Origin of the sequence: Lysobacter sp. 5GHs7-4 (assembly GCF_021284765.1) — a bacterium.
Lineage (GTDB): Bacteria > Pseudomonadota > Gammaproteobacteria > Xanthomonadales > Xanthomonadaceae > Lysobacter.
The window spans coordinates 227877-283642 of record NZ_CP089924.1 but is presented as its reverse complement, the minus strand read 5'-3'; the positions used below and the strand labels follow the sequence as shown (position 1 = coordinate 283642).

At 68.4% G+C, this 55766-nt stretch carries 51 protein-coding genes and 1 tRNA gene (1 of these 52 only partly in view); 31 read left to right on the top strand and 21 right to left on the bottom strand.

Annotation, left to right across the window (positions count from 1 at the left end; all coding sequences use genetic code 11):
• The first annotated feature begins 3 nt into the window (after positions 1-3).
• From LVB77_RS01155 to LVB77_RS01120, 8 genes are all read left to right on the top strand, one after another.
• Positions 4-1797: a DUF885 family protein gene (locus tag LVB77_RS01155; protein ID WP_232908397.1), complete on the top strand. Its 1794-nt coding sequence runs from the start codon at positions 4-6 to the stop codon at positions 1795-1797.
• Between the two features lie 93 nt (positions 1798-1890).
• Positions 1891-2403 (top strand): hypothetical protein, encoded by a 513-nt coding sequence (locus tag LVB77_RS01150; RefSeq protein ID WP_232908396.1) that lies wholly within the window; start codon positions 1891-1893, stop codon positions 2401-2403.
• A 111-nt stretch (positions 2404-2514) separates the two neighbouring features.
• Positions 2515-3906, top strand: a complete 1392-nt coding sequence (locus LVB77_RS01145; protein ID WP_232908395.1) for an alpha/beta hydrolase — start codon at positions 2515-2517, stop codon at positions 3904-3906.
• 180 nt (positions 3907-4086) lie between these two features.
• The gene (locus LVB77_RS01140) at positions 4087-4620 is read left to right on the top strand and encodes a hypothetical protein (RefSeq protein ID WP_232908394.1); all 534 of its coding nucleotides are present in this window, start codon (positions 4087-4089) and stop codon (positions 4618-4620) included.
• 159 nt (positions 4621-4779) lie between these two features.
• Entirely contained in the window at positions 4780-5352 is a 573-nt protein-coding gene (locus LVB77_RS01135) for a hypothetical protein (protein WP_232908393.1), read from the top strand.
• Positions 5353-5475: 123 nt separating this feature from the next.
• Positions 5476-6030: a hypothetical protein gene (locus LVB77_RS01130; RefSeq protein WP_232908392.1), complete on the top strand. Its 555-nt coding sequence runs from the start codon at positions 5476-5478 to the stop codon at positions 6028-6030.
• 108 nt (positions 6031-6138) lie between these two features.
• The gene (locus LVB77_RS01125; RefSeq protein ID WP_232908391.1) at positions 6139-6582 is read left to right on the top strand and encodes a carboxypeptidase-like regulatory domain-containing protein; all 444 of its coding nucleotides are present in this window, start codon (positions 6139-6141) and stop codon (positions 6580-6582) included.
• A gap of 82 nt (positions 6583-6664) precedes the next feature.
• Positions 6665-7345 carry a hypothetical protein gene (locus LVB77_RS01120; protein ID WP_232908390.1) on the top strand — a complete coding sequence of 227 codons (681 nt, stop codon included), beginning with the start codon at positions 6665-6667 and terminating at the stop codon, positions 7343-7345.
• Between the two features lie 85 nt (positions 7346-7430).
• Here LVB77_RS01120 and LVB77_RS01115 read toward each other — a convergent pair whose 3' ends face one another.
• The 3 genes from LVB77_RS01115 to icd form a co-directional block, all read right to left on the bottom strand.
• The gene (locus tag LVB77_RS01115) at positions 7431-7742 is read right to left on the bottom strand and encodes a hypothetical protein (protein ID WP_232908389.1); all 312 of its coding nucleotides are present in this window, start codon (positions 7740-7742) and stop codon (positions 7431-7433) included.
• A gap of 46 nt (positions 7743-7788) precedes the next feature.
• Positions 7789-8760, bottom strand: a complete 972-nt coding sequence (locus tag LVB77_RS01110; protein WP_232908388.1) for a peptidoglycan recognition family protein — start codon at positions 8758-8760, stop codon at positions 7789-7791.
• 195 nt (positions 8761-8955) lie between these two features.
• The gene (icd, locus tag LVB77_RS01105) at positions 8956-10284 is read right to left on the bottom strand and encodes an NADP-dependent isocitrate dehydrogenase (RefSeq protein ID WP_232908387.1); all 1329 of its coding nucleotides are present in this window, start codon (positions 10282-10284) and stop codon (positions 8956-8958) included.
• Positions 10285-10511: 227 nt separating this feature from the next.
• Here icd and LVB77_RS01100 point away from each other — a divergent pair, with 227 nt between their 5' ends.
• Both LVB77_RS01100 and LVB77_RS01095 read left to right on the top strand, forming a co-directional pair.
• Positions 10512-10916 carry a DUF4288 domain-containing protein gene (locus LVB77_RS01100; protein ID WP_232908386.1) on the top strand — a complete coding sequence of 135 codons (405 nt, stop codon included), beginning with the start codon at positions 10512-10514 and terminating at the stop codon, positions 10914-10916.
• Positions 10917-10950: 34 nt separating this feature from the next.
• Positions 10951-11439 (top strand): hypothetical protein, encoded by a 489-nt coding sequence (locus LVB77_RS01095; protein WP_232908385.1) that lies wholly within the window; start codon positions 10951-10953, stop codon positions 11437-11439.
• A 42-nt stretch (positions 11440-11481) separates the two neighbouring features.
• Here LVB77_RS01095 and LVB77_RS01090 read toward each other — a convergent pair whose 3' ends face one another.
• Positions 11482-11853 carry a YkgJ family cysteine cluster protein gene (locus LVB77_RS01090; RefSeq protein WP_232908384.1) on the bottom strand — a complete coding sequence of 124 codons (372 nt, stop codon included), beginning with the start codon at positions 11851-11853 and terminating at the stop codon, positions 11482-11484.
• A gap of 415 nt (positions 11854-12268) precedes the next feature.
• A complete protein-coding gene (locus LVB77_RS01085) occupies positions 12269-12976 on the bottom strand; it encodes a UPF0149 family protein (protein ID WP_232908383.1) in 708 nt (235 codons plus the stop codon).
• A gap of 124 nt (positions 12977-13100) precedes the next feature.
• On the opposite strand from LVB77_RS01085, the gene LVB77_RS01080 reads away from it, so the two are divergent.
• Positions 13101-13481, top strand: a complete 381-nt coding sequence (locus LVB77_RS01080) for a YchJ family metal-binding protein (protein WP_232908382.1) — start codon at positions 13101-13103, stop codon at positions 13479-13481.
• Positions 13482-13563: 82 nt separating this feature from the next.
• Here LVB77_RS01080 and LVB77_RS01075 read toward each other — a convergent pair whose 3' ends face one another.
• The 3 genes from LVB77_RS01075 to queF form a co-directional block, all read right to left on the bottom strand.
• Entirely contained in the window at positions 13564-14061 is a 498-nt protein-coding gene (locus LVB77_RS01075; protein WP_232908381.1) for a hypothetical protein, read from the bottom strand.
• A gap of 76 nt (positions 14062-14137) precedes the next feature.
• Positions 14138-14455: a LysM peptidoglycan-binding domain-containing protein gene (locus tag LVB77_RS01070; RefSeq protein WP_091637445.1), complete on the bottom strand. Its 318-nt coding sequence runs from the start codon at positions 14453-14455 to the stop codon at positions 14138-14140.
• Between the two features lie 95 nt (positions 14456-14550).
• The gene (gene queF, locus LVB77_RS01065; RefSeq protein WP_232908380.1) at positions 14551-15357 is read right to left on the bottom strand and encodes an NADPH-dependent 7-cyano-7-deazaguanine reductase QueF; all 807 of its coding nucleotides are present in this window, start codon (positions 15355-15357) and stop codon (positions 14551-14553) included.
• Positions 15358-15467: 110 nt separating this feature from the next.
• Here queF and LVB77_RS01060 point away from each other — a divergent pair, with 110 nt between their 5' ends.
• Positions 15468-16106, top strand: a complete 639-nt coding sequence (locus LVB77_RS01060) for a glutathione S-transferase family protein (protein ID WP_232908379.1) — start codon at positions 15468-15470, stop codon at positions 16104-16106.
• Between the two features lie 289 nt (positions 16107-16395).
• Here LVB77_RS01060 and LVB77_RS01055 read toward each other — a convergent pair whose 3' ends face one another.
• Together LVB77_RS01055 and LVB77_RS01050 are read right to left on the bottom strand one after the other, a co-directional pair.
• Positions 16396-17712 (bottom strand): M20 family metallopeptidase, encoded by a 1317-nt coding sequence (locus tag LVB77_RS01055; RefSeq protein WP_232908378.1) that lies wholly within the window; start codon positions 17710-17712, stop codon positions 16396-16398.
• 568 nt (positions 17713-18280) lie between these two features.
• Positions 18281-19591 (bottom strand): amidohydrolase, encoded by a 1311-nt coding sequence (locus tag LVB77_RS01050; RefSeq protein ID WP_232908377.1) that lies wholly within the window; start codon positions 19589-19591, stop codon positions 18281-18283.
• A gap of 209 nt (positions 19592-19800) precedes the next feature.
• Between LVB77_RS01050 and LVB77_RS01045 the strand changes: the two genes are divergently transcribed.
• Positions 19801-21921, top strand: coding sequence for a TonB-dependent siderophore receptor (locus LVB77_RS01045; protein WP_232908376.1), 2121 nt, complete (start codon positions 19801-19803; stop codon positions 21919-21921).
• 687 nt (positions 21922-22608) lie between these two features.
• Here the strand turns inward: LVB77_RS01045 and LVB77_RS01040 are convergent.
• The 3 genes from LVB77_RS01040 to LVB77_RS01030 are packed head-to-tail and all read right to left on the bottom strand — an operon-like array spanning position 22609 to position 24735.
• Positions 22609-23601, bottom strand: coding sequence for an aldo/keto reductase (locus LVB77_RS01040; protein ID WP_232908375.1), 993 nt, complete (start codon positions 23599-23601; stop codon positions 22609-22611).
• 38 nt (positions 23602-23639) lie between these two features.
• Positions 23640-23975, bottom strand: coding sequence for a putative quinol monooxygenase (locus LVB77_RS01035; RefSeq protein ID WP_232908374.1), 336 nt, complete (start codon positions 23973-23975; stop codon positions 23640-23642).
• Positions 23962-24735, bottom strand: a complete 774-nt coding sequence (locus LVB77_RS01030; protein WP_232908373.1) for a glucose 1-dehydrogenase — start codon at positions 24733-24735, stop codon at positions 23962-23964. Before LVB77_RS01030 ends, LVB77_RS01035 begins: the two co-directional genes overlap by 14 nt.
• A gap of 107 nt (positions 24736-24842) precedes the next feature.
• On the opposite strand from LVB77_RS01030, the gene LVB77_RS01025 reads away from it, so the two are divergent.
• From LVB77_RS01025 to LVB77_RS00990, 8 genes are all read left to right on the top strand, one after another.
• Positions 24843-25736, top strand: coding sequence for a LysR family transcriptional regulator (locus tag LVB77_RS01025; protein WP_232908372.1), 894 nt, complete (start codon positions 24843-24845; stop codon positions 25734-25736).
• Between the two features lie 255 nt (positions 25737-25991).
• Positions 25992-27323 (top strand): APC family permease, encoded by a 1332-nt coding sequence (locus LVB77_RS01020; RefSeq protein WP_232908371.1) that lies wholly within the window; start codon positions 25992-25994, stop codon positions 27321-27323.
• Positions 27324-27425: 102 nt separating this feature from the next.
• Complete coding sequence (locus tag LVB77_RS01015; protein ID WP_232908370.1) at positions 27426-27971, top strand: hypothetical protein; 546 nt, start codon at positions 27426-27428, stop codon at positions 27969-27971.
• A gap of 691 nt (positions 27972-28662) precedes the next feature.
• Positions 28663-30213 carry a VCBS repeat-containing protein gene (locus LVB77_RS01010; RefSeq protein ID WP_232908369.1) on the top strand — a complete coding sequence of 517 codons (1551 nt, stop codon included), beginning with the start codon at positions 28663-28665 and terminating at the stop codon, positions 30211-30213.
• 453 nt (positions 30214-30666) lie between these two features.
• Positions 30667-31173, top strand: a complete 507-nt coding sequence (locus LVB77_RS01005) for a spore coat U domain-containing protein (RefSeq protein WP_232908368.1) — start codon at positions 30667-30669, stop codon at positions 31171-31173.
• A gap of 11 nt (positions 31174-31184) precedes the next feature.
• The gene (locus LVB77_RS01000) at positions 31185-31967 is read left to right on the top strand and encodes a molecular chaperone (RefSeq protein ID WP_232908367.1); all 783 of its coding nucleotides are present in this window, start codon (positions 31185-31187) and stop codon (positions 31965-31967) included.
• 25 nt (positions 31968-31992) lie between these two features.
• Positions 31993-34434 carry a fimbria/pilus outer membrane usher protein gene (locus LVB77_RS00995; RefSeq protein WP_232908366.1) on the top strand — a complete coding sequence of 814 codons (2442 nt, stop codon included), beginning with the start codon at positions 31993-31995 and terminating at the stop codon, positions 34432-34434.
• Positions 34431-35462: a spore coat U domain-containing protein gene (locus LVB77_RS00990; protein WP_232908365.1), complete on the top strand. Its 1032-nt coding sequence runs from the start codon at positions 34431-34433 to the stop codon at positions 35460-35462. Before LVB77_RS00995 ends, LVB77_RS00990 begins: the two co-directional genes overlap by 4 nt.
• Positions 35463-35527: 65 nt before the next feature.
• Here LVB77_RS00990 and LVB77_RS00985 read toward each other — a convergent pair whose 3' ends face one another.
• Positions 35528-36661, bottom strand: a complete 1134-nt coding sequence (locus LVB77_RS00985; protein WP_232908364.1) for a phytase — start codon at positions 36659-36661, stop codon at positions 35528-35530.
• A gap of 172 nt (positions 36662-36833) precedes the next feature.
• On the opposite strand from LVB77_RS00985, the gene LVB77_RS00980 reads away from it, so the two are divergent.
• Positions 36834-39176, top strand: coding sequence for a TonB-dependent receptor (locus LVB77_RS00980; RefSeq protein ID WP_232908363.1), 2343 nt, complete (start codon positions 36834-36836; stop codon positions 39174-39176).
• 546 nt (positions 39177-39722) lie between these two features.
• Here LVB77_RS00980 and zapE read toward each other — a convergent pair.
• The 5 genes from zapE to LVB77_RS00955 form a co-directional block, all read right to left on the bottom strand.
• Positions 39723-40823, bottom strand: coding sequence for a cell division protein ZapE (zapE, locus tag LVB77_RS00975; protein ID WP_232908362.1), 1101 nt, complete (start codon positions 40821-40823; stop codon positions 39723-39725).
• Positions 40816-41484 carry an alpha/beta hydrolase gene (locus LVB77_RS00970; protein ID WP_232908361.1) on the bottom strand — a complete coding sequence of 223 codons (669 nt, stop codon included), beginning with the start codon at positions 41482-41484 and terminating at the stop codon, positions 40816-40818. The genes zapE and LVB77_RS00970 overlap by 8 nt, the downstream gene beginning before the upstream one ends.
• Before the next feature lie 23 nt (positions 41485-41507).
• Positions 41508-43310: an ExeM/NucH family extracellular endonuclease gene (locus tag LVB77_RS00965; protein ID WP_232908360.1), complete on the bottom strand. Its 1803-nt coding sequence runs from the start codon at positions 43308-43310 to the stop codon at positions 41508-41510.
• A 179-nt stretch (positions 43311-43489) separates the two neighbouring features.
• Entirely contained in the window at positions 43490-44005 is a 516-nt protein-coding gene (locus tag LVB77_RS00960) for a c-type cytochrome (RefSeq protein ID WP_232910411.1), read from the bottom strand.
• Between the two features lie 114 nt (positions 44006-44119).
• Positions 44120-44196, bottom strand: a tRNA-Arg gene (locus tag LVB77_RS00955).
• A 135-nt stretch (positions 44197-44331) separates the two neighbouring features.
• Between LVB77_RS00955 and ubiA the strand changes: the two genes are divergently transcribed.
• The 3 genes from ubiA (at position 44332) to LVB77_RS00940 (ending at position 48195) form a co-directional block, all read left to right on the top strand.
• Entirely contained in the window at positions 44332-45249 is a 918-nt protein-coding gene (gene ubiA, locus LVB77_RS00950) for a 4-hydroxybenzoate octaprenyltransferase (protein WP_232908359.1), read from the top strand.
• Positions 45250-45327: 78 nt separating this feature from the next.
• Complete coding sequence (locus LVB77_RS00945; RefSeq protein ID WP_232908358.1) at positions 45328-45864, top strand: Rid family hydrolase; 537 nt, start codon at positions 45328-45330, stop codon at positions 45862-45864.
• A 105-nt stretch (positions 45865-45969) separates the two neighbouring features.
• Complete coding sequence (locus LVB77_RS00940) at positions 45970-48195, top strand: DUF11 domain-containing protein (RefSeq protein ID WP_232908357.1); 2226 nt, start codon at positions 45970-45972, stop codon at positions 48193-48195.
• 190 nt (positions 48196-48385) lie between these two features.
• On the opposite strand, the gene LVB77_RS00935 is transcribed toward LVB77_RS00940, so the two are convergent.
• Entirely contained in the window at positions 48386-48946 is a 561-nt protein-coding gene (locus LVB77_RS00935; protein WP_232908356.1) for a dihydrofolate reductase family protein, read from the bottom strand.
• 377 nt (positions 48947-49323) lie between these two features.
• On the opposite strand from LVB77_RS00935, the gene LVB77_RS00930 reads away from it, so the two are divergent.
• A complete protein-coding gene (locus tag LVB77_RS00930; RefSeq protein WP_232908355.1) occupies positions 49324-50760 on the top strand; it encodes a TIGR00366 family protein in 1437 nt (478 codons plus the stop codon).
• Positions 50761-50963: 203 nt separating this feature from the next.
• Here LVB77_RS00930 and LVB77_RS00925 read toward each other — a convergent pair whose 3' ends face one another.
• Positions 50964-51824, bottom strand: a complete 861-nt coding sequence (locus tag LVB77_RS00925) for a double zinc ribbon domain-containing protein (protein WP_232908354.1) — start codon at positions 51822-51824, stop codon at positions 50964-50966.
• A 49-nt stretch (positions 51825-51873) separates the two neighbouring features.
• Between LVB77_RS00925 and bioB the strand changes: the two genes are divergently transcribed.
• The 5 genes in view from bioB to bioC are tightly spaced (at most 59 nt apart) and all read left to right on the top strand, a layout consistent with a single transcriptional unit that may run on beyond the window.
• A complete protein-coding gene (gene bioB / locus LVB77_RS00920) occupies positions 51874-52944 on the top strand; it encodes a biotin synthase BioB (protein WP_232908353.1) in 1071 nt (356 codons plus the stop codon).
• Between the two features lie 5 nt (positions 52945-52949).
• The gene (gene bioF, locus LVB77_RS00915; protein WP_232908352.1) at positions 52950-54182 is read left to right on the top strand and encodes an 8-amino-7-oxononanoate synthase; all 1233 of its coding nucleotides are present in this window, start codon (positions 52950-52952) and stop codon (positions 54180-54182) included.
• The gene (locus LVB77_RS00910) at positions 54179-54610 is read left to right on the top strand and encodes an ACT domain-containing protein (protein WP_232908351.1); all 432 of its coding nucleotides are present in this window, start codon (positions 54179-54181) and stop codon (positions 54608-54610) included. Before bioF ends, LVB77_RS00910 begins: the two co-directional genes overlap by 4 nt.
• Positions 54611-54620: 10 nt before the next feature.
• Positions 54621-55412: a pimeloyl-ACP methyl ester esterase BioH gene (bioH, locus tag LVB77_RS00905; RefSeq protein ID WP_232908350.1), complete on the top strand. Its 792-nt coding sequence runs from the start codon at positions 54621-54623 to the stop codon at positions 55410-55412.
• Between the two features lie 59 nt (positions 55413-55471).
• On the top strand, positions 55472-55766 hold the 5' end (the start) of the coding sequence (bioC, locus tag LVB77_RS00900) for a malonyl-ACP O-methyltransferase BioC (protein ID WP_232908349.1). It continues 611 nt past the right edge of the window; only the first 295 of its 906 coding nucleotides appear in the window; the start codon lies at positions 55472-55474; the stop codon falls past the right edge of the window.

Below are 55766 nucleotides of genomic sequence, written 5' to 3'. Positions count from 1 at the left end.
CGCATGATCGTCCGCCTGCTGTGTCCGTCCCTGTTGCTGGCCGCGCTGGCGCTGACCGCCGTCGCGCCGGCGACGGCCGCCGAGGCCGCCGCCGAAACAACCACGGCCGCGCCCAACGAGGCCACCCGCCAGCTGCGCGCGCTCTACGACGCCGAATGGCGCTGGCGCCAGACCGAGTTCGTGCAGGTGCGCGAACCCGACGGCCGCTGGGAAGACGGCGACCGCATGCCCAGCGTGACCGCGCAGGCCTGGCAGCGCCGCGCCGCGTATTGGGGCGACGTGCTGGCCAAACTGGACGCCATCCCCGAATCGGCGCTGTCCGACGAGGAGCGCATCAACGCCGCCGTGTTCCGCACCTCGGTCGCCGCGCAGCTCAACAACGCGCGCTACCGCACCTATGAGGCGCCGTTCAACAGCGACACCTTCTTCTGGGGCGGTCTGAACCCGCGTCGCCCTTACCAGCGCGCCGAAGACTACCGCCGCCTGCTCGGCCGTCTGCACGACCTGCCGCGCTACTTCGACGAGAACATCGCCAACATGCGCGCCGGCCTGGCGCGCGGCTACAGCGTGCCGCGCGTGAGCATCGAAGGCCGCGACCGCACCATCGAGCCCTATGCCAAGGCCGGCCCGGACAACCCGTTCTCGGTCACCTTCGCGTCCATCCCCGCCCATCTGGGCGAGGGCACCCGCCGCGCGTTCCAGGCCGAAGCCGAACGCGCGATCCGCGACGAAGTGGCGCCGGCCTACGCGCGCCTGCTGAAGTTCATGCGCGAGGAATACCTGCCGCGCACGCGCACCAGCACCGCCGCGCGCGAACTGCCCGACGGCGAGGCGTTCTACCGCAGCCAGGTGCTCGAATACACCACGCTGCAGCTGACGCCCGCGCAGATCCACGAGATCGGCATGCGGGAAGTCGCGCGCATCTCCGCCGAAATGCAGGAGGTGATGCGCAAGTCCGGTTTCAAGGGCAGCTTCCCGGAATTCCTGGCCTTCCTGCGCAGCGACCCGCAGTTCTACGCCAAGACCCCGCGCGAGCTGCTGTCGTACTCGGCCTACGTGACCAAGAAGGTCGACGGGCGCCTGGAGGATCTGTTCACCCAGCTGCCGCGCAAGCGCTTCGCGATCCTGCCGGTGCCGGACGACATCGCGCCGGTCTACACCTCCGGCCGCGGCGGCCTGGACTCGTGCCTGATGAACACCTACGACCTGCCGTCGCGTCCGCTGTACACGCTGGCCGCGCTGACCCTGCACGAATGCGTGCCCGGCCACAGCCATCAGGCGGCGATGGCCCTGGAAGCGCCGGACCGGCCCGACTTCCGCCGCCAGACCTATTTCTCCGGCTACGGCGAGGGCTGGGGCCTGTACACCGAATGGCTGGGCATCGAGCTGGGCGTGTACGAAACCCCGTACGAGGATTTCGGCCGCCTCACCTTCGAGATGTGGCGCGCCGCGCGCCTGGTCATCGACACCGGCCTGCACGAGTACGGCTGGAGCCGCCAGCAGGCCATCGACTACCTGTCCGAACATACCGCGCTGGCGCCGCACGACATCCGCACCGAGGTCGACCGCTACATCAGCTGGCCCGGCCAGGCGCTGGCCTATTACCTGGGTTATCGCAGCATCCGCCAGCTGCGCAGCGAAGCGCAGACGCAGCTGGGCGATCGCTTCAACGAGGCGAAATTCCACGACGCGCTGCTGAACCTGGGCTCGGTGCCGCTGCCGGTGCTGGAGCGTGAGATGCGCCGCTTCGTCGCCGACAGCAAGGACACCAGCGCCGCGCCTGCCGCCGCGCACTAAGCCGCGCCGCCGCCGGTTCGCGAACGCGGCCGCGGAGCCGGCCGCGACGGTTGTGGCATGCTGCCCGCCGACGCGAGACAGGGAGGCCACGCCGTGAACCCACACCATCGCCGGTCCGGCCGGCGCGCGCTGCTCGCGACCGTCGCGCTGGCCGCGGCACTGATAGGCGCACCGTTGCAGGCCGCCACCCCCGCGGCACCGGCCTGGGTGGCCGAAGACGCCAGCGAAACCGCGCAACGCGTTTACCGCGGCAAGGTCGGCACGCGCGCGGTCACCCTGTACCTGGTCGACGAAGCCTCGCCCTGCGGCGGCCACCACCGCCTGGTGCGCGCCATGTACCGCTACGACGGCGTGTCGAACTGGCTGCTGCTGCAGGCCACGCGCGACAGCCGCCACCTGAGCCTGGTCGAGACCGTGCCCGGCACCGGCATCACCGGCGCCATGCTGCTGCGCGCCGACGGCGACCGCCTCGCCGGCCGCTGGCTCAGCCCCGACGGCGAGCGCCTGCTGCCGGTCGCACTAAGCGCAGCGCGCGCGAGCGCGGCCGAACTGACGCGCTACGCCGACGCGTTGGAGCGCGTGGAGCACGATCACAACGACTGCTGAGCCGCGCCTGCGGCACAATCCCTCCGAGAGGATGCAACCGACGCCCGCGTTCGCGCATCCCACCCACGGACATCGCACCGGCGCTGCGCGCCGCCCCAACGAGATCGCACCATGCCCCACGTCCGCATTCCGCTAGTCCTGGCCCTGGCCGCCGCGCTGATCTGCCCGGCCGCGCTGGCTTCCAACGCCACCGACACCACCAGCTGCCACGCCGGCGCCTACCGTCTCGACGACGGCAGCATCGTCGACGTCGCCAACGCCGACAAAGGCGCGCTGCGCTGGCGCCTGATCGACGGCCGCACCGGCCGCCTCAGCGAGCGCGACGGCCAGTGGACCGGCACCCTGGGCTGGACCGAGCGCGCCGACAACGTGCGCGTGAGCTTCGGCGAGTGCGCGCAGGGCAAGATTTCGTTCGACGGCAAGAACGGCAGCAAGCTCAAGTTCGACATCACCGAGACCCGCTTCGAGGGCAACGGGGTCAACCTGCGCGGCCGCCTGGTGCTGCCGCGCGGCAGCGGCCCGGTGCCGATCATCGTCACCGTGCACGGCTCGGAAGACTACTCCGGCGTCAACCGCTACCACGTGCAGAACCTGTTCCCGGCCAACGGCGTGGGCGTGTTCGTCTACGACAAGCGCGGCACCGGCGAGTCCGGCGGCAAGTACACGCAAGACTTCTATCTGCTGTCCGACGACGCCAAGGCCGCGCTGCTGGAAGCCAAGCGCCTGGCCGGCAAGCGCGCCGGCAAGATCGGTTTCCACGGCGGCAGCCAGGCCGGCTGGATCGCGCCGCTGGCCGCCAGCAAGACGCCGGAAGCGGCTTTCGTCGCGGTCGGCTACGGCATGGCGATCAGCCCGCTGGGCGAGGACGCCGGCCAGGTCGCGCTGGACCTGCGCAACGCCGGCTACGGCGACGACGTGGTCGCCAAGGCGCGCGAAGTCACCGACGCCACCGGCACCATCGTCGCCTCGCACGGCAAGGACGGCTGGGACGCGCTGACCGTGGCGCGCAACAAGTACGGCCAGGAAAAGTGGTGGGGCGCGATGAAGGGCGAGTACACCGGCCTGGTGGTGTCGCACACGCCGCAGCAGCTCAAGGCGATGGAACCCGAACTCGACAAGGGCACCAGCTGGGACTACGACCCGATGCCGGTGCTGCGCGAACTCAAGGTGCCGCAGCTGTGGATGCTGGCCGGCGCCGATCGCGAGGCGCCGCCGGAGGAAACCCGCGACCGCCTGCAATCGGTCGCCGCCGCGGGCCGTCCGCTGACCCTGGTGGTGTTCCCCGAAACCGACCACGGCATCCTCAAGTTCGAAACCGCAGCCAACGGCGAACGCACCGAAACCCGCATCGCCGACGGCTACTTCCGCCTGCAGCTGGACTGGATCAAGACCGGCAAGCTGGGGCGCGGGCCGTACGGCGATGCGCAGGTGTTGGCGGGTGGAGCGCCGGCGGCACCGGCGGCGACGCCCGCCGCGGCTGCGCCTAAGGCCGCCAAGCCCTAAGTCGGCGCGTTTCGATGGCAGCAACGAAGGGCGCCGCAGGGCGCCCTTCGTCTTTGCGGCCAACCGGTTCGGCGCAGGCGCGTGACCTCGCGTTGACACCGTCCGAGCGCGTTGCCGACCATGGCGCCCCGCGCTGGGGGCGCGGCGGACGTGCCTAACCGATACGCGAACAGGGGTTCCATGAAACTGATGAAAGCATTTCGGTGCCTGGCGATTTTGGCGCTGGTCCTGGTGTTGTCCGCCTGCGCGACCTCGCGCAACCTCGCCGACGGCAAGCGCATCGCGCCCAGCAAGGGCGTGCTGGTGTTCAAGGTCGAGAGCAACCAGTCCTGGCTGCAATTGCAGTTCAAGAAGTTCCGCGCTCAGGAGACCTTCGGTTCGTCCATGGCCGAGGCCTTCATCGGCCCGGACGAAGCCATATTCGTCAATCAACCGGAAAAGTACTGGGTGATGCCGGTGACCGCGGGCGACTACATGTGGAGCAAGATCGTCGTGGTCGGCCGCGAGGCGAGTTTCCACTCCTCGAACAAGTTCAGCGTCGAAGCCGGCGCCATCACCTACGTCGGTCATATCCGTATCGACTCGCGCGGCAACATGGTGCGCATCCTGGCCACGGACGAGGAGGCCGACATGCGCACCTTCCTCGAACGAGACTATACGCAGTACATGCGGACGATGGCGTTCAAGAAGCACATCACGGACATGAGTCTGTAAAAAGGCCCGGCCGTCGCGGCGGCCTATTCCGGCGAATCCAGCGATGGGCCGACGCCGCGGTAGGGTGCGGTGCAAACCGCACCGACGCAGACGCCCGGCGCCGCGCGACGATGCGGTTCGCCTGCGGTTCACCGCATCCTACGGCTGCTAGGATGCGGTATGAACGTCAAACGCATCGTAACGTTGTGTGCGGCACTGCTGCTCGCGCAGGGCCAGGCCCGAGCCTGCGAGGAGAGCGAACTGCAGCCCTTGCTCGAACGCTTCGCCGCCGCCACCGCAATGCCGTTGACCGACTGCGTGCGCGAAGTCGCGGCGGTCGGCGGCGACGCGTTCTGGCAAAACGAATGCCGTCGTATCGAGGAATCGCCGGATGCGGCGATGCTGCGCGAGCACGGACGGCGCATGTCCATCCAGTTTCGCGAGTTGCAGAGCAACGAGGATGGCGCCACCGCCGTGATCGTCAACCTGCATGGGCCCGATATTCTGGCTTTCAACGAGAAACTGGATCGGTGGAAACAGTGCCGCACCACCGCCGATACCGGCCTGGGCGAGAGCGGGAGGTCATCCGCGGAATCTTGCGGCCCCTGGACCTGGGACGCCATTCCGGTGATCGACCGCTATGGCGCGATTCCACTGACGTGCAATAGCGGCACTTGGGCTTTGATCGCCCCGGCCGCCGCGGCGGCCGACCCGGAGGTGGCCCCTGAGGCGCCTGACCATCGGAACAAATAGCGCGTACCGGGAATGGACGCGGCACAACGCATCCGGCAGCAAGCCTGCGGTTGAGCATTTGAGTTATGCGCAGCACGAACGCTACGCTTCGCCTTCCAAGGCCCTGTAAGGATCATCGCCATCATGTATCGCTCGCTGGCATTGGTAGCGGCGCTAGGGCTCGCAGCGCCCACCACCGCATTCGGCGCGGACCCTGCGCCTGAAGAATGCTGGAAGGGCACATTCACCGAGCAATTGAGCGGGCCCATACGCGAGCTGGGCTCGTCGGCGCGCGGCTCGGGCTACACCAGCAGTTACGACGGCGACTTCAAGTGGAAGGGCGAGCCTGCCAAGCAGGCAATAACCTCGACCTACGTATTTTGTTTCACCGATCGGCTGGACGACGGCGGCACCCTGATCGTCAACGACAAGCGGATCGCGCTCGACCGGATCGGCTCGATCCGGCGCCCGCCCGTGGCGCAGGAGGGCGTTTTTCGCAGCAGCACTTCCATTCGCGACGTGCTGGAGTTCCCAAGGCTGTACGGCATTTTCAGCGCTCCTGGAAAGCCGGCCAGCAGTCTTGAGATCCAGCTGGAGCCGTTGCGCGAAAAGGTTCTGGTCGTTTCCAACACCCGCGACCAGGGCGGGCGCCGCATCGTCAGCGTGATGGAAGGCAAGGCCACCCGCACGACTCCGTGAGACGTCCGATATCCAAGATTGGCGGCGTGTCTTGACCCAGGGTTAGTCGCGATGAGAACTACTGATCCAGATACAGCTGCGGGCACGCGCAAGTCCAGGCGCTGGATCGTGGTCAACACGCTTCGTTTTGTGGGCGCAGCCGCGGTTCTGGCATTGATCCTGCGGGCGTGCTTCTCCTACCAGCCCGTATCGGAGTTGACCGGCGGTAAAGGGCAGGTGGTGAGCAATGGAATGCCGGTAGTCGATGCCACGGTTTCGATCAAGGATATGGGTGGCGTCCTTCAAGCAACCACAGACGAAGAAGGACGGTTCGATATCGCGGTGGATTCGCGACGCCAGCTATTCCTCTCGATGGCAAACCCTCTGCGACATGGGGTGACGGTCGTGATCAAAAAGGACGACGCCGTTCTAATGACCTGGACGTTCGAGAAGCGCGTGCTGGGGCCGAACTATTTCGAGTTGGGTGTAATCGATGTCGAGCGCCAGCCAACGGGACGCACGCCAATGCCAAGTTCCGAAGCATCCGACATGAATCTGTCGGATGGAGAGTAGGATGCGATGTCAACCGCATAATCGGGGCGGCAGCTAGCCTAGCGCGGTGCGATCACCCTGTTCTGGTATTGAGTAATCTTGCATGCGCTCTTTCCTGCTGCCGATCCTGCTTGCATTTTCCAGTGCCGTGGCTGCTTCTGAGGCACATGGCACCGAGAGACCCAGCTTCAAGGACAAGGAGTTGTACAGCTGGCGAGAGTCCGGAACCGGGCCTTGGCGTTTCGTTTTGCTCAACGGAACCAATCGCAGCAAGACACCAGAGGAAGTGCTCGCCAGCGGCGACAAGATCGCGTCCGTCGAAGAACTGAAAGTACGCATGGCTGCCTTGACGCCGGGCGAGACCGTTCTATGGATGATTCCGGATGCGGCGCCTTTCGCCGCGCCGTCGCGAAACCTGGTGGACGAAATAGCCGCATTTGCCCGATCTGAATTCATCGATTTCGCCGCTCCGAACGCAACCGAAATTACGCTTGCGCCGATGCCACACGGTCAGGCCATAAATCTGGTCATAGCCCAAAAGCAGGACGAGATACGGGCCATCGACGATGGGCAAATGGCCTGGTTCGACACCAAGGAGCGCAGCTGGTCGGCACGGCGACCAGTGGGGCCGGGCGTGATCGATACGACTCACAATCTTGTCGTGACATACAGCATCGACGGCGTAGAGCGAGCGAGTTGGCATGTCGACCTTCGATCGGGCGTCGTTGTCCGATTCGAACCCCACAGATCGATCCATTTCAACTCATCGGCAATCAGCAAGTAGGATGCGGCGCTAACCGCATCATCGTGCCTAACTCGAAGGCGACGGCGCGGTTCGCCTGCGGCTCGCCGCGCCCTACGGACGATACTCAGGGATCGTTCCCATCCGGCATCATCAGCACCAGCGGCTCGCAGGCTTTGGCGTCGCAGCCCCACTTGCGCACGGTGTCGCCGCGGGTCCAGGTGGCGGTGGCGGCGGCGTTGATCTCGAAGTCCCAGTCCTGGCCGCCCGCACGTAGGCTGCCCTTGATCGAGCAGGGCAGCCAGTAATAGGTGTCGTGGGTGCCGTCCGGGTACTCGCGCGCGGCGGCGAAATAACTCGCCACCTGTTTGTCGCTCAGCGTCCACGCCTCGCAGCTGGGCTTGAGCGTGGGGTCCTTGCCCGACGCGGCGTCGAACACCGCGCGATCGACGCGCGTGACCGTGATCGCGGAGGCGGTGCCGGACTTAGCGGCTGGGCCCGGATGGCTGCACGACAGGAGTAGCGGGAGTGCGAGCAGGCACGTACAGATCCGCGCCTTCGCCCTGGGTCTTGTACGAGATGGCATCGTGTTTGTAGACGTCTTTGTCATTGAGCCCGTATTCCTTCTGCAGCATGCCCACCAGCTTGTTGATCGACGCGGTCTGCTCCGGCGTCGGCGCGTCCCAGGTCTTGGTCTTGGCGTTGTAGCTGCCGACCACCTCGATGCCGACGCTGTCGGAATTCATCGGGAAGCGCTCGGGGTAGGGCTTGGCCTTCTCGTGGTCGTGGATGGCCTTGGGGTTCCAGCCGGTCTTGTCGAAGAAAGCCTTCTCCTCCTTCGAGCAGTTGCCTTCTTCCATGCAGCGGCCGCGGATCTTGCCCACGTGCTGGGTGTGCTCGTTGAGGCTGGCGGTCTGGTAGATCGTGCCGTCCTTGTCGATCAGGAAATGCGTGCCGGTGCCGGTCTTGAAGGAGTTGAACGCGCCCTGCGCGCTGGAGCCCTCGGTACGGTGCATGACCACCGCGTTGATGTCCTTGAGCGGCCCCTTTTCCAGCGCCGGGATCGATTTCTTGGTGATGTCGGGGTCGACGAAGTAACCGTCCTTGCCGACCTGAGGCGTGTGCGCGTAGGCGGCCAGGGTCTGATCGGCGCTGGTCTTGCTGATCGCGGCCGGTACGCTGACCCAGGGCTGGGCCTCGGGCGGGTTGCCGCTGCCCTTCATCGCGAACACCGACGGCACCGCGGCGTCGGGCTTGCCGACCACGATGCGGTCGAAGTCGCCCATTTGCGGATTGCGCCGCAACTGGTCGTAGAGACCTGCGGCGACGTTGCGCGATTCGGCGTCGTTCCACTGCCCGCCGGCTTTTACGGCGTCGTAGACCTTCTGGTAACGCGCGTGGTCTGGATGGGACGCGTCGTAAGGCAGGACGGGGGTGGGCTGTGCTGGGTCGGCCATCGGAAATCCTTTCCTGTGCGGGCGCGAGCTGGTGCTCGTGGCGCCGAAACTGCCAGCTTTCCGCGGCCCTATCAAGTGATCGCCGGCGGGCGCCGTTATTTCACCAGGCTGAATGCGCGGCGCGACCGACGGTCCCGCCCAAAACAAAGGGCGCCGAGGCGCCCTTCGTCATGCAGCGATGCGAGCGTCGCCGCCTCAGAGATGCTTGATGATCTCGTCGGCGAACTCCGAGCACTTCACCTCGGTCGCGCCGTCCATCAGACGGGCGAAATCGTAGGTGACGCGCTTGCTGCCGATGGCCTTGTCCATCGCCGCGATGATCGCGTCGGCGGCTTCGGTCCAGCCCATGTAGCGCAGCATCATCTCGCCCGACAGGATCACCGAGCCCGGGTTGACCTTGTCCAGATCGGCGTACTTCGGTGCGGTGCCGTGGGTCGCTTCGAACACGGCGTGGCCGGTGACGTAGTTGATGTTGGCGCCCGGGGCGATGCCGATGCCACCGACCTGCGCGGCCAGCGCGTCGGACAGGTAGTCGCCGTTGAGGTTCAGCGTGGCCGACACGTCGTACTCCTTCGGACGCAGCAGGATCTGCTGCAGGAAGGCGTCGGCGATCGCGTCCTTGATGACCAGACCCGCGCCCGGCTTGCCTTCCGGAATCACGTGCCAGGGGCCGCCGTCGAGTTCGACCGCGCCGAAGAAGTCGCGCGCCACCTGATAGCCCCAATCACGGAAGCCACCTTCGGTGTACTTCATGATGTTGCCCTTGTGGACCAGGGTCACCGACTTGCGCTTGTTCTCGATCGCGTAGGAAATCGCGCTGTGAACCAGACGCTCGGTGCCCAGGCGGCTGACCGGCTTGATGCCCAGGCCGACTTCGACCGGCAGCTCGCGCGCCGGAGCGCCGATGGCTTCCAGTTCCTTCAGCCAGGCGCCGTTCTTGTCGGCGGTGCCGAAGCGGATCTTGTCGAACGCCTGCGGGAATTCCTTCTGCAGGAAGTCCAGCACCTTCTGCGCATCATTGCTGCCGCCGGCCCACTCGATGCCGGCGTAGATGTCCTCGGTGTTCTCGCGGAAGATCACCATGTCGACGTCGCCCGGCTTCTTCACCGGCGAGGGCACGCCCTCGAACCAGCGCACGGGGCGCAGGCACACGTACAGGTCCAGCATCTGGCGCAGCGCGACGTTGAGCGAGCGGATGCCGCCGCCGACCGGCGTGGTCAGCGGGCCCTTGATGCTGACCAGGTAATCGCGGCAGGCCTGCACGGTGCCGTCGGGCAGCCAGGTGCCGTAGGTGTTGTTGGCTTTCTCGCCGGCATAGACCTCGAGCCACTCGATCTTCTTGCTGCCGCCGTAGGCCTTGGCCACGGCCGCATCCAGCACGCGCACGGAGGCGCGCCAGATGTCCGGGCCGGTGCCGTCGCCTTCGATGAACGGGATGATCGGGCGATCCGGCACATTCAGGCCGGTCGGGGTCTTGGTGATCTTGGCGCCGCCTGCGGGCGGCGTCGCTACGAACTCGGTCATTACGATCTCCAGTGGGGCCGTCCCGTGCGCGGGCGCAGGGGCGAAGCAGGGTGCTGGCGGGTCGCGATGGCGCTGCGATCCGGCCGGCCATTGTCGCGGTTCGGGCCGGGCGTGGCAAAGGCCGAGGCGGCATCAGGGTCGTACGCTGTGGAATGATGCATTCCGCGGCTAGGGGCGGGCCCCGGGTCCCGGTGTTGACGGGTCGGCGAGCGGCGTTAGGAGTTCCAATGAGCAAGACGAAAGAATCCGGTAAGACCCGCGCACCCGAAGTCGAGGCCGGCGAGCGTTTCGCCGCGAAGTTGCTGTTCCAGTTTCGTGTGATGGTCGATGGCGACCCGGGCGTGATGCGCACCTGCGAGGAGCGGATCATCGTGTTCCGTGCCATGACGGCGCGTAAGGCCTTGGCGCACGCGAAGCGGCGCGGCAGGTCGGCCAAGCATCGGTATCGAAATAGCTACGGAAACGCGGTTCATTTCGAGTTCGTCGGCGTGCTCGACCTGATGCATCTGGGCGGTGAATGCGATGACGATGAAGTCTGGTACGACATCACCAGACGCAAGCTCCCCATGGAGCGCGCGGCCAACTTGATTCCACCGGACCACGAGCTTTCCGCGATCCGCCTCGGAATCTGACATCGACGCGAATGAAAGTCGGAGCTAGTGAAGCATGGCTGTGATTCGGGTCGACAACTCGCGATGGTATGAAACGGTAGCCGCGGTTCCGGTTTGCGTTCTGCCCTGGAATGCGGATGAGTTCGCCGCGAAGTGGCAGCTCACGCTGGACGAATTCGAGGAGCCGGGTCTGGGCTGGGTTCGGACGGCCGTGCTCCAGCTAGGCCATTGCATTTGTCTTGCGGAGGCCCACCTGCAAGGGCCGGACCAAGCGCAACGAGTAAGTATCTCCGTAGCGGGGACCTCGCCCGACACGCGGTTGGACCTGTTCGAAATATTGAGAGCGATGGAACTGTCGGAAGCCGACTTGCCTTGGGTCCGTCCGCTGCTGGGGCCTGCACGGTGGCTGCTATATCGTTTGGACGACAACGGAAACGAGTTCCTGATCGAGCGCTATCAGCAGCCCGAAGCGGCCGAGACGATACGCGCGCAGTACGAGGCCAAAGGACACAAGCAGCTGTACTTCGTTCGGTCGGATCGCTAGTTGCGATCGCTTCGAGTGCTAAAGCCGACGACGCTCCAAGCGCTAGCCGGATTTCTGTTGCGACCATTGCTGCGGCGTTAGAGGCGCCAAGCCATAGGCGATGCGCGCCTTGTCGCATTGCGGGCTAGGTTCGCCGTACTCCCACGCGGCTTGCAGTTCGCGACACGGCGACGGGCGCTGCGCATAGACGCCGCAATGGGCGGAGACGCCGATATCGCCTTGCAGCGCGATGCAACGCAATGCGCGGCCGCCGTAGGTGCCGCGCATCGCGACGCGGTGGGCGTCGAGGGGTTCGGTCAGCTCGGCCGGTGTGCCCTCGGGATCGAACGCGTCGGTTTCGCTCCAGTGCAGAGCGACGCGGAAGTGGGCGCAGCAGGCGCCGCAGCTGAGGCAGGGGTGGGAGGGGCTCTGCATGGTGGAAGCGCGGAGGTGAGGTGGGAGGTGGATGGAGCGCGATGAAACGAGCGCGTATGAGCGGATAGCCGCCCAATGGCTCGCGCGACTGCTTTTGGCTCGTCATTCCCGCGAAGGCGGGAATCCAGTGACTTCAGCGCGAAGTTGGAACGCCGTCGCTACTAAAGAAGAACAGCGTTGCGGCCAGGTTCTGCCGATGATGTCGCTGTGTGTACCGACGTTAAAGTCGCTGGATTCCCGCCTTCGCGGGAATGACGGCAAAAAAGCGAAAAGCGAAAGCCCAAAGTAGGCAGCGTCAACGCGAGCGCGGACGCTATTTTCCCGTCACTCCCGCCCGCGCGGGAATGACGTCAAGACCACGATCGAGATCAAGAACCGCGAGCGAAGCTAGCCCGGGGCGCAGCCGACCCCCATCTCAAGCCCCGCAGCACTTCTTGTACTTCTTCCCGCTCCCGCACGGACAGGCCGCGTTGCGGTCCGGCGTGTCGGCGCGGCGGATCGGTTCGCGCGGGGTCAGCGCCTCGATGCGGTGGTGGTGCAGGTCGGCGAGCATGCCGGGCAGGCCGGAGACGATCTCCAGGCGTTCGCGGTAGCTGATCGGCGTGCCCGGCGCTTCCGGATCCTCGCCCAGCACTTCGCCGCTGGCGAGGCGGTCGAACAGCACGAAGATCTCGTCGATCCATTCGTTCTCGTCCAGCCAGGCCTCCCACGCGGCTTCGCGCAGCTCGACGCCGCGGAAGAAACCGAAGGCCCAGTCGCGGCCGACGTCGAGGTCGTCGCCCTGGTCCACTTCCACGTCCTCGGGCAGCCACAACAGCGGCGCCAGATGGTCGGGCAGGTCGTCGTCGCCGTGGCGCACGCGCGCGGCGGCCATGTTCCAGTGGCCCTGCAGCAGCGCCTCGATTTCGGCCGCCTCGGTCTCGTCGCTCCAGCGCGGCGGGGTGCCGCCCCAGACCGCGGGCTGCCACTCGGCCGCCGGCAGGGTTTCGGGCGCGACCACCAGCGCCGACAGGAAGCCGTCCAGCGCTTCCAGATTGAAGCCCTTGAACGGGACGGCGCGTTGGTCGAGCAGGTCGGCGAGGCGTTCGATCTGGGCGTCGTCGAGGTAAGCGGGCGGTTTCATGTCGGGTCGCGCGGCGGGGTTCGGGACGCGCATGGTAGTCGCAGCGGCGTGCGCTCGCCGAGAATTCGCGTTCCGGCCGCGATTTCGCCGCTGGCCCACCCCTAGATCGAGCCCGCCCCCGACCATGTCCGCCTGTCCCTGCGACCCTTCCCGCCCTTACGCCGCCTGCTGTGGGCCGCTGCACGCAGGCGCGCCGGCCGCCGACGCCCAGGCGCTGATGCGCTCGCGCTACAGCGCCTACGTGCTGGGCTTGCGCGAGTACGTGCTGGCGACCTGGCACCCGCGCACGCGTCCGGCCGAACTGGAGCTGGACCCGGCGGCCACGCGCTGGCTGGGCCTGGACGTCAAACGCCACCGCCCCGACGGCGCCGACGCCGCCACGGTCGAATTCGTCGCCCGCTACCGCGTCGGCGGCGGCTCGGCGGTGCGCCTGCACGAGATCAGCCGTTTCCTGCGCGAGGACGGCCGCTGGTACTACCTGGACGGCGCGTTTCCGGGCGCCTGAGCGCCGCGGCCGCGGACAAAAAAAGGGCGCGGTCCTCGTGGAACCGCGCCCGGGCTTGCCCGCCCATGAGGCGGGGAGAGAGTTACTTGACCTCGAATTCCTTCGACTGCACCACCGCGCCGTCCAGCGACACGTCGACCTTGTACTTGCCGGTCGGGAAGCCCTTCGGGCTGTTGATGCTGAAGTTGGTCACGCCGGGGCCCATCAGCTGCGCGTCGGCGCTGTCGTCCTTCACGGTCTGGCCGTCCTGGAAGGTCCACTTCGCGCCCAGCTTGGCCGGCACGGTCGCGGCGGGGTCGGAGGTGCTGGTGGAGATCGCGACGTAGATCGTGTCCTTGGGCTTGAAGGTGGTGGCCGCGGTGGTGACCTTCTTGTCCGGGCCTACGGCGCTGCCCAGGTCGACGCTGGCGACGCTCGCGGTGGCGGCGACGGGCGCCGGCGCCGGGGTCGGCGCGACCGGCTCGGCGGCCGGCGGCGGGGTCACGGCTACGGGCTCTTCCTTCTTCTTGCAGCCGGCCAGGGCCAGCGTGGCCACCAGAGCTGCGGCCACGGCGTAGGTCGTGCGATTGCGGATCATCATGGTGTTTCTCCTGGAAAGTGCGAACAAGGCGTTCGAGCGCACGGGACCATGGCCCCGGCGGATCGTGTGGTTGGGATCAATCGTTGATCGCGGGGATCTTCAGCACCTGACCGGGCTTGATCTTGTCGGGATCGTCGAGCTGGTCGCGATTGGCTTCGAAAATCGCGTTCCACTTGTTCGCCTTGCCGTAGAACTGCTTGGCGATGTGCGAGAGCGTGTCGCCCTTTTCCACCGTATAGGTCTGGTCCGTGGGCGCCGTCGACGAGGTGATGTCTTCGGTGGAGCTGACCGAGGACTGCACATCGCTGAAGTCGGCCCGCTGGGTTACCTGCTCGGTGCTGTCGACGCTGCTTTGCACGTCGGAGAAATCGGCTTTTTTGTCCGGGGTAGTCATGGGTGTCGTGAGCTCCTGCCAATCGTTGGCGAACTCACGATGACACGCCGATTGTTAAAAAGATATTGCGTCCGTGTGAACGCTCGGGGCCGCCGTTACTGACGTTCGTCGCGCTGTGCCGGCGGGCGCAAAAAGTCTGTAGTGGCACGCCAGGGATTGATGTCCAGGCCGCCGCGACGGGTGTAGCGCGCCTCCACCGACAACGCCTGCGGCGCGGCCAGGCGCAGCAGGTCGGCGAAGATGCGTTCCACGCATTGTTCGTGGAACTCGGCGTGGTCGCGGAACGAGACCAGGTAGCGCAGCAGCCCGGCGCGGTCCAGGCGCGGACCGCGGTAGGCGATGTCCACGCGCGCCCAGTCGGGCTGGCCGGTGACCGGACAGTTGGACTTGAGCAAACCGCTGCTCAGCGTCTCCTCGACGATCCGGTCGGCATCGGCGGACAGGTGCGCGGCGTTGGGCGGGCCGTAGTCGTCGATCGCGATGTCCAGGCCGTCCAGCGACTCGGCCGCGCTCTCGCGCACCGGCGGCAGGCCGAACGCGACCTCGACCGGCGCGCCGGCGGACCGGCTCAGGTCGTCGGCGATGCGCGCGCGCACGGCTTCGGCGCTGTCGAAGCGCGAGGCGTTGTAGGAGTTCAGGTACAGCTTGAGCGACTTGGACTCGACCAGGTTCGGCGAATCGGCCGGCACGCTCAGGGTCGCGGTGGCCATGCAGGGCTTGCCGCGCGGGTCCAGCCAGCTCAGTTCGTAGGCATGCCAGCGGTCCAGGCCGACGAAGGGCAGGGCCTGATCGGACAGGCCGATGTGCGAGCGGCCGAGCGCGCGCGCGATCGGGAACAGCAGCGAGGGGTCGTACTCGCGCGGGTAGTCGACGTGACGGCCGAGGGGGAGTTCTTGGGTCATGCGCGCATTTTACCCGCTTGCCGCGCCGGGGCCGGCGCCAGGGCAAGAATCGGATATCGCGCCCGCGCGCTGCGGCCGAGACTGGCGCCATCGCCCTTGGAACCCGCGCCATGCTCACGCTCTACGACTACCTGCCCTCGCAGAACGCCTGGAAGATCCGCCAGCTGCTGCAGCACCTGCAGCGACCCTACCGCACGCACATCGTCAGCATCTTCGAAGGCGAAGGCCGCCGCGACGAGTACCGCCGCATCAACCCCACCGGCGCGGTGCCGGCGATCGAGCTCGAGGACGGGCGCGTGCTGGCCGAGTCCAACGCCATCCTCGACTACCTGGCCCAGGGCTCGGCCTATCTGCCCGCGGACGCGTTCGGACAAGCCAAGGTGCGGCAGTGGCTGTCGTTCGAGCAGCAGTACGTGGAGATGAGCATCGGCTCGCTGCGCTACTGGACCCTGACCGGCAAACTGCCGCAGCGCGCGCAGGCCTTGATCGACGCCAAGCGCGGCGCGTCTCTACGCGCGCTGGGAATTCTGGAATCGGAGTTCGCGCAACGTGCGTTCGCCGCGGGCGCGGACTACACCATTGCCGATATCGCCTTGTATGCCTACGCGAGTCGTGCGGAGGACGCGGGCATCGACCTGGCGCCGTACCCGAACTTCCGCGCCTGGATCGGGCGCGTGCAGATGCAGCCGGGGCACCTGGCGCAGCATCACCCGTATTCGATCGATCCGCATTCGTCGAAGGAGCTGTAGTTGCGCAGCTTCCGACCTGCGCGATGCGCAAGGAAGAGGACGCCGCCGCTCTCTGTGGGAGCGGCGTGAGCCGCGATCGGCGCCCGGCGTCGTATCCCGACTGACGCAATCGCGACTTACGTCGCTCCCACAGAAGGCAGGAAAGTTCGATGCCTTCCTGTAGGAGCTGCGTAAGCTGCGACCGCGAAACGACGCAGATCGCGGTTCTACCGTTATCGCAATCGATCGCCTTGACGCGGTCGCGGCTCGCGCCGCTCCTAGCCCAACGCGCTCGCTCCGCCGGCGCCGCTCAACCCTGGGGCTGATGCAGATAATCCAACGTCACCTGCAGCAACGCCCTCAAGCCCAGGTCCAGCGAGGACTCGTCCAGCTTGAACTGCGGCGAGTGGTTACTGGGCGCGGTGACCGGGTCGATGCCTTTCTCGGTCGAGCCGACGAAGAAGAACATCGCCGGCACTTCCTTGGCGTAGTAGGAAAAATCCTCCGCGCCCATCTGCAGCGAAGGCTCGACCACGTTGGCCTCGCCGGCCACCGCCTTCAGGCTGGGCAGCATGCGGGCGGTCAATGCCGGGTCGTTGTAGGTGACCGGGTTGCCCTCGCTGTCGGGCACCGCCGACACCGCGGTCGCGCCGTGCGCGGCGCTGACGTGCTCGGCGACGTTCTTCAGGTCGGCGAAGATGCGCGCGCGCATGCCCTCGTCGAAGGTGCGGATGGTGCCGACCATTTCGACTTCGTCGGGAATGATGTTGTAGCGGATGCCGCCCTTGATCGCGCCGAAAGTGACCACCGCCGGCAGCTTGGCGATGTCGGTGCGGCGGCTGACGATGGTCTGCGAGGTGCCGATCACGTCGGCGGCAGCGACGATGGGGTCGATGCCGCCCCAGGGCCGCGAGCCGTGGGTCTGGCGGCCTTTGATCTTGATGCTGAAGCGGTCGGACGCCGCCATCAGCGGGCCCTGGCGCACGCCGATCTGGCCGGCCTGCAGGGTCGAGAACACGTGCAGGCCGAACATGGCGTCGGGCTTGAAATCCTTGAACAGCCCTTCCTTCAGCATCAGCGAGGCGCCGCCTTCCTCGTTGCCGGGCGCACCCTCTTCGGAGGGCTGGAACACCAGCATCACCTGGCCGGGCAGCTCGTCCTTCATCGCCACCAGCGCGTCGGCCACGCCCAGCAGGATGCCGGTGTGGGCGTCGTGGCCGCAGGCATGCATCACGCCGGTGGTCTGGCCGTTGAACTGGGTGGTGACCTTGGACGCGAACGGCAGGTCGACCTGTTCGGTCACCGGCAGCGCGTCCATGTCGGCGCGCAAGGCCAGCTTGGGTCCGGGCTTGCCGCCCTGGATGATCGCGACCACGCCGTGGCGCGCGATGCCCACGCGCGGCTTCAGGCCCAGCGCGCGCAGGTGCTCGGCGACCTTGGCCGCGGTGCGCTCCTCGCGATTGGACAGCTCGGGGTGCTGGTGGAAGTCGCGCCGCCAAGCGATCACCTGATCCTTCACCTTGGCCGCGGCGGCCCCCACCTCCGGGCGTTGCGCCGACTGCGCGGCGGCGGCCAGCGGCAGGGCGAGCAGGGCGCAGCTCAAGGCGACGGACAGCGGACGCTTCATCGACGGACTCCGGCAGGAAAGCCCCGATGCTAGCCCAAGCACCGTCCATGGAGCTGCGCGACCTTGGTCGATTGGGGGCGGATGCGGGTTTTGGTGAGGCGGGGCGCGGGCCTGCGCCGTTGATCGCGCTGACGCGGTCGCGGCTCACGCCGCTCCTACCCCAAAGCAAGGCGTCGCCCAAGAGCCGCGCGCTCCGCTCTCTGTGGGAGCGGCGTGAGCCGCGATCGGCAGCCGGCGTCGCAGCCCGAACTTGCGCAATCGCGACTCACGTCGCTCCCACAGAAATCAACAGCGCTCCGCTGGCCCCCTGTAGGAGCTGCGACCGCGAAACCACGACGACGGCGCAACGTGAAAGGCCATCGTTTCGCCGCGGCTCGCATTCGCGTGGCCGCGGCTCACGCCGCTCCTACCCCAAAGCAAGGCGTCGCCCAAGAGCCGCGTGCTCCGCTCTCTGTGGGAGCGGCGTGAGCCGCGATCGGCAGCCGGCGTCGCAGCCCGAACTTGCGCAATCGCGACTCACGTCGCTCCCACAGAAATCAACAGCGCTCCTACAGGGAAAGACCGCGGCTCACCCTTGCGGCGGCGCGCTCAAATAGTCCCAGGCCAACTGCAGCATCGCCCGCGTGCCCACGTCCAAGGCGCCCTCGTCGAGCATGAACTGCGGCGAGTGGTTGATCGGCGCCTGGGCCGGATCGATGCCCTGCGCGGTGGAGCCGACGAAGAAATACACGCCCGGCACGGTGTTGGCGAACTGCGAGAAATCTTCCGCCACCGTCACCATCGGCATCTCCACCACCTGGTCCGCACCGACCGCGCGCTGCAGCGACGGCCGCACGCGCTGGGTCAGCGCCAGATCGTTGATCGTGGCCGGCGCGTTGTTGACCACCTGCAGCTCGGCGCTGGCGCCGCTGGCATGCGCCAGGTCTTCGGCGGTGCGGCGCAAGCGCGCGATCACGTCTTCGCGCACGCCCGCGTCGAAGGTGCGCAACGTGCCGACCAGCTTGGCCTCGTCGGGAATGATGTTGAAGCGCACGCCGCTGTTGAACTGGCCCGCGGTCAGCACCACCGGCGTCGCGGCGATGTTGATCTGGCGCGCGATCATGCTCTGCGAAGCCAGCAGAATCTGCGCGCCGACGGTGATCGGATCGACGCCGTCCCAGGGCCGCGAGCCGTGGGTCTGCTTGCCGCGCACGGTCAGGCTCCACTCGTCGGCGCTGGCCAGCGACGGACCCGCGCGCACGCCGATGCGGCCCACCGGCAGGCCGGCCCATACGTGCAGGCCGAACACCGCCTCGGGCTTGAAGTCGCGGAACACGCCCTGTTCCAGCATCAGCGCCGCGCCGAAGGGCTCGCCGGGGTTGGGCGGACCCTCCTCGGACGGCTGGAACACGAACATCACCTCGCCCGGCAGCTCCGCCTTGCGCGCCGCCAGCGCCGTGGCCACGCCCAGCAAGATCGCCACGTGCGCGTCGTGGCCGCAGGCGTGCATCACCCCGACCGGCTGACCGCGGTACGTGGTGCTGACCTTGGACGCGAACGGCAGCCCGGCCGGCTCGGTGACGGGCAGGGCGTCCATGTCGGCGCGGATCGCGATGCGCGGGCCCGGTCGCCCGCCCTTGAGCACCGCCACCACGCCGGTGTGGGCGATGCCGGTCTTGGGTTCCAGCCCGATCCGGCGCAGCTGGTCGGCGATCAGCTTGGCGGTGCGCACTTCGTGGTTGCCCAGCTCCGGGTGCTGATGCAGGTCGCGCCGCCAGGCCACCACCTCGGCCTTCACGGCTTGCGCCGCGCGGTCCAGATCGGGCGAGGGCGCGCTCTGGGCGGCGGCGGCGCCGGTGGCGAACAGGGTGCTGGCGATCAGAAGGCTGGGCAGGCGCATGCGGGTAGGGGCGTCGGAGTCGAGAGCCCGATGCTAGACCACGCGAGGCGCAGGCCGGCGCACGATGGGTGATGACGACCGCACCGACCGGCATGGGTTTGCGCGCTCCGGCGGCCAGCCATTAAGATGAGAATGATTATTGTTTGCATGAACGTCCCGCGCCCGGATGCGCTGCCCATGGACCACGCCCGCCCCTGCCCGAGACCCCGATGCCGTCGTTCCCGATTCCCGTCCGCGCCACCGCCAGGGCCGTGCGCTGTGCGCTGGCCGGCCTGTTGATCCTGCCGATGTCGGCGTTCGCGGCCGAACCCGATGCCGCCACCGACCTGGACAGCGTCGAAGTGCGCGCGCCGATCGCCAAGCGCAGCCAGACCGCGACCAAGACCGACACGCCGCTGATCGAGGCGCCGCAGTCGATCTCGGTGATCACCGCCCAGCAGATGCGCGACCGCGGCATCCAAGGCGTGGAGGAAGCGGTGTGGTACGTGGCCGGCGCGCAGGGCGGCGGTTATGGCCAGGACACGCGCAGCGACTGGTTGCTGGTGCGCGGTTTCAGCCCGGCGCGCTACATGGACGGCCTGGCCCTGACCGACGGCGTCTGGACCGGCGCCACCCGCATCGAGCCCTACGGCCTGGAGCGGCTGGACGTGCTCAAGGGGCCGACCTCGGTGTCCTACGGCGCGATGCCGCCCGGCGGCCTGGTCAACCTGGTCAGCAAGCGCCCGACCGAACAGGCGCTGCGCGAGATCGAGCTGCAGGTCGGCAACTACGGCCTGCGCCAGGCCGCGTTCGACTTCGGCGGCCCGTTGGGCGACAGCGGCACGCTGTTCTATCGACTGACCGGCCTGGCCCGCAACAGCGACAACGTCGTCGATTACGTTCAGGACGATCGCTACTACTTCGCGCCGGCATTGACCTGGAAGCCCAGCGATGCGACTTCGCTGACCTTGCTGGCGCGTTGGCAGAAGGCCGATACCGCGCAGGGCGGCGGCTTCCTGCCGGCGGCGGGCACGCTGCTGCCCAACCCCAACGGCAAGATTCCGATGCACCGTTTCACCGGCGACCCGGGCTGGAACGATTATCTGAAGACCATGAAGTCGGCCGGTTACGAGTTCGCGCACCGCTTCGACGGCGGCGTCGAATTCCGTCAGAACCTGCGCTACACCCAGGTCGACGTGGACCACGACGCCGGTGTCGGCAGCTTCGGCCTGCAGGGCGATCTGCGCACGCTGACGCGTTACCTGTTCCCGCTGGAGGAGCACTCCCAATCGCTCGCCGTCGACAACAACCTGCAATTGGGTTTCGACACCGGGCGTTGGAACCACACCGTGCTGGCCGGCGTCGATTACCGCCGTCTGCAAAGCGACTACGCCTCGGCGTTCGCGTTCGGCGCGCCGCCGCTGGACGTGTTCGATCCGGTGTACGGCGCGCCCATCGTGGTGCCGGCCTACACCTCGCACGAGGACAAGGTGCAGCAGCAGCTGGGCGTGTACGTGCAGGACCAGATCCGCTACGGCGGCTGGGTGATCACCGCCGCCGGGCGCCAGGACTGGGTGCGCACGCGCACCGACAACCTCATCGCCAATCCGGTCGCGCGCACGCGCCAGGACGATCGCCGATTCTCCGGCCGGCTGGGCGTGAACTACGTGTTCGAGTCCGGCCTCGCGCCGTACCTGGCGTATTCGCAGTCGTTCCAGCCCACGGTCGGCGCCGACTTCTTCGGCCGCGCGTTCAAGCCCACCACCGGCGAGCAGGTCGAGGCCGGCCTGAAGTACCAGCCGGTCACGGGCCGCGGCCTGGCGACGCTGGCCGTGTACCAGATCGATCAGAAGAACAGCCTCAGCGTCGATCCGAACCACACCCTGTTCTCGGTGCAGCAGGGCGAAACCCGCGTGCGCGGCCTGGAGCTGGAAGGGCGCTGGAACCTGCGCGGCGGCCTCAGCCTGTACGGCGCCTACAGCTACACCGACGCCGAGATCACCCGCAGCACCGACGCGGCCTCGATCGGCAAGCAGGTGGCGCTGCAGCCGCGGCATTCGGCTTCGCTGGGCGCGGATTACACGCTCGCCTACGGCACGCTGTCGGGTTTGGGCGTGGGCGGCGGCGTGCGTTACGTCGGCGACCATTACGGCGATCTCTACAACCAATGGAAGACGCCGTCCTACACCTTGTTCGACGCCACGGTGCACTACGACTACGACCAGTGGCGTTTCCAGCTCAATGCCAGCAATCTGTTCGGCAAGGAGTACGTCAGCGCTTGCAACAGCGCGCTGTGGTGCTATTACGGCTATCCGCGCACGGTCACGGCGACGGTGCGGTACCAGTGGTGAGGTGGTGACGCCACACCGGCATCCGATCGCGGCTCACGCCGCTCCCACAGAAGGCAGGCGCCACGAAACCTCCCTCCCTGTAGGAGCTGCGTAAGCTGCGACCGCGACAATCCGAGCGGTCGCGCCACGCCATAGGCCGTGCATCCCGGTCGCGGCTCACGCCGCTCCTACCCCAAAGCAAGCACGCGACGCTTCAGATCGCCTGCACCCCGCATGCTGTGGGAGCGACGTAAGTCGCGATTACCCCAGCTCATGGCGCTACACCGGCATCCGATCGCGGTTCACGCCGCTCCCACAGAAGGCAGGCGCCACGAAACCTCCCTACCTCCCTGTAGGCGCTGCGTAAGCTGCGACCGCGACAATGCGAGCGGTCGCGCCACGCCGTAGGCCGTGCATCCCGGTCGCGGCTCACGCCGCCCCTACCCCAAAGCAAGGGATGACCGCTTCAGACTGCCCGCCCCGCTTTCTGTGGGAGCGACGTAAGTCGCGATTACCCCAGCTCATGGCGCTACACCGGCATCCGATCGCGGTTCACGCCGCTCCCACAGAAGGCAGGCGCCACGAAACCTCCCTACCTCCCTGTAGGGGCTGCGTGAGCTGCGACCGCGAAAATACGAACGGCCGCGCAACCCACCACACGCCGAGACATACCAGTCGTGGCTCACGCCGCTCCTACCCGCGACACCATCAACCGCTGACCAACGCCATCCCCGCCTGCGAATAGCGTTCGCCCGCGACCGCGTCGGGCGCGAACGCCGCATCCAGCGCCGCCAGATCGCGCGCGTCCAAGCGCACCTCCAACGCACCCACGTTGTCGTCCAGATACTTGCGGCGCTTGGTGCCCGGGATCGGCACCAGGTGCTCGCCCTGCGCCAGCACCCAGGCCAGCGCCAGCTGCGCGGGCGTGCAGCCCTTGCCCGCGGCCAGCGTCTTCACCGTTTCCACCAGCGCCAGGTTGCGCTGGAAGTTGTCGCCCTGGAAACGCGGCGTCTGCAGACGGAAATCGTCGCTTTGCAGCGCGTCGGCCGAAGCGATCTGTCCGGTCAGGAAACCGCGCCCAAGCGGGCTGTAGGACACGAAGCCGATGCCCAGGCGCGCGCAGGTCTCCAGTACGCCGTTGCGTTCGGTATCGCGGGTCCACAGCGAGTACTCGCTCTGCAGCGCGGTGATCGGATGCACCGCATGCGCGCGTTCGACGGTGGCCGCCGAGGCTTCCGACAGGCCCAGGTAGCGCACCTTGCCCTGCGTCACCAGGTCGGCCATCGCGCCGACCGTGTCCTCGATCGGCACGTTCGGATCGACGCGGTGCAGGTAGTACAGGTCCAGGTGATCGGTGCCCAAGCGTTGCAGGCTGCCCTCGATGCTGGCGCGTACGTATTCGGGACGGCCGTTGGCGCCGCGCAGTTCCGGGCGCGCCGGGTCCATCACGATGCCGAACTTGCTGGCCAGGAACACCTGGTCGCGCCGACCCTGCAGCGCGCGGTTGAGCAGGCGCTCGTTGGTGTGCGGGCCGTACACGTCGGCGGTGTCGAGAAAGGTCACGCCCAGATCGAGCGCGCGGTGCAGGGTGGCGATGGATTCGGTTTCGTCGGCCGCGCCGTAGGCGAAGCTCATGCCCATGCAACCCAGACCGAGCGCGGAGACGACGGGGCCCTGCGGGCCGAGAGTGCGGGTGTTCATCGGTGATCTCCTTTGGGGGAAGGATGAAACTAAGGGTGTTAAGCGGCCGGCAGTTGCAGGCCGAAGCGGCGCAGCCGCACTTCGGCGGCCAGCCACTGCGGCGACCGCGCGAAGAAGTCGCGCGTGTGCGGCAGGTCCACGTGCGTCGCCAGCGCGGCGCGCGACCGCCAGCGCTCGTAGATCAGCAGCAGATCCGGATCGTCGCTGGAGCGATGCAGGGCGAGGCCGAGGCAGCCGGGTTCGGTCAGGGTCGCCGCGACCAAGGCCTGCAGTTCGCGCTGCAGGGTGTCGCCCAAACCCGGCTTGGCCTGCAGTTCGGCGATCAGGACCAAGGCTTCGTCGCCCACCGTGGCGTGCGCGTCACTGGGCGACATAGCCGCCGTCCATGACCAGGCCCTGGCCGCTGAAGAAGCTGGCGTGCGGCGAGGCCAGGAACAACGCCGCCCCGGCGACCTCGTCGGCGGTGCCGCTGCGGCCGGCGATGGTGGAACGCGCGAACGCCTGCTTGCTGGCCTCGTCGCCCCAGACGCGGTCCTGGAACGGGGTGTCGATGATGCCCGGCAGCACCGCGTTGATGCGGATGCCGTGCGGGAAGTACTCCAGCGCCGCGGTCTTGGTCAGGCCCATCACCGCGTGCTTGCTGGCGATGTAGACGGCCGCGTTCTGGAACCCGATCAGCGCGCCGATCGAGGCGTTGTTGACGATCGCGCCGCCGCCGGTCTTCAGCATCGCCGCGATCTGGTGCTGCATGCTCCACAGCACGCTGCGCACGTTGGTGTTCATCACCAACTCGTAGTTGGCCGCGTCCTGCTCCAGGAACGGCGCGAAGCGGCCGTCGGTGCCGGCGTTGTTGAAGGCCACGTCGAGCCGGCCGTAGTCGGCCACGGCGGTATCGACCAGGCGGCGGATGTCGTCCTCGCGGGTCACGTCGGCGGGCAGGAAGCGCGCGCGGCCGCCTTCGGCGCGGATCGCCGCGGCCACGGCCTCGCCTTCGTCGGTGCGGCGCGCGGCCGCCAGCACGATCGCGCCCTCGCGGGCGAAGGCGCGGGCGCTGGCGGCGCCGATGCCGGAGGACGCGCCGGTGACCAGCACGATCTTGTCTTGCAGTCCGAAACCAGGGGTGGGGGCGTTCATGCGCTTGCTCCGAGGAAGTAGGGGGACACCACGGAGGCGACTCTAGGACTGGCCGACTAAGCGAAAAATAGGGATTATCCGAACAGGTTCTGAAGGTCTACTTCATAATGAGCACGCACCCGCTACCCGCCGTGATCGCCTTCGCGCGTGTCGCCCGGCTCGGCAGCTTCACCCGCGCCGCCGCCGAACTGGACGTGTCGCCGTCGGCGCTGTCGCAGACCGTACGCGGCCTGGAGGAGCGCCTGGGCGTGCGCCTGCTCAACCGCACCACGCGCCGGGTCGGCCTGACCGAACACGGCGCGCGCTTCCTGGCCCAGGTCACGCCGGGCCTGGAGCAGATCGACGCCGCCTTCGACGACCTGGACGCGGTGCGCGACCGCCCCACCGGACGCCTGCGCATCAACGCCGGCCGCATCGCCGTGCGCACCCTGATCGCGCCGCGGCTGCCGCAGTTCCTGGCGCGCTACCCCGACGTGCAGGTGGAATTGTTCGCCGACGACACCCTGGCCGACCTGGTCGCGGGCGGATTCGACGCCGGCATCCGCCTGGGCGAAACCCTGGCGCGCGACATGGTCGCCCAGCCGCTGGGCGGCCCGCAGCGGCTGCTGGTGGTCGGTTCCCCGGATTACTTCGCGCGCCACGGCCGGCCGCGCGTGCCCGAGAACCTGATCGGCCACGACTGCATCCGTCAGCGCCTGCCCGGCAGCGGCCGCATGCTGCCCTGGGAATTCACCCGCGACGGCGTCGATTTCGAGGTCGACGTGCGCGGCCGGCTGATCTTCAACGACAGCAGCCTGGCCGTGGAGCCGGTGGCGGACGGGCTGGGCCTGGCCCAGCTGTTCGAGACCGTGGCCGCGCAGGACCTGGCGGCCGGGCGGCTGGAGCCCGTGCTCACCGAGTACACGCCGCCGTTCCCCGGCTTCTACCTGTACTACCCGGCGCGCCGGCAACTGGCGCCCAAGCTGCGTGCCTTCGTTGACTTCATGTGCAAGGGCGCGTGATCGAAAACGCGAAATACATGCCTATTGTCTGAGTGAAACCCCGGATTTATGTGCCGCGCGCGCGGGGCTAGGGTGTGCGCGTCCCCCGCCCGCGCAGCCGCGGAGTAAGTCGCGATCCACGTCGTCACGCATCGCGCCGTGGCGATACATGTCGAACGCGGATCGCGGCTTACTCCGCGGCTGCCGCCGGGCCGCCGGCCTCGCCTTTGCGGGTCGGCCATGCGAGGCTGCGACGCAGTCTCCCGGGGACCGACCATGCACCCAGCCGCCACACCCGCCGACGGGTCCGCACCGCTGCAAGGCGACGCCGCGCTGGTGCGCGCGCTGGGGCCGTTCCAGCTCGGCGCCTCGATCATCAACATCATCGTCGGCGCCGGCATCTTCATGCTGCCGGCCTTGCTGGCTTCGCGCCTGGCCTACGCCGCGCCGCTGGCCTTCATCGCCGGCGCGATCGCGATCGTGCCGATCGCGATGTGCTTCTCCGCCGTCGGCAGCCGCGCCGCCGCCACCGGTGGGCCCTACACCTATGTCGGCGCGGCGTACGGCCCGTTCGCCGGCTTCGTCGCCGGCGCGCTGATGTGGATCTGCAACAGCGCCTCCAGTGCCGGCGTCGCCGCCGCGCTCGCAGGACAAGTCGCGCAGGCCTGGCCGTGGTTCGCGCAAACACTGCCGCGCGCATCGCTGATCCTGGGCGTGTACGCGGCGCTGTTCGCGCTCAACGCCTTCGGCGTGCGCCTGGGCGCGCGCATGATCGTGCTGCTGGCGACTTTGAAGCTCACGCCGCTGTTCCTGCTGGCTTCGGTCGGCCTGCTGTTCGTGGACTGGCAGTACGTCGCCTTCGGCGGCATCGGTTCCTGGAGCGCGATGGGCAGCGCGATGGTGCTGGTGGTGTTCGCCTACTCGGGCATGGAAACCGCGCTGGTGCCCACCGGCGAGGTGCGCGACCCCTCGCGTCATGTACCGCGCGCGACGCTGTCGGCGATCGCGATCGTGGTGCTGCTGTACATCGGCCTGCAGGTGGTCTGCCAGGGCACGTTGGGCACGACGCTGGCCCACAGCGGCGCACCCATCGCCGACGCCGCCGGCGCGATCTGGGCGCCGGGCCGCGCGCTGCTGCTGATCACCGCCTGCATTTCGATGACCGGCTTCCTGATGGGCAACCTGTTCGCGTCCTCGCGCCTGCTGTTCGCATTGGGCCGCGACGGCTACCTGCCGCACGCCTACGGCCAGGTCGACGCGCGCCACCGAGTGCCGCGCCTGGCCTTGTTCACCCACGCCGCCGCCGGCGCCGTGCTGGCCGTGGCCGGCAGCTTCGAATCGCTGGCGCTGATCTCCGGCGGCGCCATCTGCCTGGTCTTCGCCGCCGTCTCCATCGCAGCGTGGCGCGCGCAGCGCATCGACCTGCGCGAACGCGGCGAACCGTTCGTACTGCCGGCCGGCCCGCTGGTACCGGCGATCGCGGTGCTGACGATGGTGGCGATCTTGGCGACGATGACCTTGCGGGAGTGGGCGGCGATCGGAGTGTCGCTGGCGGCGTTGGTGCTGGTGTATGGCGGTTTGCGGGTGTGGCGCGGGCGGACCGTCTAGTGGCCGCTACGTAGAAAAAAAGCGGATGCAGAGCGTATCTTCGGGCATGACCACTGCGGCCGGACTTTAATCCTGCTTTCGCGAACCATGACTCAGACAGCCATGACCTATATCGAACATCGCCTAATCGCAATGGTGTTGCTCAGCACAACGATGCTCATGGCATGTACCGGATCTTATGACCGACTTCACGAGCGATACGGCCACGACCACGACCACGACGCGGACGGACGAAAGCTCGACGTCGAACGGGTGACGATAACCGAACGCAACCGCAAAGGAGTGACCAGCATCGGCGATTCGACCAGCGTCTACCTCTCGGAAGAAGCGTTGTATCTGGTGGACAAGTTCGTTTACTTCCCAGGCGATACCCGCATTCCTGCAACGGCAGTCGATGCTTGCAGCATGGTGTGCTTCGGAAGCAGAGACAGGCACGTCGCGTTGGTGTTGGACGAAGCCGGCGCGGAGGTGACTGTGACGGATAGCGACCAACTCAGGCGCTGGTGCTGGCGCAATCGCATCCCCGCGATCTCAGGTAGTGACCGTAGGTCGTGGCTCTATGAAAGAAAAGCATTGCCGACGGCCATTGTGGACAAGTCCTATCAAACGTTTGACCGCAAGATGCGTTCCTCATGCAGCGGGTACTGAGCGCAGAGAGAAGAGCTAGGATTGGAGTTCCGTTGGTTAGGAAACGCCCTATGACCTAAGTATGAGCAGTTGGAGGCTCACATGTTTATACGATCGGCATGGGTCGTGCTTACTACAATGATTCTAGGGTGCCAGGCCTCGACGGAGAAGGCATCTGCGCAGCATGAGCGCTCTGGCGGCGAGTGTGTTGACGTATCGCTCCCGTCGCTCCCCGTCGCAAAGGAATCGCTGATTGCCGAAATAGCGGCTATCACTCGGATTCCACCGGAACAAATCCGCACATATCGTGTATGTCGCACTGACGCGGAGTATCTAATAGCGGTCTATCGTGAAGGGGAGAGGTCCAAGTTCGGAGCAATTGCTCTGGTCAAATTGGACTCTGCCAACAGATTGGTCCTCATTCCGAGCATGTAGGGAAATGGGCTGAGGCCAACCTTCACGCAAGGAATGCTCTGACCACGCTTTTGCCGCTTACTTGTAAGGCCTGTCGCCCGCGTTCAATTCCTCTAGCGGCGGCGAGAGGGGCGAGGGCCGGATGGGGCCGCTTATGGACCGAGCAAAGGACGGGTGAGGTGACTTAAGCGGGCGCCCCTGCAAGCGGCAGGTTTTGGGCCCTCGATCCGGACAGGAGCTGGTTGTACGATGCGCGCTGAGCGCAGTGGGCAGCTAGGTCTCGCAGGGGGTTGAGTTTATGCATGTTCTCGGTCGGTGGCTGATCGCTGCCCATCTATCGATCCTGGCTGGCTGCACTGCGCCGTCAGGGGATGGTTTTTCGACTTCCCCTAAGCACGCTTCCAGCGAGGCGCAGGGTGCGACGGAACTTGTGGCAAACAGTGAGAGCGTCGCATCCCAGGGCCGCCGCTCGGGCATGCAGGTTGCGCAGGTCACTACCGGCTTTCATTTCCTGACCGGTGAGCGCTACCGGCAAATGACAGAAGACGGCGCTTGGCTGACCTACGACGCTGTCGCGGTAGGCGATGTCAACGGCGATGGGCGCGCCGACGTGGTTACGCTTCCTAGCGACCGGCGGATCCATGTGTTCGTTCAGGGAGCGGATGGTCGCTTGACGCTCAGCTATCAATCCCCGGCCAATCGTCCGGCGATTTCCGATCTGGCACTGACTGATCTGAACGAAGATGGCGTGCTGGATGTAGTGGCAACCAGTATCCAGGGAATGTTCGATGCACGCGGAGGATTGAATCTACTGCTTTCCGATGGCTCGGGTGGTTGGACGTTTAGTCAGGTGCTGGGTCACCTGGAGCGAGAGGCCAACAACCTGACGGCGATGGACGTGGATCGCGACGGGCATATGGACATCGTGGGGATCATGAACCTCGCCGACTATTCCATGGGCGCGGACTGCGGCCAAACCTCGTTCAGCTCCTGCCCCTGGCTGCGCATCATGTACGGCAACGGTGTCGGTGGCTTCAGCCAGGTTGAGACTGTTCTGGTGAAGGAGCCTTATCGCATCCACGGCGCTCGTGCGGCGGACATCAATGGAGACGGCCTGAGCGATCTGGTCTTCTTGCTCAACGGGGTATACGGCAAGCCCGGTCGTATCGTGGCGCGTCTGGGATTGCCCCAGGGCGGGTTTTCGGCGCAGCGCGAGCTGCATGGTGCGCTGATAAGCACGCTGGTCGGGCCCGTGTTCGGCGACTTCAACGGGGACTACCGATTGGACTCGTTGCAGGTGGAGGGGAACTATGCCGACGTGTATACCCACGGTGCGGATGGCATCTTTTCGGGAGCTGCCTTGCCTAGCTATCCATTCATCAACTCGCAGCCTGTTGCGGCCGATTTCGATGGCGATGGATATACCGATCTGGTTGCCATGCAAATGCGCCCCGTGCCGGGATCGCCAATTCTTGAGCCCGGCGTGGCTTTTTACTTGCAGCGCAATGGCAGCTTAGGGCTACCGACGATCGGTAATCTCCACCACGAGCTTGGTGCAACGACGATGGGAAATTACGGCTTGGCTTCCGGAGACCTGAATGGCGACGGGTGCCGTGATCTGGTGGCCGCCGCTGGCCACGAAGGGCTATGGTTCTTCTATGGTCAGGGTTGCGTGCCCCCGCTCGGTCCACAAATGTCTTCAGGCGCATGCAGGATCAATGAAGCCTTGCCTGTCGTGATGCAGTCGCCCGCGCCTGATGCGGACGCGCTGTCGAGCGAGCGAAAAGGATGGAGAGACGCTGCAAGCTTCCACGTCGAGGGCCGGACGGTGGGCCAGGGTTTGCCATAGGCCGCTTCCATCCATGTGCCTATGCAGGAAGAAAACCTCCAGCGGGTCTGTTGCGAAAGGCAGGGCCGGCGTGACAGCGCGAATGCTGCGCGATTGTTCCCCATAGTTCTTCAACGCAATAAAGCCGCTACTTGCGTTTGGCGGCTTAAGCAATTGGAGGTTGGTCCGGTGAACGGCGCCATGGCCCCTGCGAGCATCCGCAGTTTGGTGCTCCTGACGACAGTGGACCGATTAAGCGCATCGCTGCTGGCTCGCGGGCGACGGTAACCGTCCAAGCGCTCGCCTGGCGCGCCGAACCCATCCTGAGCGATCGACCAAACTGCGCCGCCGCCGCTTGACACGGCACGTCCAGAGTGGAAACGTTGTGCCCGAAAGACTAGCCGTTGTCGTCGCCCGCAGGGGCCGCATCGCTGTCCCTGCGCCAAGGAGAGGTTTCGCGCGGGAGATACGCACATGACACGGATTCAATCCTGGCTTTCCACCGTTCTGCTGGCCGCCGCCGCGTTGTATGCGCCGGCCTCTCAGGCGCAGACGGCCACCACCACGTTCAACGTCACGCTCACCATTCAGAGCAGCTGCACGGTGAATACGCCGGCCGCCACCAATGTGGCCTTCGGCACGCATCCCTCCACCGACATCGACATCGATGCGGTCGGCCAGTTGAACGTCAATTGCACGCCCGGCACGGGCTACACCATCGCGCTGGATGAGGGGCTCAATGCCGGCGGTGGCGGGGTCGCGGCGCGGGCGATGATCAACGGCGCGTCGGATCTGGTGCCGTATCAGCTCTATGCCGATGCGGGGCGCACCGCGATCTGGGGCGAGACCGTCGGCACCGACACCGTGGCCGGCGTCGGCACGGGCGCGGTGCAGGCGTATCCGGTGTACGGCCGCGTGCCCAGCGCCAGCTTCCCCGCGGCGAGCTACGCCGACACGATTACCGCCACCGTCGCGTACTGAGCGCGACGGTCATGTTGCCCACACGGGCCTCTTCGGGGGCGCCGCGGGTCGTGTTCGCCTTGTTGGCGCTGGCGACCCTGGCGATCGGCCACGACAGCCGCGCGGCGAGTCTGCAGGTGGCGCCGACCACGATCGCGCTGTCGCCCGAGCAGACGGCCGAGGGACTGACCCTGAGCAATACCGGCGCGCAACCGCTGCACGCGCAGCTGCGCGTGTTCCGATGGACGCAGCGTGACGGGGTCGATCGGCTGGACGCCACGACCGACCTGGTGCTCAGCCCGCCGATGCTTGAGCTGGCGCCGGGCGCGCGGCAGCTGGTCCGCGTGGTACGCAGCGCGGCGCCGCCCAGCGATCGCGAGGCCAGCTATCGCGTGATCGTCGATGAGCTGCCGATCGAGGCGCAGGACAGTTCGCGCACGCGTCTGCGGTTGGCGTTGCGCTACTCGATACCCGTGTTCCTGTTGCCGAGCGCGACCGTCACCGCCGCGACGCCGACAGGCGCGATTCTGCAGGTCCGGCTGAGCGACGACGCGGGAGCGCGCTATGTCGAGATCGGCAACACCGGCGACGCGCATGCGCAGTTGGCGGACTTGAGCTTCGTCGGCCGCGACGGCAGGCGCGTCGCCATTGCGCCCGGCTTGTCGGGCTATGTATTGCCCGGTCAGCGCATGCGTTGGCGACTGCCGGCCGCGCTGGTCGCCGGGCCCGATCTGCGGCGCGACGGCGCATTCGAGGCCACGGTCAACGGCGAGCCGGTCGAGCGCAGGCTGGTGCCGGATGCGACGTCGCGGTGAGACAGGGCTGCGCGATGGGCCGCCGATGTCCGCGCTTGCGTCGGTCTCGCCGCGAGCGATGGTCGCGCCGCCATGCGGCCGGCTGTTCGCCGCGCTGCTGATGGCCGCGTTGTCCGCGCCGCCAAGGGATGCCGGCGCGCAGCAGTCGCCCGACGGCAGCGTCGCGGCCGCCGACATTCCGCGCGCGCAAGCGGGTCCGTACGACGACGAGCAGGTGTTGTATCTGGAGGTCGTACTCAATCGCACGCGACAGGCGCGGCTGACGCGCTTCGTGCACCGCGAGGGCCGCATGCACGCGCGGCCTGACGATCTGCGTGGTATGGGCTTCGCCCTGGCCGACCAAGGCGTTGCGGAAGAGATCGCTCTCGACACGTTGCCGGGTGTGCAAGCGCGCTACGACATCGCCCACCAACGCATCGACATCGACGCGCCGCTGTCGCTGCTGGCGTTGGCGACCACGCGATTGAACCTCCGTGGCGGCGCCGCCGCGCCGGTCACCGCCACCGCGCCCGGCCTGCTGCTCAACTACGATCTCTACGCCAGTCACGACCGCGACAGCAGCGGCCTGACCGCCAGCGGCGAGCTGCGTGCGTTTGGGATAGGCCCTGGCGTCTACAGCACGTCGGCGGTCGCGCGCGGCTACCGCAGCCGCGATGGCGGGTGGCGTGGCGAGCACGTGCGCTTGCAGAGCAGTTGGGAGCTGTCGTTTCCCGAAGCGGCGTTGACGCTGACGGTGGGCGATGCCTACAGCGGCTTCCTGGACTGGACGCGGCCGGTGCGGTTGGGCGGCGTGCAGATCGGCCGCAATTTCGGCCTGCAACCCTATCGCGTGACCACGCCGCTGCCGACCTTTCTGGGCGAGGTGGCGGTACCGTCGGTGGTGGACCTGTATGTCGGCGGCGTGCGCCAGTACCGCGGCGAGGTGCCGGTGGGGCCGTTCCAGCTGTCCACCGTGCCCGGCATCGATGGCGCGGGCAACGCGCAGTTGCTCATCACCGATGCCTACGGCCGCACGCGCAGCCTCGACCTGCCGTTCTACGCGAGCCGCTCGCTGTTGGCGCGGGGTTTGTCGGACTGGTCGTTGAGCGTGGGTCTGGTACGAGAGGACTACGGCATCCGTTCGTTCTCCTACGCCAGCAAACCGGTGGCCAGCGGCAGCCTGCGCTATGGCGTCAGCGACAGGCTGACCCTGGAATCGCACGCCGAAGCCGGTGGCGGGCTGCGCAATGCCGGACTGGGCGGCGTGTGGCTGATCGGCCGCGCCGGCGTGGTGGGCATCTCGCATGCGCGCAGCCGGCTGGAACACGCGCGCGGCTCGCAAACCGCCTGGAGTTATGCCTGGAACAACGGACGCTACCACGTATCCATCGACAGCCAGCGCACGCGTGGCGACTACCGCGACATCGCATCGCTGTACGGTCCGCCGCCGCCGGAGGTCAGCGAGCGCGCATTGGCCGGTGTGCACCTCGCCTGGTTGGGCAACCTCAGCCTCAGCCATGTCCGCCTGCGCCAGGCCAGCGATCCGGCCTCGCCCTGGCGTCCCATCGACGCGCGCTACGTCGGCGTCGCCTGGACCCGCAACTTCGGGCGCGACTGGTCGGCCAACCTGTCCTATCAGCGCAACCTCGACGATCGTAAAGACCGCAGTCTGTTCCTCGGCGTCGCCATGGCATTGGACGGCGACCGTCGCCTCGATACGTCCTGGCAACGCAGCAGCGGGCGCGACAATGCGCTGGTCGACCTGAGCCGGCCGATTCCCGGCGACGGCGGCGCCGGCTGGCGCGTGCAGCTGCAGGCCGGCGACGGTGGCAATGGCGGCCTGGCCGAAGCCGGCTGGCTCACCGATCACGGCCGCCTTGGGCTGGGTTTGGCGCATCGCGGCGGCGAAGCTTACGGTTATGCGCAGGCCAGTGGCGGCCTGGTGTGGATGGGCGGGCGAGGCTTCGCGACGCGACGCGTCGACGACGCGTTCGCGGTGGTCAGCACCGACGGGATAGCCGATGTGCCGGTGCGCCTGGAGAATCGCCCCATCGGCCGCACCGATGCCGACGGTCTGCTGCTGGTGGTGCCGCTTAACGCCTGGCAGCGCAACAAGCTGTCCATCGATCCGATGGCCTTGCCGGCGGCGATGCGTATCGCCGATACCGAACGCATCGCCACGCCCAGCGACCGCGCCGGCGCACGCGTGCGCTTCGCGATCGCGCCGGTGCGCGCGGCGTTGGTGGTGCTGCACGACGGCGCCGGCCGACCGCTGCCGTTAGGCGCGCGCGTGCGCCGACTGGGCGGCACGGACGAAGCCGTCGTCGGCTACGACGGCGAGGCCTATCTCGAAAACCTCGAGGCGAACAATCGCCTGCAGGTGCAGACGCCATCCGGCCGCTGCGCGGTGCGGTTCGACTATCCGGATGCCGCGGCCCGCATCCCCCGCATCGGTCCGTTGCGCTGCGACGCGGAGGCCTCGCCATGAGCACAACGCCGCGCGATCCCAGGCTGCCGTTGCGCGTGCTGTTGCGTATCGCGCTGGGGTGGTGCGCAGCGTCGCCGGTGCAGGCCGCGACCAGCTGCACGGCCACGGCCACGCCGCTGAATTTCGGTACGGTGACCGGCGCGGCGGATGTCGACAACAGCGCCGCGGTCAACGTCACCTGCAACACCGGCGCGTTGACGTTGTTGGCCACGGTGCGCGTACGCATGTGCCTGAACATCGACGCCGGCGTCAACGGCGCTGGCCAGACCACCCCCCGGCGCATGACCAATAGTTTCGGCGACCCCATGCAGTTCCAGATCTACCGCGATGCCGCGCGCAGCCAGATTTGGGGCAGCGCATCGACGCCGGCCACGCCCACGCCGGTGCAGATCGACCTGCAATACAACGCGCCGGTGCTGGGCGGCAGCGGCGACGCCTCGGCCACTCTGTTCGGCCGTGTGGCCGCGCAACTGGGTCTGTCGGCGGGGCTGCACAGCAATCCGTTCACCGGCATCCACACGCGCCTGGATTACCGCTACGCCGAACAATTGCTGGGCACGCCGCCCTATCCCGCGTCCTGCCTCGCGGGTGGCACCGGCGGCGGCAGCATCGCCTTCGCATTCACCGCCAGCGCCAACGTGCCCAACCATTGCGTCATCGACAGCGCCAGCGATCTGAATTTCGGCGGCGTTCCCGGCCCGGTGGCCGCCAACATCGACCAGACGTCCACGGTCACCATGACCTGCACCCACCGCACGCCGTGGAACATGGCGCTGGACAACGGCCAGCACGCCAGCGGCGCGCAGCGCCGCATGCGCCTGGGCGCCAGCGGAAATTTCCTGAGCTACGAGTTGTACCGCGACAGCGGCCGCACCCAGCGCTGGGGCGCCACGATCGGCACCGATACCGTGGCGGGCACCGGTGCCGGCAGCTCGCAGTCGCTGACCGTGCGCGGGCGCGTGCCGGCGGTGCAGTCGGTGCCCGCCGGGATTTACAGCGACGTGGTCACGGTGACGGTGACCTACTGAGCGCTGGTCGCAACGCGCGTTCGCATAGAAGCGCGCGTCGCGTCATGTGGGGCGAACGGACGCGTTCAGCCCGCGCAGCGCTCGCGCAGCGACAAGGCCTTGGCGATATCCCGCCAATCGAACGCACCCACGCCCATGTCGTCGTGCACGGCGTAGAACACGCCGGACGGAAAGCGCTTGCTTGCCCTCTGCTGCAACCACACGCCATCGGTATTGCCCACGGTCTCGCCCGCGAACGCGCCCAGATGCTCCAGCGTCTTGCGATCGAATACGTGGAACAGGCTGCGGTCCTTGAACTGGTCGGTGGCCAGCCAGTAGCCGTTGCCGTCGGGGCAGGTCCACAGAGCGATGCCTTCGGCCTGCGCCTTGAACAGGCCCAGGCCCAAGGTGCGGCCGCGGTACTTGCCGTTGAGGTTGTACTCGCGCACGGCGGTGCCGGTCTTGAGGTCTTCTTCGGCGATCAGCAGGCGGTCGTTGGCGACGTCGCCCCATAGGGATTCGGGCACGCGGATCGCGCCTTCAGCGGTGGTGTCGCCGAAGGCGCCGACGTAGCGGGCGGTGAATGCGCCGGTGCCGCTGACCTCGTAGCCCTTGTAACGCGCGTTCAATTGCTCCAGCGGCGGCGGAATTTCGTCGCCGTTGGCGTCTTCGCCGGCCATGTAGGCGTCGCTGACCAGCACTTCGACGCGGCCCTCGGCGGTGTCGCGCACCCACAGGCCGTAGGGCTGCTTGAGTTCGGCGGTACCGAAGCTGCCCAGCGATTCCAGGCCGGGCAACTGCAGCACCTGCACGCGACGGTTGTCGCGTTCGACCACGTAGACGCGGTCGCCGTGCACGGCGATGCCGTTGGGACGCAGGAACTGGCCGGGTTGGCCGCCAGCGCTGCCGTAGCGGCGCAGTTCGGCGCCGGTGTCGCCGTCGTAGATCATCAGGCGGCTGGTCTTCTTGGACGTCGCCAACAGCAGCACGCGGCCGTCGGGCGCGATCCAAGAGGCGGGCGAGTCGACGTTTTCGTCCGGCGTGTTGGCGGTGAGGAAGGCCTCGTGCACCACGGCATGCGGCACCTGCGCGGTGGCCAGCATCGGTTCGGCGCCGGTTTCGTCGGGCTCGCGTTCGGCGCGGTCGACGGTCGCGCAGGCGGACAGCAGCAGCGTGCCGATCAGGGGCAGGGTCATTAGCGGCGCGGTGCGCAGGCGCATGCAGGGTCTCGTCATGGGGTTGGCGGAGCGACGGTCCGCGGCGTGCGGAGCCTAACCGGCCCGGATGACAGCTTGCGGACAGTCGTATGCGCGGGGCAAGCGGCGGTGGCGTGTCATCGTTCCGCCACGCGAGTGACGTAGATAGTCGCGCTTCCCTGAAGCGGACACCGCAATGACCCAGACCCTCCTGGCCATCGGCCTGTCGCGCGCGCTCACCGGCACAGCGTTGTTCGCGCTGGCCGGCGCGGCGTTCGCGCAGACGCCGGGCACCGCCGTTGCCGCCGCCGGTGCGCCCGAGGCGCGCGAACTCGATGCGGTGGTGGTGCAAGGCGAGATCGTCTATCGCAACCGCACCGAGGCGGTGGCGCCAACGCTGTCCTACGATCTGGAGTACTTCCAGCGCTTCGAGCCGCTGACGGTGGGCGACATGCTCAAGCGCGTGCCCAGCGTGACTTTCGTGTCGGACGTGCTGGAGTACGACGGTGCGCGCCTGCGCGGCCTGGACTCGGCCTATACGCAGATCCTGATCAACGGCAAGAAGGTGCCGGGCGCGGGCGACGACCGCTCGTTCTTCGTCGACCGCATCCCGGCCGAGCTGGTCGAGCGCATCGAGATCGTGCGCAGCCCCAGCGCCAACCGCTCCGGCGACGCGGTCGCGGGTGCGCTCAACATCGTGCTGCGCGACGCCTACGAGTTCGACGGCGGCTATCTTCGCCTCGGCGGTCTGCGCTTCGACGACGGCGAGGTCAAGGGCACGGCCGGCGCGGTAATCGGCGGCGCGGTCGGCGAAGGGCGTTTGCTGGGCGGCATCAACATCCAGGGCCGTTACAACCCCAAGATCAAGCGCAGCGACCGTTTCGAGGAGCCCGGCGGCGACTTCACCGACGCCGAGAACCAGACCGACACCCGCGACGGCACCGACTATTCGGCCAACCTGTCCTACACCCGCGACATCGGCAGCGGCCGCCTTTCGTTGAGCGGTCTGTACGTGCGCACCGATCGCACCGAGACCGAGCATTCGCTGGAATACAACGACGCCACCCGCAACGACCGCGCGCACCTGCTGTCGGACAACGATCAGGTCGTGGACATCGATCAGAACAACCTGGCGCTGTCGGGCAGCTACCGTTTCGACATGCTCGGCGGTCAGACCACGGTGGATCTGGGTTACTCGCGGTTCGAGGACGAGCGCACCGATACCGAGGAGGAAACCGGTTTCGACGACGACGACAGCCCGCCCGCGTTCGACGAGCGCGAAGGCACGCGCATCCTCAGCGACCAGATCGACAGCGAGCGCACGCTCACCGTGTCGCACCGGCGCGAGCTGGGCGCGGTGCGCATGGAGTTCGGCGTGGACGCTACCGCCAAGGACCGCAAGACCACGCTGCGCACCAGCGAAGTCGACACCGACGAGGAGGGCGCGCCGCTGCCGCCGTACGCCGACTTCGAGCGCAGCCGCAGCACCATCGAGGAGCGCCGGGTCGATCCCTACCTGATGTTCTCCGGCAAGCGCGGCGCGATCGACTGGGAGGCCGGCCTGCGTTACGAGACCACCGAGGTGGACGTGCGCAACGACGAGGAGCGCGCGTCCAACGATTACGCGACTTTGCTGCCGTCGGCGCACCTGCGCTGGAACCTGAGCGAGCGCGACCGCCTGACGCTGTCGCTGGCGCGCACGGTGCGCCGCCCGAACTTCAACTACATCCTGCCGCTGACCCTGGAAGAGGAGTACGGCGACAACGATTTCGTCGGCAACCCGCAGCTGGACCCGGAAACCGCCTGGGGCCTGGACTTGGGCTTCGAGCGCCGCCTGGGCCGCCACGGCATCGTCGGCGTCAATCTGTTCTACCGCGACGTCGAGGATCTGATCGAGATCAGCAACACCGGCGATCCCAGTGCGACCGCGCGGGACGACTACGAGGACGAGTTGGAGGAGTTCCTGGACGATCATCCGGGCGCGACGCCGGCCACGCCCGGCTATCCGCAGTTCGATCCGAACAGCTTCGTCTATACCGCCAGCAATGTCGGCGACGGCTATGTCTACGGCATCGAGTTCGACATCTCCACGCCGCTGACGGCGCTGGGGCTGCCCAACACCGGCGTGTTCGCCAATTACTCGTGGCTGGACAGCCAGGTCGAGGACGACCTGGGCGAGCGCCGCTTCAATAACCAGTCGCGTTACGTCTACAACGTGGGCTTCATCCACGACATCGCCGATTACGGGGTGGCCTTCGGCGCCAGCTACCGTCGCCAGGGCGACGTGCGCTCGCGCGTGCTGGCCGAGGAAGTGACGACGCGCTACGGCGCCGATCTGGAGGTGTTTCTGGAGAAGCGCTTCGGCGACAACTTCTCGCTGCGCCTGACCGGGTCGAACCTGTTGGATGCGAAGAAGCAGGAGAGCTTCAACAAGTTCGACACCCTGGCCGATCAGCTCGACCGCGACTACGACGAGTACGAGCGCGAGAGCGAGCAGGCGGGGCCGGTGTATCAGCTGATTGCGCGGTATAGGTTCTGAGTGCGGCGTGCGCGCGGAGCGGGCGCGTAGAAGCAAATCCCCCTGGGCCCCCATTTTTCAAACGGGGGAAGACAAGCGGGGGTTGGGCGCACTCGCGCGGTGGCGGCGTGCCAAGATGGGTCCAGGCCCGCCGTAGGATGCGGTGAGCGTCAGCGAACCGCATCGTGCGGCCCGCCGCGCGGACCTGGCACGATCCAAATCGCCCGACTCGTCAGCGACCCGCCGATACCGGCGATGCGCGCCCAGGTTCGACGCCACGCGGCGCCCGATTGACGCCGCGGCCCCTACCGAACGCCGCTAGTTATCGCGCCGCGTCCGCACGAACGCCACCACCAGCACCACCATCAGGGCGAAACAACCGATCACGCCCAGCAGGATGATCCAGTGCCAAAGACTGAGTCCTCCCATCCCCGCCTCCTAACGCATTCCCTCCATCGACGCGCAGGGTAACGGAAGCGGATGTTCGGAAAATGTGTGCGTTGCGAAAGTGTGACTTTGATGTGGAGCGCGTAGAGCGGCCATCGCCTCGTCGGCGCGGGCGCATCGTCAGCCGCGATGCTCCAGCGCCAGATACTCCGCCGACTGCATTTCGATCAATCGCGAAGCGGTGCGCTCGAACGCGCCGCCAAGCTTGTGGCCGCGGTACAGGTCGGTGGGCGCGGCGGCGGCGGTGCAGACCAGGTTGACGTGGCGGTCGTAGAGTTCGTCGATCAGGGTGACGAAGCGGCGCGCCGGGTCTTCGTTGCGGCCGTCGAACAGCGGGATGTCGCCCAGCAACACGGTGTGATGTTCGGTGGCGATCTCGATGTAGTCGCTGGCCGCGCGCGGGCCTTCGCACAGGGCGGCGAAATCGAACCAGGCGTGGCCTTCGGCCAGACCGCGCACCGGGATGTCGCGGCCGTCGATGTGCAGCGGGCCTTGTTCCTTGGGGCAGGCCATCGACAGCTCTTTCCAGCGCGCCGCCAGCCAGGCGTCGGCGTCCGCGTCCAGTGGCGTGCGGTACACCGGCGAGCGGGTCAGCGCGCGCAGGCGATAGTCGTGCGCGCTGTCCAGCAACAACACCTGGCAGTGTTGTTCGATCTGCGCGATCGCGGGCTTGAAGCGGTCGCGCTGCAGGCCGTCGGCATACAGATTGGGCGGGGCGGTGTTGGAGGTGGTCACCAGCGCCACGCCTTCGGCGAACAGGCGTTCGAGCAGGCGCCCGAGCAGCATGGCGTCGCCGATGTCGATGACGAAGAACTCGTCCAGCACCAGCACGCGCAGTTCGCGCCGCCACTGCTGGGCGATTTTCGCCAGCGGATCGCTTTCGCCGGCGTGCGCATGCAGCTGCGCATGCACTTCGCGCATGAAACGGTGGAAGTGGGTGCGGCGCTTTTCGCGGATCGGAAGCCCGTCGAAGAACAAGTCGATCAAAAACGTCTTGCCGCGGCCGACGCCGCCCCACAGGTACAGGCCCTTGGGCGTTTCCGGCTTCTTGCCGAACAAGCCCTCGAACAGGCCGCGCTTGATCGGCTCGCTCAAGGTCGCGTGCAGGCGATCGAGTTCGCGCAGCGCGGGGTGCTGGGCGGGGTCGTCGTTCCAGTCGTCGCGCGCGACGCCGGCGGCGTAGGCGGCGGACGGCAGCGCCGCCGCGGTGGGGTCACTCATGCGGATGCGCAGGCAGGTAGGGCTTGATGCCGTTCTTGATCGCGCCGCGCAGGTCGATCAGGCGGCGGTGGAAGAAGTGGCTGGTGTCGGGCATGCGCACCAGTTCCGGGGGCTGCTTGAGGCTGTCGATCCAGTCGTAGACGGCCTGCGGGTCGACGATCTCGTCGGCCTCGCCCTGGATCACCAGCCAGGGGCAGTCGGGGGCGACGATGCCGGCGAAATCCCAGCGCCCGGCCGGCGGCGCGATCGAGATCAGCATGCCGGGTTTGAGTTCGTCGGCCAGCTTCAGCGAGACGTAGGCGCCGAAGCTGAAACCGGCCAGCCACAGCTGGGCGTCGGGGCGGGTCGCGCGCACCCAGGCGGCGACCGCGCGCAGGTCGTCGGCTTCGCCGTTGCCGTGGTCGAACTCGCCCTGCGACTGGCCGACGCCGCGGTAGTTGAAGCGCACCGTGGCCGCGCCGCTCTCGCGCAGGGCGCGCGCGGTCATGGTCACGACCTTGTTGTGCATGGTGCCGCCCTCGGTGGGCAGCGGGTGGCAGACGATCGCCACCAGCGGCCGCGGGCTGTCCTCCGCGGCTTCGACGATGGCTTCCAGCGTACCGGCCGGGCCGCTCAGGGTCAGGGCGGTGGAGGCGTCGCTGGGGAAGGCGGGTGTGGTCATGCGCGCATCATACGCAGGGGGCGTTAGCGGGCCGGGACGAGCCGGAACGCCAGCAGCAGCGGGTCGTGGTCGGAGCTGCGCCAGGGGCCGCCGGCACCGGCGCGGTAGCCGGCGGACACGGGTTCGTCGGCGTTGCTGTGCCATTCCACCGCGCCGCGCAGGCGCTGGGCCAGGCTGGGGCTGAGCAGGGCGTGGTCGAGCCGGCCCAGCTCGCCCTGGTAGACGTAGCTGTAGGGGCGCTCGACGCGGGCCACGGCGAAGGCGTCGCGCCAGCCGGCGTCCTTCAACAGGCGCACCGGATCTTCCTCGGCGTAGGCATTCAGATCGCCGAGGATCACTGCAAGATCGCTGCCGGAATGCGTGGGGTCGGTTTTCAGCCAGGCGTCCAGGCGGCGCGCCGATTCGGTCCGCAGCGCGTTCCAGCAGGCGGCGCCGTCGCCGCGGTCGCGGTCCTCGCCCTGGGCCTGGCCGCAGCCCTTGGACTTGAAGTGGTTGGCCGCGACGGTGAAGGCCGGGCCGGCCGGGCGGCCGCGGCGCAGGGACACGAAGCTCTGCGCCAGCGGCATGCGGCTGCCGCTGTCGAAGGGGCCGCCGGACAAGGTGGCGGCGGCGCCGCGCGGGGCGACGCGGTCGCCGCGGTAGATCAGGCCGACCCGGATCTGGTCCTGGCCCGGGCCGCGCGCGTCGGCGGCGCAGGGCTGGGTGCAGGTGGCGACATAGCGCCAGTCGCCGCCTTCGCGGCGCAGGCGCGCGACCAGCTGGGCCAGGGTCGAGTCCGGGCCGTAGCCGTCGTTCTCCAGTTCCATCAGCGCGGCGATGTCGGGCTTCAGGCCCTGGATGGTGGCGACCAGCTTGTCCTGTTGGCGCTGGTATTCGACGGCGTCGCGCGCGCCGCGCGGGGTCGGGAACCCGCCGCCCTGGCCGTCGCCGTTGAACAGGTTTTCCAGGTTGAAGGCGGCGATGCGCAGGTCGTTGGCGTCGCCCAGCTGCGGCGCCGGCGCGCGCGCGGCGGCGTGCAGGGTGGGGGTGGCGGTGAGGTGCAGGCGCCAGCCGCCGTCGCGTTCGTCGAGCACGCCTTCCACGCCGTCCAGGGTGCTGCCGCTGCGCGCCTGGGCGTAGCCGGCCGGCAGCACGCCGCCGTCCAGCGCGGGCGCGCCGCTCAGGCGGCCGTCGTCCAGCCACAGGCGGCGGCGGGCGTTGTCGGCCTTGACCGCGTTGGCGGCGTCGCTGCCGGGCGCGGCGCGTTCGCCGGGCTGCCACAGCGGGCCGTCGAAGGCGACCAGGGCGCGGCCTTCCTGGGCGATGTCGTCGGTGTCGGCCAGGGTCAGGGCGCGGCCGATGCCGATGCGCATGCCTTCGTAGCGCGTCCAGTCGGCGGGCGGCGCGTCCAGCACCAGGGTTTCGGTGCGGCCGGGGCCGAGCACGCGCGCGGATTCGGGGTCGATGGCGGTGAGGTGGCTGCCGCGGCCGGTGTCGAGTTCGAGCACGCGCCCGATCAGGCGCACGCGGTCGCCCACGTGCAGGGAGATGGCGGGCGCGGCGCGCACGAACAGGGCGTCGGAGCTGGCCTCGTCGTCGTCGCCGCCGTCCTGCACGAACCAGCCGACGTGGGCGTCGCCTTCGCCGGTGAGGGCGGCGGTGACGGTGCCCTCGATCACCAGCCGGCGGCCGACCAGCGGACTGGCCGGGCCGTGGCCCTGGATGCTGCCGATCGGCGTCGAGGGCGTGCCGTCGGCGCGCAGCGGGTCGCGTTCCAGGCTCGCGCAGGCGGCAAGCAGCAGGCAGGGCAGCAGCAGGACGGTGGAGCGCAGACGGAAGGCAGGCATCGCAGGGGCGCCGCGGAGAGGTCGCGCATTATCGGATGGAACGGGCGCCTGCGTATGACGGCCGCCGCGACGGCCGCATTACGAAAACGACAGAAAGCGCGAGGGCGGCGCGCGGCCGCGGCCGGCAACGAAAAACGCCGCCCGGAGGCGGCGTTTTCGCGGCAGCGCGACGAGGGCGCTTACTTGATGTTCGACAGCATCCAGTCGACGGTCGCCGAGACCTGTTCGTTGGTCAGGGCCGGGTTGCCGCCCTTGGGCGGCATAATGCCGGCGCTGCCGGTGAAGCCTTCGATGGCGTGCTTGTGCAGGGTGTCCTTGCCCTTGGCCAGGCGCGGGCCCCAGTGCGACTGGTCCAGGGTCGGTGCGCCGCCGGCGCCCGACTTGTGGCAGCCCGCGCACAGGCTGTCGTAGATCACCGCGCCGTCCAGGGTGCCGCCGTAGGCGACCTGCGAGGCGGCCTTGGCGGCCGCGGCGGCCTTGGCGGCGGCCTGCGCCGACGCGCCGGTGCTGCCCGCGTAGACCGCGCCGACCGGCGCGATGCGCTGCTCGGTGCGCTTGGCCACGGCCGGATCGACTTCCGGCGGGATCTGCAGGTGCACGAAGTAAGCGGCGATCATCAGCCCGAGGGTGACCAGCATCAGGAAGCCGATCACCATCGAGAATTTCTTCAGGAATTCGAGGTCGTAATTGCGCACGATCCACCTATTGCGCACACCCGACGCGGGCATGCATAGCCATCAACAAGAACCGCACCGAGGTGCGGCCGCGCGCCAGTATAAAGCCGGCTCCCATGCCCGTAGACATGGGAATGGCGCGCCCGGAGGGATTCGAACCCCCGACCAATGGCTTCGGAAGCCACTACTCTATCCGGCTGAGCTACGGGCGCCTGGCTGAGATCCCGCATCGCTCCGACCGGTCGAGCCGGCGCCACGCGGGACCGGCATTCTAGCCGCAAACGCCGGCGCTGGTGGCGGTGCGGCGGCCGTCGCGGCGCGCTTGCGGGCCTTGCTACTCTGATCGGATGAGTTACGAGCGCTACGAAACCCCCGAATCGGTGCCGCCGCCGGCCTGGAAAGTCCGCCTGGGGCTGTACTGGAAGCTGGTCCGCGGCGACCGCCCGATCGGCTGGCTGCTGCTGCTGTGGCCGACCTGGTGGGGGCTGTGGATCGCCGCGCGCGGGGTGCCGCCGTGGTGGACCCTGTTCGTGTTCAGCGCCGGGGTCTGGCTGACCCGCTCGGCCGGCTGCGTGATCAACGACTACGCCGACCGCTGGCTGGACCCGCACGTGGAGCGCACCAAGCACCGGCCGCTGGCGACCGGCGAGGTGCGCGGGCGCGAAGCGCTGATGGTGTTCGCGGCGCTGATGCTGGCCGCGTTCGCACTGGTGCTGACGCTGAACCGCCTGACCGTGCTGATGAGCGTGATCGGCGTGGTGCTGGCCGCCAGCTACCCCTATCTCAAGCGCTACACCTACCTGCCGCAGGTCTACCTGGGCATGGCCTTCGGCTGGGGCATTCCGATGGCGTTCGCCGCGGTGCGCGGCGAGGTGCCCGCGGTGGCCTGGCTGCTGTACGCGGCCAATATCCTGTGGGCGACCGCCTACGACACCTGGTACGCGATGGTCGACCGCGAGGACGACCTCAAGATGGGCGCCAAGTCGACCGCGATCCTGTTCGGCGACCTGGACCTGGTCGCCCAGGGCGTGCTGTACGCGCTGTTCCTGGCGGCGCTGGCGCTGGCCGGGCAGCGCGCGGAACTGGGCGTGTGGTACTACGGCGGCTTGGGCCTGGCGACGGCGCTGGTGGTTTACGAATTCGCGATCGCGCGCGGCCGCGAGCGCGCGGCTTGCTTCAAGGCCTTCCTGCACAACCACTGGGTCGGGCTGACGGTATTCGCCGGACTGGCCTTGGACTACGCCCTGGGCGGCAGCGCGACCTGAAGTCTTGCGCTAGGACGAGGACCGCGCGCCGCGGCCGGTGTCTACAATCGCGACACCGTCCGCCAGCGGAGTGCCGCGATGTGTCGTCTGTCAGTCGTGCTGGGTCTGTGCCTGTTGGGCGCCGCGGCCACCGCGGCCAGCGCCGCGCCCGCCGCGAATGCTTCGGCCGAGCCCACGCGCGAGCACCTCGCGCCGGCCGGTTGGGAGAGCTCCTACCACGACATCCACTACACCCCGGTGCTGCGCATCGGCGACCGCGTGATCGTGTCGGGCATCCCCTCGCGCGCCGGCCCGGACGAGGAGGCCAACATCCGCTGGGCGTTCCAGCAGCTGGAAGCCCATCTCAAACGCGCTGGCGCGAGCCTGGAGGACGTGATCGAGCTCAACAGCTTCCACGTCGCCCAGAACCACGAGGAGTTCCGGCGCGTGGTCGAGCCGGTGCTGAAAGTGCACCGCGAGTTTTTCAAGGACCACTACCCGGCCTGGACCGCGGTCGGCACCACGGCGCTGTTTTCGAAAGGCGCGTCGATGGAGATCCGTGCCGAGGCGGTGATCGGTTCCGGCCGTCGCGCGCGTGCCGACATCGCGAGACCGGACACAACTAGCGTGCCTTAAAGCCACTTCTCTCTTTGCTGGACGTCGTCAGGGCGTCCGCTGTGAAGACCAATTCAGGCTTCCCCTCTGTTTTTTTGTGACACTGGTCACGTTACAGGGGGATACATGACTCAACGTCGTCTGTTGCGCGGCTTGACCGCGTTCGCCATCGCCTGCCTCGCCTTGCCTGCCGCCGCGCAGGTCCAGCGCAGTTTCATCAACATCGGCTTCGAAGCGCCCGTGCTCGGCAACGGCACCACGGCCTGCTATGCACTGATACCCGAAGGCGCGATTCCCGGCTGGACCACCACCCATCCCAACGGCACCGCCGGCGGCACCTGCGTGCCGGCCGGGTCGGTCGGCACCACCGGGCGGCTGATGGAGTTGTGGGCCAACAGCTTCAACGGTGTACCCGCGCGCGAGGGCAAGCAGTTCGCCGAGCTCAACGCGGCGGCGACTTCGCGCATGTACCAGAACGTGTGCATGATCAACGGCGAACGCATCGACTGGGTGTTCAGCCACCGCGGCCGCGCCAGCAACACCGCGCGCGACGTGGCCGAAATGAAGGTCGGCGCCTCGTCGACGGTGATCCGGGTCGGCACCACCGCCAACGGCACGTTCGACACGCCGGTGGTGTCGCAGGGCAGCGCCGCCACGCCGGTCGCCGGCGGCAACGGTTGGGTCGATTACAGCGGCAACTTCAGCTACTCCGGCGCCACCGGCACCAACAGCCTGGGTTTCGAGTCGATCAGCACCGGCGGCGGCGATCTCACCGTCGGCAACTTCCTCGATGCGATCCAGCTGGTGCTGCGGCCGTTCGTGGAATTCGACCAGCCCAGCAGCTCCTCGCCCGAATCCACCGGCGGCAACCTGCCAGCGCTCCGCATCAACGGCACGGTGCCGGCCGGTGGCCTGACCGTGCAGGTGCAGGTCACCGGCGGAACCGCGACCTTGGGCGTGGACTACACCACGCCGGGCAACGCGGCCACCTTCAACGTCAGCGTGCCGGCGGGCACCTACGACGGCGGCAGCACCAGCGTGGTGACGCTGCCGATCGCGATCACCAGCGACGTGCTGCCCGAAGGCAACGAAACCATCGAGCTGAGCATCTCGCCGCCTAGCGGTTCGCCGCTGCCGTTCCTGCTGACGTCCAGCAGCAGCTGCGGCGCCGCCGCGCAAAGCACGCGCAGCTACACCATCACCGACGACGACGCCAACCTGTCGGTGACCAAGAACGCCGACGCGCCGGTGGCGGTGGCCGGCAGCGCCGACCTGTCCGACATCCGCTACACGGTGGTGGTGAACAACCCCAGCCTGGTCGCGGCCAGCTACAGCCTGACCGACACGCCGGGACTGGATCCGGACACCAGCGTGGTCTCGGCCGGCTACACCTTCAACGGCGGTGCGTCGACGGCGCTGACCGGTGCCGGCCCGTGGACCTTGCAGGCGCAGTGGCGCAGCCTGCCGGCCGGGCAGACCGACACCTATGTCATCAGCGTGCGCGTGCGCGTGAACCGCGGCGGCAGCACCGGCAACGATGCCTGCGCCACGCCCAGCGCGGCCGGTAGCGGCTTGCACAACGCCGCGCGCGCGGTGCTGCGCGGTTTGATCGCCAACACCAACTTCGACGCCAGCGCCTGCCGCCCGACGCCGACGCCGGTGTGGGTGAACTTGAGCAAGCAGTTGCAGGGCCGTGTCGTGCCCAACGACCAGGCCACGGTGCGGATCTACTCCGGCGGCATCCTCGCCGCCAGCGCGGCGACCAGCGGCGGCACGGTGCCCGGCACCGCGAGCACCGGCACGGTGATCGTGCCGGCGGGCAACACCATGCAGTTCGAAGAGGCGATCCGCACCACGCCCGTGGGCGCGGACCAGGCACCCAGCGCGTACCGCGTGTCGCTGGTGTGCAGCAATGCCGGCGTGGGCTCGACCACCGTGCTGCCATCGGGCAGCGGCAGCAACGTCGGCAACCGCCAGCAGTGGGCGGAGTTTTCGCCCAGCGCCGGCGACGATCTGAGCTGCACCATCACCAATGCCTTGCGCCAGGCCGATCTAAGCATCAGCAAGAGCGACGGCGCCGCGACCTACACGCCGGGCGGCACCGCCAGCTACACCCTGACGGTGGTCAACAGCGGCCCGGACGCGGCCAACGCGGCGCAGATCAGCGACAGCCTGCCCGCCGGCGTCAGCCTGAGCGGTCCCTGGTCGTGCACGGCCGTCAGCGGCAGTTGCCCGGCCTCGGGCGGCGCGGCCGGCGGTACGACGGTGAGCCTGAGCGTGGATCTCAGCAACGGCGGCAGCGCGACGATCACGGTGCCGGTGCGGTTCGCGGCGGATCCCGGCGGGTACTAGGGGCTGCGTCTGGGTGGGCGTGGGCCTGCGCTGGCCTTGGCCGAAGCTAAAGCAAATCCCCCTCAATCCCCTTTTTTTTTAAAGGGGGAAGACGCAGCCGAAGCCGGACTTTGTCGATACGGCGCGGCAGATACTGACTGAGGTGTCGCGCATTTGGCTGGAGCAGGGCGCGAACCGGGCGTGCACCGATTCAGCGATCGGGCGCCGCCACCTTGTAGGTCAGCTCGGCGAATCCCGTGCCCACCTGGGCGACCGAGACCAGACTCAACCCGGGGCTCAGCACCCGCCGTGGGAATAAGGGCTTGCCTTCGCCCAGGGTGACCGAGCCGATCTGGACGACGATTTCGTCCAGCAGGCCGGCATCGTGGAACTGGCCGGCGAGATCGCCGCCGCCCATCACCCACACGTTCTTGCCCTCGGCCGCGGCCTGCATCTGCCGATGGACCGATCGCACATCGCCCTGCGCGAACGACACGCGTGCGCCGTCGATGCGCGGCAGCGCGCGGCGGGTGAAGACCCAGGTGGGCTGGGCGTAAGGCCAAGCCGAGCCGGTCTGCGCCGACACGGTCGAGGCGTTGCGCAGGATCCATTCGTAGGTGGCCGAGCCCATCGCGATCGCGCCCACTTCCGCGATGAAGGCGGGATAGCTGGTCTGGCCGATGTCGCCTAGCGGGAACAGCCAGTCCAGCGAGTCGTCCTGCGTGGCGAGGAAGCCATCGAGGCTGGAGGCGGCGTAGTACTGGGTCTTCAACGCGATGCCTCGGTGTGGCGGGGGCTTAGACCGTAGCCGTCCGGTGTCGCAGCGGATGAGACTGCCGCGCCGCCGCGCCGCGAACGGCGGCCGTCGACCCGGACAGGCAGGACGGGACGGCGGCCGTGGGTGCGAACGGTTCGCCGACATCGGCGACGTCGGCCCGTTCGTGTGCCCGCAGGTGTCTGGCCGCAACCACACAGCCGGCGCAGACGAACCGCCACGCGTCCCGCGCGAAAGCGTGGCGGCGCTCGCGCTTGCGGTAAGGATCGCCGCCACGGCCGGCCGCATGCGCCGCTGCGCTGCGACTAAAGTGCTACTGGCGCCGCGCTGCGCGTGGCCGACCATGATGCCGCTGCCCAGAGGAACCCGTGCCCATGAATGCGACCCCGCCTTCCCGACCCGCCGTCAGCGACGGTCCGCTCGCGCGCTTCGCCCTGCGCAGCGCGGCCTGGGCCGAGCGCTGGTTTCCCGACGCCTATGTGTTCGCGGCGCTGGCGGTGATCGTGGTGGCGGTGGCGGCGTTGGGGTTCGGCGCCACGCCCAAGGCCACGGTCGGGGCGTTCGGCGAGGGCTACTGGAGTTTGATCCCCTTCACCATGCAGATGGCGTTCGTGGTGATCGGCGGTTATGTGGTGGCGACCGCGCCGGCGGTGGCGCGGCTGATCGATGCGCTGGCGCGGGTACCGCGCAGCGGCCGCGGGGCGATCTGCTACGTCGGGTTGTTGAGCATGCTGACCTCGCTGCTGAGCTGGGGTTTCTCGCTGGTGTTCGGCGGCCTGCTGGTGCGCGCGCTGGCGCGGCGCGAGGATCTGGACATGGACTACCGCGCCGCCGGCGCGGCGGCCTACCTGGGCCTGGGGGCGGTATGGGCGATGGGGCTGAGCTCCTCGGCGGCGCAGCTGCAGGCCAATCCGGCCAGCATGCCGCCGGCCTTGCTGGCGATCACCGGGGTGATTCCGTTCGGGCAGACCATCTTCCTGTGGCAATCGATCGTTTTGACCGCTGCCCTGATCGGCGTGTCGCTGCTGGTGTGCTACGTGACCGCGCCGCGCGGCGACTCGGTGCGGCGTGCCAGCGAGTTCGGCGCCGACCAACGCCAGGCCACGCCGACCTTGCCGCCGCGCACGCGCCCGGGCGAGTGGCTGGAGTACAGCCCGCTGATCACCCTGGCGCTGGCGGCGTTGGGCCTGGGCTGGTTGGTTTATGAGTTCGCCAGCAAGCCGGCGGTGACCGCGATCGCCAGTCTCAACACCTACAACTTCCTGTTCCTCACCTTGGGCCTGTTGCTGCATTGGCGCCCGCGCAGTTTCCTGGACGCGGTCGCGCGCGCGGTGCCCAGCACCACCGGCGTGCTGATCCAGTTTCCGCTGTACGGCGGCATCGCGGCGTTGCTGACTTCGGCGCCGGGCCATGGCGGCGAAACCCTCGCGCACCACCTGTCCAGCGTGTTCGTGCACATCGCCAGCGCCGATACCTTCGCGCTGGTCATGGGCGCGTACTCGGCGGTGCTGGGCTTCTTCGTGCCCTCCGGCGGCGGCAAATGGATCATCGAGGCGCCTTACGTGATGCAGGCGGCGATCGACCTGAAGGTGCATCTGGGCTGGGCGGTGCAGATCTACAACGCGGCCGAAGCCTTGCCGAACCTGATCAATCCGTTCTGGATGCTGCCGCTGCTGGGCGTGCTGGGCCTGAAGGCGCGCGACATCGTCGGCTTCACCTTCGTGCAACTGCTGGTGCACATCCCGCTGGTGCTGGGGCTGCTGTGGGCGTTGGGGCTGACCTTGAGCTATCAGCCGCCGGTGATGCCGTAGCAGCGGCGGTGAAGGGCGGAGTGCGGGCGGCGCATGGAGCGTCGAGTTCGTTAGCGCGTTGAGCAGTCGAACCAGGGCTTTTCCTGCAAAGGCGAGGAGCAGGCGCAAATCTCCCTCAATCCCCCTTTTCCATAGGGGGAGGTCATGGGCGAAGAGAGCGGCGCCGTGTCGTAAGGCCCGCCCTGCATTGCATTTGCGCTCGCTCACGGCACGCGCGCGCATACCCAGGCCTCCACTCGATGCACGCCGGCGCGGCGCAGGGCGGTGGCGGCCGCGTGCAGGGTCGCGCCGGTGGTCATCACATCGTCGATCAGCAGCACGCGCGCGGGCGGCGCGGTGGGGAAGGCGGCAGCGAAGGCGCCGCGCAGGTTGCGCCGGCGCGCCAGCCCGTCGAGGCTGGATTGCGGCGCGGTGTCGCGCAGCCGTCGCAGCGCATCGTCCAACAGCGGCAGGCTCAGGGCCCGCGCCAGCGGACGGGCCAGTTCGCGCGCCTGGTCGTAGCCGCGCTGACGCAGCCGCGCGCGAGACAGGGGCACCGCGATCAGTACGGTCGAGCTGGGGCACGCGTCGCCGGGCGGCGCGGCGATGCGTGGCGGATCGGCGGAGAGTGGCCACGCGCGCGGATGCGGTGGTTGTTCCGGCGGCGAAGCCATCGGCGCGCGCTGCGGGTCGTCCGACGCCGGAGCCGTCAGCGGGCGCCCCGGGTCGTCCAGCATCAGCGCCGCGAGCAGACGGCCGGCGGCGAGGTCGTCGTGGAACTTCAGCCGCGGCAGCAGGCGGTCCAGCGGCGTGCCGTAGACGAAGGCGGCACGGACTGCGTCCAGCGGCGGCGGCCGCTTGAGGCAGCGCCCGCAGGCGGCGGCCGGCACGGCCAGGGGCAGTGCGCAGCGCGGGCAGGCGCAATGGTTCCAGGGCAGGGCGCGCTGGCAGTGCCGGCACAGGTCGCGGCCGCCGGCGCCGCGTTCGCCGCAGACCAGGCAGCGCGGCGGCCACAGTCCATGAGCGAGCCGGGCCAGGCGGCCGTCAACCGCGGGGAAGGGGGTTTGGTTGACAGCGCCGTCCATGCTTTCCAGACTGCCGCTCCTGCCCCGCCTCGTCTGTCGGAAAACCGCCATGTCCGTCGTCAGTAAAGTCCCCGTCGCCGAGTCGGCCGTTTCGCCCCCCCGGGCGCTGCGCCACGACTGGTCGCGCACCGAGGTGCGCGCGCTGTTCGATCTGCCGTTCCCGGAACTGCTGCACCGCGCCGCCAGCGCCCACCGCGAGCACTTCGACGCCACCGAGGTCCAGGTCAGCACCCTGTTGTCGGTCAAGACCGGCGGCTGCCCCGAGGACTGCAGCTACTGCCCGCAGGCCGCGCGTTACCACACCGGCGTCGACGCGACCAAGCTGATGAGCACCGAGGCGGTGCTGGAAAAGGCCAAGCAGGCCAAGGCCGCCGGCGCCTCGCGCTTCTGCATGGGCGCGGCCTGGCGTTCGCCCAAGGACCGCGACATCCCGAAGGTCGCGGCGATGATCCGCGAGGTGAAGGCGCTGGGCCTGGAGACCTGCGCCACCCTGGGCATGTTGTCGGGCGATCAGGCCAAGTCGCTGAAGGCGGCCGGCCTGGACTACTACAACCACAACCTGGACACCGCGCCGGAGTTCTACAACGAGATCGTCCACACCCGCGAGTTCCAGGACCGCCTGGACACGCTGGCGCACGTGCGCGACGTGGGCATGAAGACCTGCTGCGGCGGCATCGTCGGCATGGGCGAGTCGCGCAGCCAGCGCGCCGGCCTGCTGCAGACCCTGGCCAACCTGCCCGCGCACCCGGATTCGGTGCCGATCAACCGCCTGGTCCAGGTCGAGGGCACCCCCCTGGCCGGCACCGCCGAGCTGGACCCGTTCGAGTTCGTGCGCACCATCGCCGTCGCCCGCCTGCTGATGCCGCGCTCGATGGTGCGCCTGTCGGCCGGCCGCGAGAGCATGTCCGACGAGCTGCAGGCCCTGTGCTTCCTGGCCGGCGCCAATTCGATCTTCTATGGTGAGAAGCTGCTCACCACGGGCAACCCGGACACCGAGCGCGATCTGGCGCTGTTCGAGCGCCTGGGTCTGCGGCCGATGCAAATCGTGGAAGAATCGGCCACCGTACACGCCGACATCGTCGAAACCGATGCGGTGCCCTCCCACTCCTGCGCGGCCTGACCATCATGCACCGAGCGCAATGGCCCGAACGCATCGCCGCCGCGCGCGAACAGCGCGAGGCGACCTCGCGCACCCGCGTCATGCGCAAGGTCACCCATCGCGACGGTGCGCGCTGCGAAGTCGACGGCCGCAAGCTGCTCAACTTCTGCGGTAACGATTACCTGGGCCTGTCGCAGCACTTCGCCGTGGTCGGCGCGCTGCAGGACGCGGCCTCGCGCGAGGGCGCCGGCGGCGTCGCCTCGCATTTGGTCTGCGGCCACCACGCGATCCACGAAGCGTTGGAGCGCGAGATCGCCGACTGGCTGGGCTCGCCGCGCGCGCTGCTGTTCGGCAGCGGTTTCATGGCCAATCTGGCCGCGGTGCAGGGCCTGCTGGGCGAGGACGACGTCTGCGTCCAGGACCGGCTCAACCACGCCAGTCTGATCGACGCCGCGCGCCTGGCCGGCTGCCGCCTGCGTCGCTATCCGCACGCCGACGCCGAGGGCGCGATCCGCCAGCTGCGCAGCGTGCCCGAAGGCATGGCCATGCTGATCAGCGACGGCGTCTTCAGCATGGACGGCGACCTCGCGCCGCTGCGCGACCTGGCGCTGATCTCGCGCGCGCAAAAAGCGCTGCTGTACATCGACGACGCGCACGGCGTGGGCGTCATCGGCCCCGAGGGCCGCGGTTCGGTGGCCTCGGTGAAACTGTCGGTACGCGAAGTCCCGCTGCAGCTGGCGACCTTCGGCAAGGCGCTAGGCAGCTACGGCGCCGCCTTGCACGGCGACGCCGACCTGATCGGCCATCTGGCCGAAACCGCGCGCAGCCACATCTACACCACCGCCTTGCCGCCGGCCCAGGCCGCGGCGACGCTGGCCGCGGTCAAGCTGGCGCGCCACGAACATTGGCGGCGCGAGAAGCTGGTCGAGCTGACCCAGCGCTTCCGCGAGGGCGCGCGCAAGCTGGGCTTGGAACTGCCGCCTTCGAGCACGCCGATCCAGCCGGTGATCTGCGGCGACGACGCGCGCGCGATCGCGATGGCGCGTTCGCTGGAGGAAAGCGGCTACTGGGTCGCGGCGATCCGTCCGCCGACCGTGCCCGAGGGCCGCGCGCGCCTGCGCGTGACGCTGTCGGCCCTGCACACGCCGAACGACGTCGACGGCCTGATCGAAGCTTTCGCGCGCGCCGCCGAGCGCGTCGGCCTGGGCCGCGCGCCCGCGCCCGCCGCCGCCGAGCTGCGCGCCACGCCCACACCATGACCGCGGCGTCCGCCGCGCCGCCGGTCGCCGAGCGCGATCTGGCGCTGATGCTGGCCAGCCTGGACGTGCAACGGCGCGTGGGCGACTACGTGTTCGTCGCCTGCGCGCAGGCCGATGCCGAACTGGCCGCGCTGGCCCACGCCAGCGTGCGCGAGGACGAGGGCATCAGCTACGTGCTCGCGCGCGCCGACGCCGATGCGCGCGGCCTGACCTATGGCTTCGTCGCCGCCTGGCTGAGTCTGTGCGTGCATTCGGCCTTGGACGCGGTCGGCTTGACCGCGGCAGTATCGGCCGCGCTGGCCGAAGACGGCATCGCCTGCAACGTGCTGGCGGGCTTCCATCACGATCATCTGCTGGTGCCGGCCGACCGCGCCGCCGACGCGGTCGCGGCGCTGGCCGCGCTGCGGCGCCCGGCCGACGCGCGCTGAGGACGGCGGGATGCACGTGCAAACCCTAGGCAGCGGCCCGGCGCTGGCGCTGATCCACGGCTGGGCCATGCACGGCGGCTTGTTCGCGCCGCTGGTCGAGCGCCTGGCCGACGACTACACGCTGCACCTGATCGATCTGCCCGGTCACGGTTACGCGCGCGACGACGACACGCCGCTGGATCCCGCGCCGCTGGCCAACGAACTGGTCGCGCGCGTGCCCGATGCGGTGTGGCTGGGTTGGTCGCTGGGCGGGCAGTTCGCGCTGCGTGCCGCGCTCGATCATCCGCGGCGGGTGCGCGGGCTGGTGATGATCGCGTCCTCGCCGCGCTTCGTGACCGGCGAGGACTGGCCGCACGGCGTATCGCCGAGTCTGTTCCGTGATTTCGGCGAGGCCTTGCAGCGCGATTTCCGCGGCACGCTGGAAGGCTTCCTGGCCCTGGAGGCACTGGGATCGCCCAGTGCGCAGGACGAGCTGCGCAAGCTGCGCAGCCAGGCCTTCGAACGCGGCGAGCCGGCCGAACACGCACTGCAGGAAGGCCTGCGCCTGTTGGACACGATCGACGCGCGCGCCGAGTTGCCGCGTCTGGCCGTGCCCAGTCTGTGGATCTCCGGCAGGCGCGACCGGCTGGTGCCCGCGGGCGCGATGCCGGCCGCGGCCGCGCTGGCGCCCGGTGGGCGCAGCGTGGTGCTGGACCGCGCCGGGCATGCGCCGTTCTTGAGCGCAGCCGAACAGGTCGCGCAGCTGGTCGACGCATTCGCCTCTGCTCTGCCGCCGGCAGGTCCGTCGAGTTCCACTACCTGATTCCCCCACAGCGCGGCGGTCGTGCCCATGACCGCCGCGTGCAATCGAAAGCCTTACCGATGACCGATTTGTTCGACCACCGCCAGGTACGCCGCGCTTTTTCGCGCGCCGCGCATGGCTACGACGGCGCCGCCGCGCTGCAGCGCGAAGTCGGCGCACGTTTGTCCGAAACCCTGGAGTACCTCGACGACCGCGCGCCCGAGGTCGTGCTCGACCTGGGCTGCGGCCCCGGCCACGCCGCGATCGCGATGCAGAAGCGCTGGCCGCGTGCGCAGGTGCTGGCGCTGGACCTGGCCCTGCCGATGCTGCACGAGACCCGCCACAACGCCGGCGGCGGTTTGCCGCGCTTCCTCG

What these genes read in the sequence shown, in the direction of transcription:
- LVB77_RS01155 (WP_232908397.1), top strand. Translation starts at nt 4, where the DNA reads ATGATCGTCCGCCTGCTGTGTCCGTCCCTGTTGCTGGCCGCGCTGGCG.
- LVB77_RS01145 (WP_232908395.1), top strand. Translation starts at nt 2,515, where the DNA reads ATGCCCCACGTCCGCATTCCGCTAGTCCTGGCCCTGGCCGCCGCGCTG.
- LVB77_RS01140 (WP_232908394.1), top strand. Translation starts at nt 4,087, where the DNA reads ATGAAACTGATGAAAGCATTTCGGTGCCTGGCGATTTTGGCGCTGGTC.
- LVB77_RS01135 (WP_232908393.1), top strand. Translation starts at nt 4,780, where the DNA reads ATGAACGTCAAACGCATCGTAACGTTGTGTGCGGCACTGCTGCTCGCG.
- LVB77_RS01130 (WP_232908392.1), top strand. Translation starts at nt 5,476, where the DNA reads ATGTATCGCTCGCTGGCATTGGTAGCGGCGCTAGGGCTCGCAGCGCCC.
- LVB77_RS01120 (WP_232908390.1), top strand. Translation starts at nt 6,665, where the DNA reads ATGCGCTCTTTCCTGCTGCCGATCCTGCTTGCATTTTCCAGTGCCGTG.
- LVB77_RS01110 (WP_232908388.1), bottom strand. Translation starts at nt 8,760, where the DNA reads ATGGCCGACCCAGCACAGCCCACCCCCGTCCTGCCTTACGACGCGTCC.
- icd (WP_232908387.1), bottom strand. Translation starts at nt 10,284, where the DNA reads ATGACCGAGTTCGTAGCGACGCCGCCCGCAGGCGGCGCCAAGATCACC.
- LVB77_RS01100 (WP_232908386.1), top strand. Translation starts at nt 10,512, where the DNA reads ATGAGCAAGACGAAAGAATCCGGTAAGACCCGCGCACCCGAAGTCGAG.
- LVB77_RS01095 (WP_232908385.1), top strand. Translation starts at nt 10,951, where the DNA reads ATGGCTGTGATTCGGGTCGACAACTCGCGATGGTATGAAACGGTAGCC.
- LVB77_RS01090 (WP_232908384.1), bottom strand. Translation starts at nt 11,853, where the DNA reads ATGCAGAGCCCCTCCCACCCCTGCCTCAGCTGCGGCGCCTGCTGCGCC.
- LVB77_RS01085 (WP_232908383.1), bottom strand. Translation starts at nt 12,976, where the DNA reads ATGAAACCGCCCGCTTACCTCGACGACGCCCAGATCGAACGCCTCGCC.
- LVB77_RS01080 (WP_232908382.1), top strand. Translation starts at nt 13,101, where the DNA reads ATGTCCGCCTGTCCCTGCGACCCTTCCCGCCCTTACGCCGCCTGCTGT.
- LVB77_RS01075 (WP_232908381.1), bottom strand. Translation starts at nt 14,061, where the DNA reads ATGATGATCCGCAATCGCACGACCTACGCCGTGGCCGCAGCTCTGGTG.
- LVB77_RS01070 (WP_091637445.1), bottom strand. Translation starts at nt 14,455, where the DNA reads ATGACTACCCCGGACAAAAAAGCCGATTTCTCCGACGTGCAAAGCAGC.
- queF (WP_232908380.1), bottom strand. Translation starts at nt 15,357, where the DNA reads ATGACCCAAGAACTCCCCCTCGGCCGTCACGTCGACTACCCGCGCGAG.
- LVB77_RS01060 (WP_232908379.1), top strand. Translation starts at nt 15,468, where the DNA reads ATGCTCACGCTCTACGACTACCTGCCCTCGCAGAACGCCTGGAAGATC.
- LVB77_RS01055 (WP_232908378.1), bottom strand. Translation starts at nt 17,712, where the DNA reads ATGAAGCGTCCGCTGTCCGTCGCCTTGAGCTGCGCCCTGCTCGCCCTG.
- LVB77_RS01050 (WP_232908377.1), bottom strand. Translation starts at nt 19,591, where the DNA reads ATGCGCCTGCCCAGCCTTCTGATCGCCAGCACCCTGTTCGCCACCGGC.
- LVB77_RS01045 (WP_232908376.1), top strand. Translation starts at nt 19,801, where the DNA reads ATGCCGTCGTTCCCGATTCCCGTCCGCGCCACCGCCAGGGCCGTGCGC.
- LVB77_RS01040 (WP_232908375.1), bottom strand. Translation starts at nt 23,601, where the DNA reads ATGAACACCCGCACTCTCGGCCCGCAGGGCCCCGTCGTCTCCGCGCTC.
- LVB77_RS01035 (WP_232908374.1), bottom strand. Translation starts at nt 23,975, where the DNA reads ATGTCGCCCAGTGACGCGCACGCCACGGTGGGCGACGAAGCCTTGGTC.
- LVB77_RS01030 (WP_232908373.1), bottom strand. Translation starts at nt 24,735, where the DNA reads ATGAACGCCCCCACCCCTGGTTTCGGACTGCAAGACAAGATCGTGCTG.
- LVB77_RS01025 (WP_232908372.1), top strand. Translation starts at nt 24,843, where the DNA reads ATGAGCACGCACCCGCTACCCGCCGTGATCGCCTTCGCGCGTGTCGCC.
- LVB77_RS01020 (WP_232908371.1), top strand. Translation starts at nt 25,992, where the DNA reads ATGCACCCAGCCGCCACACCCGCCGACGGGTCCGCACCGCTGCAAGGC.
- LVB77_RS01015 (WP_232908370.1), top strand. Translation starts at nt 27,426, where the DNA reads ATGACCTATATCGAACATCGCCTAATCGCAATGGTGTTGCTCAGCACA.
- LVB77_RS01010 (WP_232908369.1), top strand. Translation starts at nt 28,663, where the DNA reads ATGCATGTTCTCGGTCGGTGGCTGATCGCTGCCCATCTATCGATCCTG.
- LVB77_RS01005 (WP_232908368.1), top strand. Translation starts at nt 30,667, where the DNA reads ATGACACGGATTCAATCCTGGCTTTCCACCGTTCTGCTGGCCGCCGCC.
- LVB77_RS01000 (WP_232908367.1), top strand. Translation starts at nt 31,185, where the DNA reads ATGTTGCCCACACGGGCCTCTTCGGGGGCGCCGCGGGTCGTGTTCGCC.
- LVB77_RS00995 (WP_232908366.1), top strand. Translation starts at nt 31,993, where the DNA reads ATGTCCGCGCTTGCGTCGGTCTCGCCGCGAGCGATGGTCGCGCCGCCA.
- LVB77_RS00990 (WP_232908365.1), top strand. Translation starts at nt 34,431, where the DNA reads ATGAGCACAACGCCGCGCGATCCCAGGCTGCCGTTGCGCGTGCTGTTG.
- LVB77_RS00985 (WP_232908364.1), bottom strand. Translation starts at nt 36,661, where the DNA reads ATGCGCCTGCGCACCGCGCCGCTAATGACCCTGCCCCTGATCGGCACG.
- LVB77_RS00980 (WP_232908363.1), top strand. Translation starts at nt 36,834, where the DNA reads ATGACCCAGACCCTCCTGGCCATCGGCCTGTCGCGCGCGCTCACCGGC.
- zapE (WP_232908362.1), bottom strand. Translation starts at nt 40,823, where the DNA reads ATGAGTGACCCCACCGCGGCGGCGCTGCCGTCCGCCGCCTACGCCGCC.
- LVB77_RS00970 (WP_232908361.1), bottom strand. Translation starts at nt 41,484, where the DNA reads ATGACCACACCCGCCTTCCCCAGCGACGCCTCCACCGCCCTGACCCTG.
- LVB77_RS00965 (WP_232908360.1), bottom strand. Translation starts at nt 43,310, where the DNA reads ATGCCTGCCTTCCGTCTGCGCTCCACCGTCCTGCTGCTGCCCTGCCTG.
- ubiA (WP_232908359.1), top strand. Translation starts at nt 44,332, where the DNA reads ATGAGTTACGAGCGCTACGAAACCCCCGAATCGGTGCCGCCGCCGGCC.
- LVB77_RS00945 (WP_232908358.1), top strand. Translation starts at nt 45,328, where the DNA reads ATGTGTCGTCTGTCAGTCGTGCTGGGTCTGTGCCTGTTGGGCGCCGCG.
- LVB77_RS00940 (WP_232908357.1), top strand. Translation starts at nt 45,970, where the DNA reads ATGACTCAACGTCGTCTGTTGCGCGGCTTGACCGCGTTCGCCATCGCC.
- LVB77_RS00930 (WP_232908355.1), top strand. Translation starts at nt 49,324, where the DNA reads ATGAATGCGACCCCGCCTTCCCGACCCGCCGTCAGCGACGGTCCGCTC.
- LVB77_RS00925 (WP_232908354.1), bottom strand. Translation starts at nt 51,824, where the DNA reads ATGGACGGCGCTGTCAACCAAACCCCCTTCCCCGCGGTTGACGGCCGC.
- bioB (WP_232908353.1), top strand. Translation starts at nt 51,874, where the DNA reads ATGTCCGTCGTCAGTAAAGTCCCCGTCGCCGAGTCGGCCGTTTCGCCC.
- bioF (WP_232908352.1), top strand. Translation starts at nt 52,950, where the DNA reads ATGCACCGAGCGCAATGGCCCGAACGCATCGCCGCCGCGCGCGAACAG.
- LVB77_RS00910 (WP_232908351.1), top strand. Translation starts at nt 54,179, where the DNA reads ATGACCGCGGCGTCCGCCGCGCCGCCGGTCGCCGAGCGCGATCTGGCG.
- bioH (WP_232908350.1), top strand. Translation starts at nt 54,621, where the DNA reads ATGCACGTGCAAACCCTAGGCAGCGGCCCGGCGCTGGCGCTGATCCAC.